We start from the raw sequence: 56,031 nt of genomic DNA on the forward strand, positions 1-56,031 counted from the left end.
GACGTCTTCAACACCCTGCTGCAGATCCTTGAGGACGGCCGGCTCACCGACGGACAGGGCCGCATCGTCGACTTCAAGAACACCGTCATCATCCTCACCACCAACCTGGGCACGCGCGACGTGGCCAAGGCGGTGTCGCTGGGCTTCCAGGCCTCCGAGGCCGAGGAGTCGAGCTACGAGCGCATGAAGATCAAGGTCAACGACGAGCTGAAGAACCACTTCCGCCCCGAGTTCCTGAACCGCATCGACGACACGATCGTCTTCCACCAGCTGCGTGAGAACGAGATCCTCCAGATCGTCGACATCTTCACCGCCCGCATCGAGACCCAGCTCAAGAACAAGGACATGGGCCTCGAGCTGACCGACAACGCCAAGAAGTACCTGGCGGCCAAGGGCTTCGACCCGGTCCTCGGTGCCCGCCCGCTGCGCCGGACCATCCAGCGCGAGCTGGAGGACACCCTGTCCGAGCAGATCCTCTTCAACGAGCTGCGCCCCGGCCAGATCGTGGTGGTGGACTGCGAGGGCGACCCCGCCAAGGTGGAGAAGTCCAAGCTGGTGTTCCGCGGTGCCGACCGCGGGGTGACCGTTCCGGACGCGGTTCCCGCGGACCTCGGAGCGACCACCAGCGAGGAGTGACCCGCTGAACGCATAGGAGACGGCCCGGCTGCGAGCGCAGCCGGGCCGCTTTCTATTTCGCTCGCTTTCCAGCCGACCGGCAGCGATCCTTCGGTCATGCACGAGATCCGCGCGGTCTATGACGACGAGACCATCACCGTCTACCAGGCCTACTCCCCGGCGATCGCGGAGCCCGCGGTCCGGGCCGGGCGCTTCGTCCCGCCGTTCAAACGCGACCGGATGACCTGGGTCAAGCCGTCGTTCCTGTGGATGATGTACCGCTGCGGCTGGGCCTTGAAGGAGGGCCAGGAACGGGTGCTGGCCGTTTCGATCACGCGCGAGGGTTTCGACTGGGCGTTGGCGAACGCCGTCCTCAGCCACTACAAGCGCGGCGCGCATCCTGATCGGGCCACCTGGCAACGGGAGCTCAAGCGGGCGCCGATCCGGGTGCAGTGGGACCCCGAGCGGGACTTGAACCTGCGGGAACTGCCCTACCGATCGCTGCAGCTCGGTATCGGCGGTGTCGCAGTGCCCCGCTACGTCGACGAGTGGATCACCGGGATCAGCGACCCGACCGGGCTGGTTCGGGAGATCCACGGCCGGGCGGACCGGGCTTCCCTGTTGCCGGTCGAGCGCCCCTATCCGATGCCGTCAGAGGCTCTGCACCTCGTCGCGGGGTGAGTCGCCGGGGAGCGCGAAACTGTTTTCGCCGATCAGCTCGACCAGGCCGTCGTCGATCAGGCCGGCCAGGGCTCGCGCCCGCTGGACCTCGTCGTTCCACACCAGGTCGAGACGTTGCCGGGGGACCGGGCCGGTGGTGTGCCGGAGAACCTCCAGGATGAGCCCTCTCACTTGGCGGTCGGTTCCCGCGTACCTCTGTGGTTTGCGACTTGGCCCCTCCGGCAGCGACTCTCCGGTTGCCCGCCAGGCGCAGGTCTGGCAAAACGGGCAGTCGACGCACTTGGGTGACCGAGCGGTGCACACGATCGCGCCCAGCTCCATGAACGCGATGCTCGCCTTCGCGGCCCGCCCCACGTCGTCCGGCAGCAACTCCTCCATCGCGACGAGGTCCGCGGGAGTCGTCGCCGGGCCGGCGTCCGGTTTGCCCTCCACCGCGCGGCAGACCACCCGCCGCACGTTGGTGTCCACGACCGGGTGACGCTGGCCGTACGCGAACGTCGCCACCGCCCGCCCGGTGTACGTCCCGACCCCCGGCAGTGCCAGCAGCTGGTCGAGATCATCGGGTACCCGGCCGTCGTGCCGTTCCACGATCGCGACCGCGCACGCGTGCAGCCGCATCGCCCGGCGGGGGTACCCGAGGCGTCCCCACATCCGGATGGCCTCCGAGACCGGGTCGTCGGCCAGCGCGGCGGGGGTGGGCCAGCGCGTCATCCAGGAGCGCCAGGCGGGTTCGACCCGTACGACCGGGGTTTGCTGCAGCATCACCTCACTGACCAGTACCCCCCAGGGTGTGGTGTCCGGTTGCCGCCAGGGCAGATCACGGGCATTTGCCTCATACCAGGTGATGGCGTCGTCGGCGAAAGTCATAGCCCGTTTACTGTAGGCGGGTGCATGAGCTCGCCATCACCGTCATCGGCCCCGACCGGACCGGCATCGTCGCCGACGTGGCCGAAGCCCTGGCCGCAGTCGGTGCGAACCTCACCGACTCGACGATGACCCGTCTGCGTGGCCACTTCGCGATGACCCTGATCTGCACCGGGCCGACCGCCGCCGAGGCGGAGCAGGCGCTGGAGCCGATCACGACCGGGGGACTGCTGGCCACGGTTCGCAAGGTCGAGCCGTCGGCCGGTGCCACCAGCGGCGAGCCGTACCTGGTGAGTGTCCACGGCGCCGATAGGCTCGGGATCGTCGCCGCGGTCACCCGGGTGGTCGCCGGGGCCGGCGGCAACATCACCGACCTCACCACCCGTCTCACCGGCCCGCTGTACGTGTTGGTGGCCGAGGTCGACCTGCCCGACGGCGCCGCCGACGAGCTCGCCGAGCGCCTCGCCGTGGCCGCCGCCGAGCTGGGCGTCGACGTCACCGTCCGCCGCGCCGAATCGGAGCTCCTGTGAGCCTGGAGTGGGCGGGTCCTGCGGGATCGGTGCGGCCGGTCGTGACCGCCCCGGCGAACGTGCTCGGCGCCGTCGGCGAGGAGGTCGACCCGACCGCCGCCGAGATCGTCGAGCTCGCGGCCGATCTGGTCGCCACGATGCGCGTCTCGCCGGGCTGTGTCGGGCTGGCCGCTCCCCAGGTGGGCGTCGGGGCCCAGGTCTTCTGCGTGAACGTGGTCGGCCATCCGAAAGCGGTCACCACCCACGGCACGTTCGTGCTCTGCAACGCGAAAATCATCGAGGCGAGCCGGTGGCGGCCCGGCCGTGAGGGCTGCATGTCGGTCCCGGATCTCACCGGCGACGTGAAGCGCGCCGGCCGGATCGTGGTCGAGGCTGTCCTGCCCGGCACCGGCGAGCCGGTCACTGTGGCCGCGGACGCCTTCGAGGCTCGCGCCCTCCAGCACGAGATCGACCACTGCGCCGGCAAGCTCTTCCTCGACCGAGTCGCTGGTGCACACGCGCTATATCAGCGCAAGGTCTATCTCTAACGAGCGATTCGCGAGTTGGTGTCGCATAACCGGCGCGTCGTGCACATCGTGCCGGGCGTGCAGGGTCTACGGTGGTGCGCATCATGCGTGCGACGGTTGGTCCTCTGCCATCCGCTGTCTATTGGCGGCGGCGTGCGGTCGTGCTGGGCGCGGTGCTGCTCGGCGTGATCGTGCTGTTCGTGTCCTGCTCCAATGAGGACGAGAAGAAACCGAACGCCACCAACACCACGCAGTACCCGACGCCCGCTCCGGCGTCCGACCAGAAGTCGTCGAGCCCGGAGCCGACCTTCCTCGACTCCGCGCCGCCGGTGGGCCCCGCCCTGCCGGACCCGGCCGACCTGCAGACGCAGAACCCGGACGACGAGGACCCGCTGCCCACGACGGGCGCCTCGACCGGCACGAACGGCAACGTCGCGGCCCCGGTCGACGGTTCCTGTGCGGACACCGAGATCGCGGTGACCCCGGTACCGGAGAGCACCTCGGCCCGGCGTGGCACCCCTGTGGACATCCGGCTGAAGATCAAGAACGTGGGTTCGCGTACCTGCACCCGCGACGTAGGCGCCGACGCGCAGGAGCTCTACCTGGAGCAGGGTGCGCAGAAGTTCTGGTCCTCCGACCCGTGCAGCACCGCCAAGGGCAACGACATCAAGTCCTTCGCCCCGGGCGCCGAGCGGGAGTACCGGATCACCTGGAACGGCCGCCAGTCCACCCAGTGCGCGAACGGCCAGCCGTCCGGCCCGATCCCGCCCGCCGGAGCCTACGAGCTGCGCGGCCGCCTCAGCCAGATCATCAGCATGCCCGTCGCGCTCTCCCTGGTCGCCTGACGGTTGGTCGCCGCCCTCGAGCTCTACCTGGACGTCGACGCAACCCGCCGCGTCCGTACCCTCTGGCGCGCCCTTGAGGCCGAAGGCATTCCGACGCTGGGCTCGCTGCACGAGAAGCACCGCCCGCACGTCTCGCTGGCCGCCGCCCACCGCATCGACCCACACGCCGTCGCGGCCGCCCTGGAGGGCCTTCCCGACGGCCGCGGACTCACCCTGAGCATGGATTTCGTGGGCCAGTTCGTCGGCCGCGTCCTCTGGCTCGGCGTCACCGTCACCGCAGCCCTCCTCGACCATCACCGGCTGGTCCACGATCGTCTGTCCGCGGCCGGCATCGAGACCTGGGAGCATTACCGGCCGGGGCGCTGGGTTCCGCACTGCACGATCTCTATGCGCGTACCCAATCCGATGATGGCTCCGGCCATCCGCCGCTGCTTGGAGATCCTCCCGCTCTCCGCGACGGTGACGGGCGCCGCTGTGGCCGATCACAGCAACGACGTGTATCACCCTCTTTAAAACCATATTTGGGTACGCATCACATCTCTCCCAACCGCAACGACCCCGCTCGCTGCCCAACAGCGCGACCAAACTGCCACACCAGGCCACCCGGCGCCCTACGGCGCCACATGCATGGCCACCCCGGCAACGCCCCCGCTCTCAGCCCACCCCCGCTCTCAGCCCACCCCCCGCTCTCAGCCCGGTCCCGCTGAGCGTGGGCCCGCTCTCAGCGTGGGCCCGCCCTCAGCGTGGGCCCGCCCTCAGCGTGGGCCCGCCCTCAGCCCGGTCCCGGTCCCGCTCTCAGCCCAGTCCCGCACTCGGCCCAGTCCCGCACCCGGCTCGACAGCGCGACCGTCCGCCACGCAATGCAGCCCAGCGACCAACGACGTCACGTGCACGGTCACCGCCGACGCCCCCCAGCCTGCGCGCGGGTGCAGCGGCGGGCGAACGGCTCGCGAGAGCCCGGGCAGCGGGACCACAGTCGGCGCAACGGCTTGCGTGTGGAGTTCGGGTGCGGAGGTGGGCCGAAGTTCACGCGGTGGGTTGGGTGCGGTTTGCGTGTGGAGTTGGGGTGTGGAGGTGGGCCGAAGTTCACACAATGATCCTTGGTGTGGCTTGGGGAGGCCGGCGGCGGACGGTGCTGCCGGACTCCCCAAGCCGGAGTGATGACTAGGCGGCCGGCGGGCAGTCGGCAGGATCGACCCAGGAGCCGGTCGAGGTCGTGAGCGTGTTGTCGCGGACCACGACCGGGCCCGACGGGTGCGACGTCAGGTCCGCGTGCTTACCCGGAGCGACCCGCTTGAGCCTTCCGTCGACGGTGAAGACGGCGTCGACTGTTGCGTCGGCCGCGTTGGACAGGCGGGTGTGCAGAACGCCGTCGCAGTAGCTTCGGAAGGTCACCGAGGGTTCCGGGGCGCACTCGGCGTCGCCGCCCTTGTAGGAGCCCGCTACCCCGGACGAGCGGCTCCCCGGCGAGCCCAGCGTCAGGTCGCCGTATCCGGTGGTCGGCTCCTCGATGATCCCGGCGCCGAGGAAGGCTTCGACCCGGGTCTCGCAGGCCGGCACGTCCACGCTGAGGGTGACGCTGCGGCGTCCAGAATCGATCAAGGCGCGGTCGGAGTCGTAGACGAAGACCGGCGTCGTGTAAGACACCAGAGAGAACGTTCGTTCTTCTCCGTCGCAGAGCGGCCGGACCGCCGTGATCGTGGCGCTGCCACCAGCCCCGTCAAAGGTGTGATGGAAGGTGGCGTCGGCGGCGCTCACGCACGACGACGAGTTTCCGGTGGCATGGGCGACGCCGGCGAACGCTGCTGTGGCGAGTACGGCGGCGGCGAGGGCGAGCAGATAGCGGCGCATGTGAGACCCCCAACCTGGATCGGGTAGGGGGCGGTCTCACCACTGACTCCCCGGGCCGCCACGCGGTGACCGATCGAAACTCGGCCCGGATCACAGTCTCCCCAATTGCTGGGGCAAGGCTAGGTCGAGGACTGGCTGTTCGTAAGGGGGCATCACTCTGCGTAGTTGCGGCGGCGGAGGAGTGGTGCCGGAATAGGACGGGTCACAACACGATGCGTGCCTGATGACCGCTATCGGCGTGACCTAAGTCACGCCGAAATCCACTCAGACGTAGCGCTCCAGGATCGAGGCCTCGGCGAGACGGGAGAGGCCCTCGCGGACTCCGCGGGCGCGGGCGTCGCCGACGCCCTCGACCGCCTGCAGGTCCTCAACGGTCGCGCCGAGCAGTCGCTGCAGGCTGCCGAAGTGGTCGACGAGCCGGTCCACGATCTGGCCGGGCAGGCGCGGCACCTTGGCCAGCAGCCGGAAGCCGCGCGGTGAGACCGCGGCGTCCAGGGCGTCGCTGGCTCCCGGGTAACCGATCGCCTTGGCCACCGCGACCAGATCGATCATCTCGGTGGCGGTGAGCAGGTCCAGCTCGACCAGCGCCTCGTCCAGCGTGCGGGCCTTGCGGCCGGCCGGCAGGTAGTCCCGGATGACCAGGGTGCGGTCGGCGTCGACACCGGCCATAAGCTCGTCGAGCTGGAGGGCGAGCAGTCGGCCGTCGGTGCCGAGCTCCACCACGTAGCCCGAGATCTCGTCGGCGATCCGGCGGACCATCTCGAGTCGCTGCACCACGGCGACGGCGTCGCGGACCGTGACGAGGTCCTCGATCTCCAGTGCGGACAGCGTGCCGGAGACCTCGTCGAGCCGAAGTTTGTAACGCTCCAGGGTGGCCAGTGCCTGGTTGGCCCGGGAGAGGATGGCGGCCGAGTCGTCCAGGACGTGGCGCTGACCGTTCACATAGAGGCCGATGATGTGCATCGACTGGCTGACCGAGATGACCGGGTAACCGGACTGCTTGGCGACCCGCTCCGCGGTGCGGTGCCGGGTGCCGGACTCCTCGGAGTGGATGGACGGATCCGGCATCAGGTGGACGGCGGCGCGGACGATCCGGGCGCCGTCGCTGGACAGCACGACCGCGCCGTCCATCTTGCACAGCTCGCGCAGGCGGGTCGCGGAGAACTCCACGTCCAGCGGGAAACCGCCGGTGCAGAGGCTCTCCACGACGGCGTCGTAGCCGAGGACGATCAGCGCGCCGGTCCGTCCCCGAAGGATGCGCTCCAGGCCGTCACGCAGCGCGGTGCCGGGTGCCATCAACGCGAGATTCGCCCGGAGTGGATCACTCGGTCCACCGGAGAGCCCTGGGCCGACCGCTGGTGTCATCGCGCGATGTCCAGCGCCGTTGACGCCGAGACGTGGCGTGGAATTGGCGGCGGGCTTGGAACCATCGCGGTCGAGCGGCACCCGCACAGTCTACGGACTGTCATCCACGCCAACGAGGGATGGTTCGATGAATGCTCCGTAGCGTGATGATTCGTAACCATCAGTCACCGTGAGCCGTGTTCGGCCGAGGCTCGCGCTGCGCTCTGCAACGCCGAGCGGAGGTCGCCGACCTCGATCACATCCATCCCCTTGGGCGTGCCGGACTCGCCGTTGGGACCGCAGCCGGGCGGGACGAGCGCCACCTTGAAGCCGAGCCGGGCCGCCTCGGCAAGTCGCCGGCCGACCGCGCCGACCCGCCGGATCTCCCCGGTCAGGCCGACCTCGCCGATCGCCACCAGATGCGGGGCCATGGCCAGGTCGAGGCCGCCGGACGCCACCGCGAGCGCCATCGCCAGGTCGGCCGAGGGCTCGGTGAGCCGGATGCCGCCGACGGTGGCCGCGAACACCTCACGGTTGTAGAGCTTGAGCTGCTTGGTGCGCCGCTCCAGCACGGCCAGGACCATGGCGAGGCGGGCGCTGTCGAGGCCGGACACCGTCCGCCGGGGTGAGCCCTGCACCTCGGCCCCGATCAGTGCCTGCACCTCGGTGACCAGCGCGCGCCGGCCCTCCATGGCGACGGTGACGCAGGTGCCGGGGACGGGCTCGAGATAGCGGGTGAGGAAGAGACCGGAGGGGTCGGGCAGGCTGGTGATGCCGCCCTCGTGCATCTCGAAGCAGCCCACCTCGTCGGCGGCGCCGAACCGGTTCTTCACACCGCGGACCAGCCGCAGCGAAGAGTGCTTGTCGCCCTCGAAGTGCAGCACCACGTCGACCAGGTGCTCCAGCACGCGTGGGCCGGCCACCTGGCCGTCCTTGGTGACGTGACCGACCAGGACGGTGGCGATGCCGCGCTCCTTGGCGATCGAGACCAGCGCGGCGGTGACCGCGCGGACCTGGGTCACGCCGCCGGGGACGCCCTCGGTGCCGGGTGCCGAGACGGTCTGCACCGAGTCGAGCACCAGCAGGCCCGGTTTGACCGCGTCGAGGTGGCCGATCACCGTACCCAAATCGTTTTCCGAGGCCAGGTAGAGCTTGTCGTGCAGGGCGCCGAGCCGCTCGGCCCGCAACCGGACCTGGCTGACCGACTCCTCACCGCTGACCACCAGCGACGGTGTGCCCGCACCGACCGCCCACTGCTGGGCGACGTCGAGCAGGAGGGTGGACTTGCCCACGCCGGGCTCGCCGGCCAGCAGCACGACCGCTCCGGGCACCAGGCCACCGCCGAGCACCCGGTCGAGCTCGCCGACCCCGGTGGGCACCGCGCGGGCCGGCGCGGCGCTGATCTGGGCGATCGGCCGGGCCGGCTCGGCGGGCATGCGAGAGCTGACCACCCGGCCGGAGACCAGCGGAGCGGACACCGTGGACTCGATGACCGAGCCCCACTCGTTGCACTCCGGGCAGCGACCCAGCCATTTCGGCGGCTGGTGGCCGCACGCGTCACAGACGTAGGCGGGCCGGGGTGCCTTGGCGGCCTTGGCGGTAGTCACCCGGACAAGTTATCCGGGAGGTACGACAATTTGTTCAGTGGCCTTCGGCTTCGCCCTCGCCGGTCTCGCCCGCGACACGGGGCGCCGGCGACAGCGGGATGGCGACCGGGGCCTGCAGCTCGAGGCTCGGCGCGCCGTTGCTGAACTCGAAGACCAGGTTCACCGCGGTGCCCGGCACGAGCTCCTCGCTGAGGCCGATGACCTGCAGCTCCTTGGCGTCGCCCGGGCGGAACAGCGCGGAACCCTGCGCCGGGATCTCGACCCGGGCGGGAGCCACCGTGGGCGCCGGGGTGGCGGGCGCGGAGGAGGCGCCCGGCTCGGCCGACTCGCCGGTTGCGGGCTCGGAAGCGTCGGCGGCGGGCTCGGAGGCCTCGGTCGCCGGTGTGGTCGCCGCCGCGGCGCTCACCAGGCCGACCTGGCTCGCCGAGACGACCTGCGCGCGCTCCAGCGGACGGCTGCTGATCGCGACCGTGACCGGCTCGTTGGTCTGGTTGTAGAGGCTCAGCTCGACCGGCGCGTTCGCACCGGCGGCGTAGCCCTTGACCCCGTTGTACTGGATCTGGAGGTTCCGCACGAACACGCTGCCGTCGGCGGTCTCCGTGTCGACGCCGGCGATCGGCGTGTCCAGGATGGCGGTCTCGGCGACCTGACCGGCCGAGCATCCGCCCAGCGCAAGGACAGCGACCGTGGCGGCACCCGCGACCAGAGCGGCGCGACGGGTTCCCAGCGAGCGCATCACGATCCTCCAAATAGAGACACCCAGGTGCGGATCAGCCTAATGGGCGGCGATCAGCCGTGTGCGCCGACCCATCCATCCCGCTACCGGAGAACATCTCAAGATCAGACGACCCGCCCGCTCAGGACGAGGAGCAGGACGTCGATCAGGGCGACCACCATGACGGCGCGGAACAGCGCCACGGGCCGTCCGTTCGCGCGCTGAGTCGCGTACCAGCCAAAGGGAAGGACCACGACGGCGGCCGCCGCACCCACCAAGCCCGGCCACGACGGCGGCCCGGGGGGTCCGAGGACCAGCGTGAGCGTGGCACCCAGCAGGAGCACCGCGGCGGCGATCTGCGACCAGCGGGCACCGATCCGATGGGGCAGGCCCCGCACGCCGGTCGCCGCGTCGTCGGCGAGATCGGGAAGCACGTTGGCGAAGTGCGCGCCGCCGCCGAGAAGCGCGCCCGCGGCGACCAGCCAGGCCGGCGGCGCCGGATGGCCCGGCAGGGACACCACCACGAACGCCGGTAACAGACCGAAAGCGACCAGGTAAGGCACGACCGAGAACGCGGTCGACTTCAGCGGCCAGTCGTAGAGCAGGGCGAACACGCCGATGACCGAGATCACCACGGTCGGCACGGCCCCGAGCGGCAGCGCCGGCAGCGGGATCGCCAGCGTGGCCAGCAGACCGGCGAGACCGACCGCGTGCCGCGACACCGCGCCCTCGGCGATCGGCTTGTCGTGCCGGCCCGCCCGCCGGTCCCGGTCCGCGTCCAGCCAGTCGTTGACCCAGCCCACGGAGAACTGGGTGGCCGCCACGGCGAGCGCGACCAGCGTCAGCCGCCACCCGCGGTGACCCACGCCGAAGGCCAGCAGGGTCATCGCGCCGGTGACCGCCAGGCCCGGCTCCGGATGCGCGGATCGGAACAGTGCGAGCGCCCGAGACATGACTCGCAGTGTGGTGGATGTGACGTTCCCGTGCGAGGCTCGATCACATGCTGTCTATGCAGCGCAACGATCCACGTCAGTACGACACCCTGGCCGGCGAGTGGTGGCGACCCGGCGGAGAGTTCGAACTCCTTCACTGGCTCGCCGAGTCGCGTGCGGCACTGATCCCACCGGCTGCGAGCGACGGCGCGATCCTGCTGGACGCCGGCTGCGGCGGTGGTCTGCTGGCGCCGCACGTGCGGACGAAGGGGTACCGCCACCTCGGCGTCGACCTGGGCCGCCTCGCCCTGACACAGGCCGCGCGGGTCGGCGTCGCACCGGTCAACGGCGACGTGACCGCGCTGCCGCTCGCCTCGGCCAGCGCCGACGTCGTGGTGGCCGGCGAGATCCTGGAGCACGTCACCGACCTGCCCGGTACGGTCGCCGAGCTGTGCCGTGTGCTGCGCCCGGGCGGCCTGGTCGTGCTGGACACGGTCAACGACACCGCGCTGAGCCGGCTGATCACCGTGACGATCGGCGAGCGGCTCGGCATCGCACCGGCCGGCCTGCACGACCCGGCCCTGTTCGTACCGCCTCGCCGACTGATCTCCGAGTTCGGCCGGCACGGCGTGGCAATCGAGATTCGCGGGCTTCGTCCCAGTCTGCGGGGGCTGTTCCGCTGGTTGGTGCTCAAGCGGAGCGGCGGGCGGATCCTGCCCACCTTCTCCTCCGCCGTCCTCTATCAAGGCTCCGGACACAAGGTGGTACCCGCGTGATCGACGAAGCCCGCCGCCTGGCCCCACGGTTCGCGGCCCGCGCCGCCGCCTCCGACCGGGACGGCTCCTTCCCCGCCGACGACTTCGCCGACCTGCGCGAGTCCGGCTTCTTCGGCCTGATGGTGCCGGTCGCCCTCGGTGGCGCCGGGGCGGGCTTCCTGCGGTACGCGGACATCGCCTACGAACTGGCCCGCGGCAACGGCGCCACGGCGCTGATCTTCAACATGCACGCCTCGGTGACCGGTGCGCTGGCCGGTGTCACCGACGGGCTGGCCGACGCGCTCGGGCTGCCACCGGAGGCGCTGACCGCTCGCGACGACCACCTCCGTGCCGCCGCGGCCGGCAACTGGTACGCGGTGGCGATGAGCGAACGCGGCGCGGGCTCCCGGCTGTCGCAGCTCAGCACGACCTACGAGAGTGTGGACGGCGGCTACCGGATCACCGGGTCCAAGACGTTCTGCTCGGGGGCGGGGCATGCGGACGCGTACCTCGTCGCCGCCCGCAGCGCGGCCGATCCCAGTCAGGTCTCCCAGTTCCTGGTCCCGCCCGGCGACGGCCTGCGGGTCGAGCAGACGTGGGACGCGCTCGGCATGCGCGCCACCGGCTCGCACGACCTGCACATCGACACAACCGTGCCGGCGTCGGCGCTGCTCGGCGGTCTGGAAGGGCTGGCGCTGGTGGCCGCGCAACTCTCGCCGCACTGGATGGTCGCCAGCTACGCGGCCGTCTACGTCGGTGTGGCCCGCGCGGCGGTGGACGCCGCTGTCGAGCACGTCAACGCCCGCAAGCTGGGCGGTCTGCCGGCCATCCGGGCCCGGATCGGCCGGGCCGACGCCGCGGTCGCGGCCGCACACCTGGCGGTACGCGAGGCGGCCCGGCGCGTCGACGAGGAGCCCGGCGATCCGGAGACGAACCGGTGGGTCTGGCGGGCGAAACTGCTGGCCGGCACGACCGCCGCCGAGGTGGCCGCGTCGATGCTGGAGGCGGCCGGCACCTCGGCGATGCGGCGCGGGCACCCGCTGGAACGGCTCTACCGGGACGCCCGCGCGGGCTCGCTCCAGCCCGCCACCAGCGACGTCTGCGCCGACTGGCTCGGTGTGGACGCGCTCGGCGGCGACCCGGACTCCGACGGCGTGGCGCCGCGCTGGTGAACGCCGTCATCAGCGGTCTCGGCATCGCGCTCCCGCCCTCGGCCCGCCAGGACGAGATCTGGGCGGGCTACTTCGCCGGGCACTACACCGGGGCGCGGCGGACATTGGCCCGGCGGATCTTCGAGAACTCCGGGGTGCGTACCCGGCAGGCCGCGGTGAACCCGTTGCTCGAGGACGTAGCGGACTGGTCCACCGAGCGCCGGATGCGCCGCTATCAGGTGGAGGCCGTGCCGCTGGGCAAGGCGGCGGTGAGCCGGGCGCTGGCCGACGCCGGGGTGTCCGCGGACGAGATCGGTCTCTTCGCGGTCTGCTCCTGCACCGGATACGCCACCCCCGGGCTGGACATCCTGCTCGCCCGCGATCTCGGTATGTCACCGAACGTGCAGCGGCTCTTCGTGGGCCACATGGGTTGTTACGCAGCGTTGCCGGGTCTCGGCACGGCCAGTGACTTCGTCACCGCCCGGGGCCGGCCGGCATTGCTGCTCTGCGCGGAGCTGACCAGCCTTCATCTGCAGCCGCCGGGCACGCGGGCGGACATTCAGCAGATCGTTTCCCACGCGCTTTTCTCTGACGCCGCGGCTGCGGTGGTGCTACAGGCAAATTCTTCAGGGTACGGAGTAAGCGAGGTCGCCGCGATCACCGACACCACGACAGCCGATCACATGACCTGGGAGGTGACGGATCTCGGCTTCCGGATGGGCCTGTCACCGCAGGTGCCGCAGGTGCTCTCGGTGCACGTCCGTGCCCTGGTCGAGGACGTGCTCTCCCGCCACGGCCGGGCGATCGCCGACGTTGACGGCTGGGCGATCCACCCCGGCGGCCCCAAGATCCTCGACGTCGTCCAGGAACAACTCGGTCTCGACGACGCTGCGTTGTCGGCGTCCCGTGGAGTTCTCTCCGAGTACGGAAACTGCTCGTCACCGACGGTGCTCCTGGTTCTCGACGCCCTGCGCCGGCGCCCGAGCCCACCGGAAACTGTCGTAATGCTGGCATTCGGTCCGGGCCTCACGCTCTATGTCACGCTTCTGGAACGTTCTAATCTCGGAGCGTGAGCGGCGAACGGGGGCGCGGTGCGGTCCTGCATCTGCTGGCCGTGGTGATCCTGGCCGTGGGTGCGACATGGTGGTGGCGCGCGGCGCCCCGGCAGGCCGGCGATCCGCGCCTGCACCACTGGCGGCTCAACGCCGAGCAACTCCTGCCGGACGCGGGTGATCAGGAGGCGGCTTCGACGGTGGCGCTCAGTGCGGGCAGCGGTCATGAGGAGGTCGCGCAGACCACCGGCACGGGGGAGTACGTCGTTTCGGTCGTCTGTGCCGGGGATACCGGCAGCCGGGTGCGGGTGAGTCTGGGGAAGGTGGATACGGGCCGGGGGGTGCGGTGTTCCGGCGTTCGAACGCCGGAGATGTTCTCGGTCGGACTGGCCGGCAGCCTGCACCTGCGAATCAACGTCGACGAGGTCGGCCCGGTGGTGTTCCGCTACACCCTCCAGCGAGCCGGCTAGCGAGCTCCCCGAGGCCTTCGCTCCCGGGGTCTCCACTCCCGCGCGGTCTTCGCTTCCGCTTTGTTCCGGTTTCCCTGCCGTTCCGCTTCCTTGCCGTCCCGGTTTGTTTGCCTTTGTTCCGTTATCTCCCGGTCTAGCGCTCCAGCGGGGCCAGGTAGGGCAGGATCGCCTCGACCGAGGCGACTCGGGGTTCCTTGCGGAAGATCTTGCCGGTGCGGTCGACGAGGAGGACCGCCGCGGTGCCGTCGGGTGGGTTGAGGTCGAAGTGGCGGCGCAGCGTGTCGGTGGGGTCGCGCAGGTAGCTGACGAGCTTGCCCTCCACCTGTGGGGTCCGGGCGGGTGCCTGGGCCTGGCGGGAGCTTGCTGAGGTCTTGGCCGTGATCACCAGGACGGTCGTGCCGGAGCCGGCCTTGGCGACCGTGTCGGTGACCAGGATGTCGCAGTCGCAACCGTCCGTGAGCAGCAGGACCGCGGGTAGTCGGCTGAGGATCGAGACCATCTGGCCGTCCGGGCCGATCAGATCGAGGCCGGGCAGCATGCCGGGCGGTGCGTTCGTGGCGCCGGCGGTGCGCTGGGTGGCGGGCTGGCGGGGCGGGCCGGGCCAGGCCGAGGCGAACAGGCTGGCGACCGTGACCATGATGGCCATCGAGATGATCAGCGCCGGTGTGCGGACCGCCAGAGCGCCTGCTTTGCGGAGCCGGCGGACCGTAGGGCGGCGGGCGAAGCGCTGCCAGCGGGTGGGCGGCGGCGCCGTGTTGAGCTCGGCGCGCACGGCGTCGACCTCCTCGGACAGCTCCGAGAGGTCGTCGGGAATGACGATGACTCCCCACTCCTCGGGGAAGTCCGGAAGATCATCGGGGGTACCGCCGTCGGGCGGCCAGCCGCCGTTGTCGCTCGCGCCAGCCATGACTCACCCTCCCCCCTTACCGACCAGATCTTGCTTCGGTCGGGGAACTTCCGTCCAGCGTCCCGCACGTGAAGCCGCATCGCCAGTGGTGCGTCGTTGTGGGTCTTAGCGATAAGCTTGATCTCACAAAGCCATCAGGTCCGGAATTTCCGACTCGACGGTAGGACCCGTGACGTCCTGGTCACTTTGCGTTACTTAGGCAGCTTCTCGCGTTGGTGTCAAGCGGGAGAAAGCCCCGTCACAGAGCCCCTGAGCTGCACTAACAGTGACCGTCAGGGCAGGACACAGCCGCCCGAGCGTGTTACCCTAGACACAGCGAAAGGGGTTTCGAACCTATGGTTTTCAGTGTCGGCGAGACCGTTGTTTACCCCCACCACGGGGCCGCACTCATCGAGGCAATCGAGACTAGGGTCATCAAGGGCGTTGAAAGGCAGTATCTCGTTCTGCGTGTCGCCCAGGGCGATCTGACTGTTCGGGTGCCCGCTGAGAACGCCGAGGAAGTCGGCGTGCGCGAAGTGGTTGGCGAGGAAGGCCTGGGCAAGGTCTTCGACGTCCTCCGCGCTCCGCACACCGAGGAGCCGACCAACTGGTCGCGGCGCTACAAGGCCAACCTCGAGAAGCTCGCTTCCGGTAACCCGTTGAAGGTTGCCGAGGTTGTTCGTGACCTCTGGCGTCGTGAGCGTGAGCGTGGCCTGTCGGCGGGTGAGAAGCGGATGCTTGCCAAGGCGCGTGACATTCTGGTCGGCGAGGTGGCCCTCGCTGAGAAGAGCACCAAGGATGAGGCCGAGGTCCTGCTCGACAAGGTCCTCACCGAGGCCTGATCTTCCGCACCCATCCCTCTGCACACCTTGACCGACGACCGCGACGTGACCGCGCAGCTCAATGCTCGCGGTGACGTCGCGGTCGTCGTTCCAGCCGCCGGCGCCGGTGTTCGTCTCGGTCCCGGCGCGCCCAAGGCACTCCGCCTCCTGGACGGCCGGCCCCTCCTGGTCCACGCGATCCGCCGGATCGCCGCCGCGCCCTCGGTCCGCATGATCGTGATCGCCGCCCCTCCGGCCGGCGTCGAGGACGTCCGAACTCTGCTCGCCGACGTAGCGCCGGTCACCGTGGTGCCCGGCGGCGCCGAGCGCCAGGAGTCCGTCGCCGCCGCCCTTGCCGTCGTCCCCGAGGACGTCGCCGTGGTGCTGGTGCACGACGCCGCACGCTGCCTGGCCCCGGTCTCCCTCTTCGAGCGCGTCGCCGCCGCGGTCCGTGACGGGGCCGACGCCGTGATCCCGGTGCTCCCCGTCGTCGACACCATCAAGGAAGTCACCCCCGACGGCGCCGTGCTGGGAACGGTCGACCGCTCGGTGCTGCGGGCCGTGCAGACTCCGCAGGGCTTCCGCGCTTCCGTCCTGCGGGCCGCCCACGCCGCCGCGGCCGACTCACACACCGACGACGCCGGCGCGGTGGAGAAACTCGGCCGGACGGTGGTCTGCGTGCCCGGCTCCGACCACGCCCTGAAAATCACCAGGCCGATCGACCTGGCACTCGCCGCCCACCTGCTGACCCTGCCCGACGCGGACTGACCTCCGCACGCGAGGCGAACGCCCGACGGTGGGCTCTAGGATCGCGGGGTGATCGTTCCTCGGGTCGGTATCGGGACTGATGTGCATGCGTTCGACCCGGAGAGGCCCTGCTGGGTGGCGGGTCTGCACTGGCCGGGCGAGCCGGGGCTGGCCGGGCACTCGGATGCTGACGTGGCGGCGCACGCGGCCTGTGACGCGCTGTTGTCGGCGGCCGGGCTGGGGGATCTCGGTAGCAACTACGGGACGAGCCGGCCCGAGTGGGCGGGTGCCTCGGGTGTCGCGCTGCTCACCGAGACGGCGCGGCGAGTGCGGGCGGCCGGGTACGCGATCGGCAACGTCTCGGTGCAGGTGATCGGGGTGCGGCCCAAGATCGGAAAGCGGCGGGCGGAGGCGGAGCGGGCGCTGTCGGAGGCGGTCGGCGCTCCGGTGACCGTTGCGGGCACGACGACGGACGGTCTCGGCCTCACCGGGCGCGGGGAAGGCCTCGCGGGGACGGCCGTAGCCCTGATCTACACCGCCTGACCACCCATCGGCGCCACAACTCCACACGCTGGGTTGAGCGGGTTCGGGTGTGTGGGGTTCGGCCCACGGGGGCGCCACAACTTCACACGCTGGGTTGAGCGGGTTCGGGTGTGTGGGGTTCGGCCTGCGGGGGCGCCACAACTTCACACGCTGGGTTGAGCGGTTTTGGGTGTGTGGGGAGTTCGGCCTCTATGAGCGCCGCAACTCCACACGCAATGGATTTTAGGGCCAGTGGGTGCGCCTGAAGTCGACGCGTGAGGTTGTTGAGGGGTGGATGCGCGGGCATGATCATCTTCATGACTGTCGCTCTGCCTGGTGCTGCCCGGACATTGATCGACAATCCGACCTATGCGGTGCTCACCACGATCAACCTGGACGGCTCGCCGCAGTCGACCGTGGTGTGGGTCAAGCGGGACGGCGACGACGTGCTGTTCTCGACGGTTCGGGGGCGGGTCAAGGCGGCGAACATGGAGCGCGATCCGCGTGTCTCGATCTGCGCGTTCGACCCGGCGCAGCCTTATCGGTACTGCACTGTCGAGGGCGCGGTCGCTCTCAGTGACGACGAGGGTGACCTGATCGGGGAGTTGAGCTACAAGTACGCGAACGAGCCCTGGACCGCCGACGAGCCGGGAACCGTGCGCGTGGTGTGCCGCCTCACCCCGACTCGCGTCATCTCCAGGTAGAGCGCCTACGCTCGGCAGCGTGCCCACCCCCATGGAGCCAGACACCACGCCCGAGGAACACCGGCAACGGGCGTTGCTGCTCGCCGACCTCGGCCGCTACGACGAGGCCGCCGAGGAGATCGCCTCCGGGCTGAGTGCCGCGCCCCAGGAGACCGAGCTGCTGGCCACCCTTGCCCGCATCCACCTCGCCGCCGATCAGCCGACCGAGGCGCTCGCCGCCGCCGACCGGGCCGGCGCGGTCGATCCGGCACCCCTGTCCGCCCTGGTGGTGCGGGCGATGGCACTGACCGACAGCCGCCGTTACGCGGACGCCGCCCGAGTAGCGGCCGAGATCCTCGCCAAGTGGCCCGACGACCCGTACGCGCAACGCACCGGCGCCGCCCTGCTGAGCGAGTCGCGCAACGGCCAGGAGGCACTGAACGCCGCGTGGCACGGAGTCCGAGTCGCTCCCACCGAGGCCGAGGCGCACCTGGTCCTGGCCGTCGTCGCGGCGCGGCTGCGGCTGTTCGACCTGGCGCAGCGGGCGTACGGGGAGGCCCTCGAACTGGACTCGGCGATCGGTGACGCCGGCAGCGACGTGGGCATCGTCCGGTTCGAACGCCGCCGGTGGGCCCGCGCTCTGGAGGACCTGGCCGAGGAGGCGTCGCTCGGTACGCCTCCCGGTGGGGCGGGGCCGGTCGGTGAACCGGCGGAGAAAGAGAAAGAGGAAGCGAGCACGACGCCGGAGATCGCCCGCCCGGCCGGCTCGGTCCTCGACTCGACCGAGCAGTCGGCGGAGTCGGTGCGCGAGACCGTGCAGTACGGCGCGGGCGGCACGCTGGTCGCGGGAGTGCTCACCGCCGCGATGACCATGATCAGTCCGGGGATCTCGCGGATGTGGGCCGGGCTGATCGGGGTGCTCGTCTTCGGCGCGGTGCTGCTGTGGTTCCGCAGTCGCCTGACCGAGCCGGCGAGCGTCGTGCTGGACCGCCTGCGGGACGGCCGCCGCGGGTTGGCGGTCGCGGCCTACCTGACGTTCGCGTCACCGCTGTTCCTGGTGCTGTATGCGGCGGTCGGTGGCCTGCTCACGCTAGTGATCGGCATGGCGCTGGCAGCCGTCGCGGAGCTCCTGATGGCGACCAGCCGCCGTTGAGAAAGGCGCTGAGAAAGGCACCGAGAAGACGCAGCGAACGGCGCTGACGAGCAGTCGGACATAACGGACGTGGTTGTCCGTTTCTCCCGGCGTCTATTAGGTTCGGTTTCGTGTCAACGATGGTGCCTCCGCTCTACGCCGGGCTCGTCGACGACGCGTCCCTGCTCCCGCCCAGCGCCACCGGACTGACCGACGCCGTCGCCAAGTATCACGAGCACACCGGCTCGTGGTACGCGAATCTGCTCGGCTCGCTGCTCCTGCCCGCGTCGATCGTCGGCACCGAGCCGGTTCCCCGGCTCACGGCCGGTGTGATCGGCGATGTGCCGGCCGCGAGCCTGCCGGTGACGATCGAGAAGCTGCGCGCCACGGGAGTGGTGGTCGAGCACGTCGAGGCCGCGGTGGCCCGCCGGGGTGAGGACCCCCAGCCGGGCCTCGCCACGCTGTGCTCTTTCGCGGCCGCCGGGACCGGACTGCGACTGTACGCGGAGATCCCCCTCAGCTGGGGCCTGCTCTCCGCCCTGGACACCGTCGCCGAGGCGCGCGCCGGTGGCCTGTCGATCGCACCGAAGTTCCGGGTCGGCGGACTCGCCGCGGAACTCTTCCCGACCCCGGTCGAACTGGCAGCGGTGATCTGCGCCTGCCGCGACCGGGATCTGCCGTTCAAGCTGGCGGCCGGGCTGCGCCACGCCACCCGGCACACCGACCCGGAGACCGGTTTCACCCACCACGGATTCCTGAACGTGCTGGTCGCCACGCTGGTCGCGGCGGGCGGCGGCGAGGTGGCGGAGGTGGCCGAGGCGCTGGCGGCCACCCATCCGGTGCCGCTGGTCGAGCCGGCCCGCAACCACCGGGCCGGTCCGCGGCCACTCTTCGTCGGATTCGGCGCCGCCAACGTCGTGGAGCCGCTGACCGAGCTGGTCCGACTCGGCCTGATAAACGGCGGATACGAGTGAGTCAACGGGCCCTGGAATACTGACCTCCGTGACCCGGGTGCTGCTGCGAACGCTTGCCGCCCTGGTTCTCCTGGCCGCGACGGGACTGATCGCGTGGCGGGTCCTGGCTCCGGCCGAGGTGCTGTCGAGCGCGACCACGCCCTACCCACCGGAGTCGTTGCGATCCGCGGGCGTCACCGGCCGGACCAGCATGGCGCCGCTGATCGTCGACGGGCGACTCCGGGTCTACGGCGCGAAGCACCAGGTCAAGGCGGATGCGCCGGTTGACGGGCGGACGCTCTACACGGCGCGGTGGTCGTTCCGGCGCTGGCCCGAGCAGCTCAGTGGGCTGACGGCGAGCGGCCCGACGGTGATCAGTCGGTGGTCGGACGGGGAGCTTGTCGCGCTCGATGCGCGTACCGGAAAGATCTTTTGGAGGACGGACGGCCCGGCGGCGCCTCGCTATGCCGGACATCGCACCGGGGCCGCGGCGGTCTGGGATCCGCCGGGCCTGCATCTCGCCGCCGGCACCGTCGTGGTCCATGAGGGTCAAAAGCTGATGGGGTACGACGTGAGCACCGGCCAAACGCGGTGGACCCGGTCGACGCCTCCCGCGTGCGATGCGGGCTTCACGACGTCCGGCGGCGCATTCGTGTGTGGCGGCGACGGTGGCGCCTATGCGGGCCGAACCGGCGACGTGCTGACGGGCTATCCGAGCGGTCCCGTGACACCGATCGGGTGCGAGTCGGAAATGTCGGACTGCGCGGGCCTCCGGACTGACGCGGGACAGGGCTGGCTCGCGGACTCGCTCGTGCCGGTGCGGACGCCGGCCCTGGACGCGCCGACCGCGACCGTTGCCGCCGGCGTCATCGTGTCGGCCGGCGACGGCTCGGTGCGGGCGTTCTCGGACGACGGCACGCCGTTGTGGACCTGGGCGGGCGCCGCGCGGATCCTGGGCGGGTCGGGGCCGATCATCGTGCTGCTGACCGGGGACAACACGCTTGTCGGGCTGGATGCTCAACGGGGGACCGTGCGGTACTCGTTCCCGTTCCGGTTCGACGAGAAGGACAGCCTGGAGTGGAAGCCGGGCCGGTATCGGATCTCCGGTGGATACCTGGCCGTGGAGCGGCTGCGGGTGGACGCGAACGATGATCCGGAGTCGCCGACCTACTACCTGACCCTCGACGCGGTAATCATCGCCGCCGTCAGGTGAGGTGTGGCAGCAGGGCTGACCAGGCGTCCTCGGCGGCACCGGAGATGGGGCCGTCGTCGTCGCCCAGGGTGGCTGCCAGCACCGGGGGCGGTGCGGCCCGGTGGATCAGCATGAGGCCGTTGCGGTAGGCCGCGTCGATCGAGTCGGGGACCGTGGCGAGGAGGTCGGCACCCAGGCCGCCGAGGGTGACCAGGTCGGCGTCCAGGGCGTTCACCAGGCCGGCCATGCCCCGGCCCAGGGAGGTGGCGATCGTGCGGACCGCGGCCAATGCGGGGTCGGTGTCACCGGACGGGCCGTCGGCGGCGAGAGCGGCGGCGGATCCGGGCGGGCCGTCGGCGGCGAGGGCGGCCGCGGAGCTGGGCGGGCCGTCGGCGGCGGAGCTGGGCGGGCCGGCGGCGGCAGAGCTGGGCGGGCCGTTGGTGGCGAGGGTGCGGGCCGCGGCGGTGATGACGCGGCGGGCGTAGGTGATCGGGTCCCGTGGGGGTGGGTCGCCCAGGATGCGGGCCAGGGCGGTGCCGTCGACGGCGGTGCCCCAGCAGCCGTGTGCGCCGCAGGGGCAGCTGATCGAGGGGTCGCCGAAGGGCATGTGGCCGAACTCGCCGGCGGCTCCGCGGGCGCCGATCACCGGGCGGCCGTCCTCGACCACGGCGCCGCCGAGTCCGGCCTCGATGCGCAGGTGCAGGTGGACGGCGGCTCCGGCGGCGGCGCCACGGCTGGACTCGGCGGTGGCGGCGAGGGTGGCGTCGTTGCCGGCGACGAAGACCTCGGCGGTGGGCCAGAGCTCGGTCAGGTCGACGTCGTGCCAGTTGAGACCGGAGGCGTCCAGGCGGCGCGTGCGGGAGACCGTGCCGGGGACGGACGCGCCGATGGCGCGCGGCCTTTGCCCGTACCTCTGGAGAAGCTCCTGGATCCCGGCGGCGACCGCGGCACGGACCTGGGGCCAGCCGGTGGCCGCGTGCCGGCCTGATCGGGAGGCGGCGGCGGTGCCGCCCAGCTCGACCACATCGATCCGCCAGCCCTCGTGGGTGATCGCCACCGCGAACACGAGCGGGCCGTTGGGGTGCGGGAGCAGCACAGTCGTAGGGCGGCCGCGGGTGCCGCTCGGTGCCGCCGGGGCCTGGATCAGCAGTTCCGCGCGGCTGAGCTTGGTGACGAGTTCGGTGGCCGCGCCGGTGCCGACGCCGAGCAGGCGGGCCGCGTCGGCGCGTGTCACGCCGGGGCGGTGGTGCACCACTCGGAGCAGCTCGGTGGAGCGGGTCGTCACAGTCGTTCTCCCTTTTTAAGCTCTGGCCCGGAGCTTATTCTGCCGGAGTGAAGTTCAACCGCCCGGCGATGCTGGTGCTCAGCGCATCGACGTTCTGTTACGTCACCGCCGAAACCCTTCCTGTCGGACTCCTGCCGGAGATCTCCGCAGACCTGGACGTCACCGAGGCCCAGGTCGGCTTCCTGCTCACCAGTTATGCCGTGGTGGCCGCACTGAGCACGATCCCGCTCACCGCTCTCACCATGCGGGTGCCGCGCCACATTCTGATCGCCGTCACCGTAGCGGTCTTCGCCGTCTCTCAGGGGGCGGCTGCGATAGCGCCCAACTTCCCGGTACTCACTCTCTCCCGGCTCGTCTGCGCCCTCGCGCACGGCGTGTTCTGGTCGGTGATCGGGCCGATCATCGTGCGGCTGGCCTCACCGGGACAGGCCGGGCGAGCCACGGCGCAGGTCTTCATCGGGAACTCGCTGGCGATCGTGCTCGGCGTACCGCTCGGCACCGCCCTCGGGCAGGCGCTGGGCTGGCGGGCGGCGGTCGCGGTGTTCGCGGTGGGCGGCGCGATCTGTGTGGCGTTGCTGCTGGCCGTGCTGCCCGAACTGCAGCCACTGCCACGGGACCTCGAGGCGGGCACCGGCGCGCAGCTGCGGGACGCGGTGCGGATCCTGCGCAACGGGCCGGTCGCTCGGCTCTGCGTGATCACGACGGTGCTGGTGGTGGGGCACTTCGCGGCGTACACGTACATCGCTCCGCTGGTCCGCCGGGACGCTGGGCTGGACGGTGCCGGGCTGAGCGCGCTGCTTCTCGGGTACGGCGCGGTCGGCCTGCTCGCGAACTTCCTGGTCGGGCGGTTCGTGGACCGGCGGCCGGGCACGCTGGTGATCGGCCTGATGGTGACGGTCACGGTGTCGGTGGCGCTGCTGGCGCCGGTGCTCGGGCTGGTGCCGACGGTGGTGGCGGCGCTGCTCTGGGGCGGCGCGTTCACAGCGATCCCGGTCTTCCTGGCCGCGGCGGTGCTGCGGGTCGCGCCGCGGGCACGGGATGCGGCGTCGGCGGTGTACGTGGTGGCGTTCCAGATCGGCATCGGCGGCGGCGCGTTCGTCGGCGAGCAGTTCGTCAGCGCCGGGCATCTGGGAGTGCTGCCGCTGCTGGCGGCCGGGATGGCGCTGCTGGCGACGATCGTGGTGGTGCTGTCGCCGGCGGTCTTCCCGGCCCGGATCAGCAAGGAGGACCACGACCGGGTCGAGGCCGCGGCCCTCCACTGAGCGTGTGGATTTCGGGTTTGTATGGAGGCCGAACTCCACACGCTTGGGTTTGCGGGGGTGGTTAGGTGAGGGCGGATTCGGCGGCGGTCAGGAAGAGGTCGTTCTCGTCGGGGGTGCCGATCGTTACGCGGACGCCCTCGGGGTGGAAGCCGCGGACGATCACGCCCCGGCTCTCGCAGGCGGCGGTGAACGCGGCGGTGCGGTCGCCGAGCGGCAGCCAGACGAAGTTGGCCTGGCTGTCCGGCACGTCGAGGGAGAGCTTGCGCAGGGCCTCGGTGAGCCGGGCGCGCTCAGCGATGACCAGGGCGCACCGGCGGCGTACCTCCTCCTCCTGGCCGAGGGCGGCGAGGGCGGCGGCCTGGGCGACGGTGCTCGTGGAGAACGGGGTGACGACCTTGCGTACGGCGCCGGCGACCTCGGGCTGGGCGACCAGGTAGCCCATCCGGAGCCCGGCCAGACCCCACGCCTTGCTCATGGTGCGCAGCACGACCACGTTGGGGCGGTCGCCGTACGTCTCGAGGCCGTCCGGAACCTCGGGGTCGGTGACGAACTCCCGGTATGCCTCGTCGAGCACGACCAGCACGTCGGAGGGCACCTCGGCGAGGAAGCGGTCGATCTCGGCCGTGCGCACGCTGGTGCCGGTCGGGTTGTTCGGGTTGCAGACGAAGACCATCCGGGTCTGGTCGGTGATCGCCTCGGCCATCGCGGTGAGGTCGTGGCCGTGCGCCGCGGTGTTCGGCACGCGGACGCTGGTCGCACCGCCGCCGGCGGCGATGATCGGGTACGCCTCGAACGACCGCCACGAGTAGACGATCTCGTCGCCCGGCAGGCAGGTCGCCTTCGCCAGGATCTCGGCCAGCGCCACCGAACCACAGCCGGTGACCACCCGGTCCGGGCTCACCCCGAGCCGCTCGCCGATCGTGTCGCGCAGCTGGATCACACCCATGTCCGGGTACCGGTGGACGGTGCGGGCGGCCTCGGTGACCGCCTCGACGACGCCGGGGAGCGGACCGTACGGCACCTCGTTGCTGGCCAGCTTGACGGCCTCGGCGATGCCCAGCTCGCGGGCCAGGTCGGCGACGTTGCGGCCGGGTACGTAGTTTGGCAGCGCGTCCAGGTCGGCGCGGGTCAGCCGGGTCATTGCGGTCCTCCGGAAGTGTCGCCGCGCGGTGCGGTCGTGACGGTGGGGTGGGCGCCGTGCGGCACGGCGACGACGACGGTGGCCGCCGCCTTGTCGTGCCAGGCCTGTCGCAGGCGGGGGTCCCAGACGGGGGAGAGCGAGGCGAGGAACTGGATGATCAGCCCCACGCCGCACCACCAGAACAGGGTCCACATGCCGAGCCGGGCCCAGCGGGCGAACGCCCGGCCGAACCCGAGCGGCTTGGTGCTCTCGATCGGGACGACCTTGACGCCCATGATCCGCTTGCCCAGGGTCTGTCCGCGGCTGCCGATCGCCGGCGCCTCGTAGAGCAGCCAGAGCAGGGTGGCGACCATCACGATCGCGATCGACAGTGTCTGCATGCGCGGGGTCGGCTCGACGGTCATCGGCTGGTTGCCCGCCGCGACCTGCGCCATGTAGTCCCGCAGGATCGGCTTGAAGTCCTGCCAGTACTGATAGAAGAACCAGGCGTTGACCACGAGGTTGAGCACGATCACTGCGGCGATGTCGATGAGCCGGGCGACGAGCCGCCGTCCCAGCCCGGCGAGCGGGAGGCCGTGCGGCAGCGCCTGCGGCATGGGATAGGCGTAGGCGTGCATGGGCTGGGCCTTGCCGGGCTGGGGAGTCCAGCCAGGGGGCGGGCCGTATGCCGGAGGTGGAGGTTGTGGCGGCGCATAGGCCTGAGGGGTGGGCGGCGCCGCGGCGGGCGCGGGCATCGGGGGTTCCACCTCGACCGCGGGCGGGCCGTCCGGCGGCACCGCGTCGGCCGGGATGGCTTTGCCCAGCCAGCCCTCACCGTCCCAGTAGCGCTGGGTGCTGGTGTCGGCCGGGTCCTTGTACCAACCCGCGGGAAGGGAACTCATGCGCACACCTTTATCACGGCGCCCTGACGGTTCCCTGCGCAGCAACAGTCATCACCAGAGCAGTGTCACAGACTGATGGGTACCTTCTTCAAATGGGTGAGCAGACTGTGCAGGTCGACGGCCTTGACGCGCGCCTCATCGCGCTGCTCGCCGCGGAGCCACGGATCGGTGTGCTGGAACTCTCGCGCAGGCTCGCGGTGGCGCGCGGGACGGTTCAGGCACGCCTGGACAAGCTGATCGCGCGGGGCGCGATCAAGGGCTTCGGCCCGGAGGTGGTCCCGGAGGCGATCGGGTTCGGCGTCATGAGCTTCGTGACCTTGGAGATCAGCCAACGGTACGGGCACGACGCCGTCGCCGAACACCTGGCCGAGATCCCGGAGGTTCTGGAGGCACACACGATCACCGGCAGCGGCGACATCCTGTGCCGCATCGTGGCCCGCTCGAACGCCGACCTGCAGCGGGTGATCGACCAGATCGTCGGCTACGAGGGCATCGTCCGGGCGCACACGATCATCGCGCTGGCCGAGTTGATCCCGTACCGGACGGTGCCGCTAGTGCTCTCGGCAAATCGCCAATAACCAGCCGACACGGACTTTTCGCGCTCGCGGGATATGTGGATCGAGGTCACTACGGTGTCCGCATGGCCTCGGGTGGGAAGGGGTTCGCGCTGGTCGCCGCCGTGACAATCACGGTTCTGGCGAGCACCGGCGTGTGGAACCCGTTCCCGCAGATCTGGTCGTGGATCACGACGAACGGGCCGGTGGCGCCCGGATCCCGATGGCAGCAGGAACTCGGCGGCACCCCGCAGAGCGTCGCGATCGTGGGCGACTCGGTGATCGTGGAGTACCGGACGTCGGTGGAGGCGTACGGGCTGACCGCCGGGGTACCGCTCTGGTCGTCGGACGCGGACTGGGCGTCGATCGCCGGTAAGGGCTCGGACGCGGTCGTGGTCACCGGGCGGCTGCTGACCAAGGGGTACCAGGTGCTCGACCCGCGTACCGGAGTGGTGCGGCGGTCGGACACCACGGCCGGCGCGGTCTGGACGTACCAGGACGCGATCGTCGACCTGAGCTGCGCCGGTGGCAACGACTGCCGGCTGACCGCCTTCGACCCGCGGTCCGGCAGCCAGCTGTGGAGCGTCGGCACCGGCAGCATCGGCTTCGTCCTGGACGCGGCCAACCCCGACCTGCCGGACACCCGGCGACTGGTCACCAACGACGTGGACGACGACGTGGCCGGGCCGCAGCCGATGCCGGGACTGCTCGGATACCCCGACGACGGCCAGGTCCGGGTGATCGACACCGCGAGCGGCCGGCTGGTGCAGAGCGTGCGGCCGGGAACCGACCAGCGGATCGCGGTGGTCGGCGGGCGAGTGCTGACGGTGACCGGCACGGCCCGGGACGGCACCTGCTACTACGGGGTGGTCGCCACCGACCCGCCGCGGACCGGGGTCGTCTGGAAGCGGGACGGGCTCAACCTGCGTACCGCGGAGAACGGCTCGGACTGCAAGCAGAACCGGGACCCGGCCGGTGGATACAACGTGATCCTCGGCGTCGACCCGTACGGGCGCGAGGTCCTGATCAACGGGTACGACGGGCGCAACCTCTGGTACGGCGACAAGGAGTCGGACGTGGTCGCCGTGAACGACTCGTACGCGGTGATCCGCAAGGACGAGAACCTGCGGGGCTACTCGTTCGCGGCGGGCAAGGCCGTGTGGCGGCAGGACACGGGGCGCGACGACGCCACAGCGGCGCTCACTCCGTACGCTGTGATCGTTGTTTCCGGCAATCGCATCACCGCGCTGTCGCCGGATTCCGGTGCCGTCCGTGCCGATGTGCGCACCGATGCGAAGGTCTTCGCGGTGGGACAGAACGGAATGATCGCCGTCTCCGGCCGTGACATGGCCTACCTGGCGTTCTCCTGATCGAATGCCGCATCGGGGATGGGTTCGCATCCGGCCGCCGCGCTGGCCTAGGCTTGCCGGTCATGAGCACTGGCGCCGCTTTCACCTACTCGCCGCTCCTGCCGACCGGCGCTGACCTGACCGAGTACCGTCTGGTCACGGACGAGGGCGTGGACGTCGTGGAGGGCCCGGGTGGCCGGCGGTTCCTGACCGTGGAGCCGGCGGCGCTGACCCAGCTCACCGCGGAGGCGATGCACGACATCGCGCACTACCTGCGCCCGGCGCATCTGACCCAGCTGCGCGCGATCATCGACGACCCGAAGGCCTCGCCGAACGACCGGTTCGTGGCGCTGGACCTGCTGCGCAACGCGAACATCGCGGCCGGCGGCGTGCTGCCGATGTGCCAGGACACCGGCACCGCGATCGTGATGGGCAAGCGCGGGCGGCACGTGCTCACCGACGGGACCGACGAGGCGGCCATCGCGCTCGGCGTCTACCAGGCGTACACCCGGCTGAACCTGCGGTACTCGCAGCTCGCCCCGCTGACCATGTGGGACGAGCGGAACACCGGGACGAACCTGCCGGCGCAGATCGAGCTGTACGCGGAGGACCCGGGTGGGCAGCCGGACGCGTACAAATTCCTGTTCATGGCCAAGGGCGGCGGGTCGGCCAACAAGTCGTACCTGTACCAGGAGACGAAGGCGCTGCTGAACCCGCAGCGGATGATGCAGTTCCTGGACGAGAAGCTGCGCCTGATCGGCACGTCCGCCTGCCCGCCGTACCACCTGGCCGTGGTCATCGGGGGCACCAGCGCGGAGCACGCGCTGAAGACGGCGAAGCTGGCCAGCGCGAAGTACCTGGACAACCTGCCGACCTCCGGCACGATGCTGGCGCACGGCTTCCGCGACCTGGAGCTGGAGGCCGCGGTGCTGGAGCTGACCCGCGACTTCGGGATCGGCGCGCAGTTCGGCGGCCGCTACTTCTGCCACGACGTGCGCGTGGTCCGTCTGCCCCGGCACGGTGCCTCGTGCCCGGTCGCGATCGCGGTCTCCTGCTCGGCCGACCGCCAGGCGGTCGCGAAGATCACGCCGTCGGGTGTGTGGCTGGAGCGGCTGGAGACGGACCCGGCCCGCTATCTGCCCGACGTGGACCTCGGCGAGGAGCCGGTCGTCCAGATCGACCTGAACCGGCCGATGGCCGAGATCCGGGCCGAGCTCTCGAAGTACCCGGTCAAGACCCGGCTGTCGCTGAGCGGGCCGCTGGTGGTGGCGCGTGACATCGCGCACGCGAAGATCGCGGAGCGGCTGGACGCGGGCGAGCCGATGCCGCAGTACATGCGCGATCACGCGGTCTACTACGCGGGGCCGGCCAAGACCCCGGAGGGGTACGCGTCCGGCTCGTTCGGCCCGACCACGGCTGGGCGGATGGACTCGTACGTGGAGAAGTTCCAGGCGTCCGGCGGGTCGATGGTGATGCTGGCAAAGGGCAACCGGTCGAAGCAGGTCACCGAGGCCTGCCAGCAGTACGGCGGCTTCTACCTCGGGTCGATCGGTGGGCCGGCCGCTCGCCTCGCGCAGGACTGCATCCGGCACGTCGAGGTGCTCGAGTTCCCGGAGCTCGGCATGGAGGCGGTCTGGAAGATCGAGGTCGAGGACTTCCCCGCTTTCATCGTGGTCGACGACAAGGGAAACGACTTCTTCGCCGACGTGACCAAGCCTCGGGCCGTGCTCCAGATTGGAGGACGGCCGTAGGGGTCGCGTTTGGACTGACCACAGGGGACTGCATCTGCTGATAATCCTCTATTCTTCGCGTGCACACGCGAGGAATACGGGGGAGCAGTGACTGTTGGTGAGCACAGGCCGGGTGCGGCCGTGGGTAGAGCGTCCGTGCCCGAGAGCGGGCGGGTCGGTGCGGCAGGGGTTGTCGACCGGGCCAAGCGGATCACGTTTCTCGAGGGTGTTCGGGGTGTGGCGGCCGCTGCGGTGGTGCTGCAGCACCTGCTCGCGGAGCAGTTCCCGGGCTATCGGGACTGGACACACGACTACATCGACTTCGGCCGGGTCGGTGTGGTGGCGTTCTTCCTGGTCAGTGGCTATGTGATTCCGCTCAGCCTGGCCGGGCAGACGCTTCCGGGGTTTGCCGCGCGGCGGTTCTTCCGGCTCTACCCGGTCTACTGGCTGGCGTTCCTGGTCTTTGTCGTGGTCGAGCTCGTGGTGCGTGGCGGGCTAGAGGGCGCGACGTTGCCGGTGGTCGTGCTCAACATCCTGATGTTGCACGGGCTCATCGGGGCGGCGAGTCTGCTGCCGCCCGCGTGGACGCTGAGTATCGAGCTGCTCTACTACGTACAGTCGGCGGCGGCCAAGTCGCGGCGGCTGCTCGACATGTCGGTGCACATCGGATGGTTCTGGCTCGGGTTCTACTTCCTGCTCTGCGTCGGCGAGCGGATCACCGGCAAGGACTTCCCGACCACGCTGCCGATGCTGCTGTTCGTGGCCTCGCTCGGGCACGCCATCCACCTGCGCGACGCGTCCGGGCGCAAGGCGTGGATCGCGCTCCTGACGGCGGGCGCGATCGCTGTTCCGGTGGGTGCCTACCTCGGTGTCGACGGCGACGGGGAGTGGCCGCCGTTCACGTACTCGTTGTCGTACCTGGCCGGCCTCGCGCTGTTCCTGGCGTTCTACACGCTGCGCGATCGCGGCATGGCCCGGCCGCTGATCTTCCTGGGCGCGATCAGCTACGCGGTGTACCTGATGCACCCGATCCTCATGGAGGTCTTCCACGATATCCACGGCTGGGTCAACGTCGGGATCAACACGGTTGCGGTGCTGCTCGTCGCGTACCTGATGCACCGCTTCGTGGAGAAGCCGAGCATCGATGTCGGCCGCAGGGTGAGCTCGCGGTTCAAGAAGTGACGCCCGCCGGGACGGCCGTATCGCGGCCGTCCCGGTCGACGGAGATCAGTCCTCGGGGCAGAAGCCCGCGACCGGGCTCAGCCACTCCTGGATCTGGCCCTTCAGCGTGCGGTCCAGGTCCTTGGCGGTCTTGACCTTCTCGATGTAGTCGCGGTCCTTTGCGCTGCGCTCCAGCTTCGTGGCGGACGTCTCGCCGGCCTGCTGGAGTTCCGGGTTCGCGGCGGCGGCGGTCTCCTTGCGGATCTGCGCGCCGACCGTCTTCAGCTCGGCCGCCGCGGCCTTTTCGGCCTTGGCCGCCTCGGCGGTCTGCTTCGCCTCCTTCTGCGCGATCATCTTGCCCATCGCGGCGCCGAACTCGTCGGCGAGCGCGCCGCTGAAGACGGTCTTGAGCCGCCCGCACACCTGCTCGGTGTCGGCCGTGTAGTCCGGTGCGGACGTCGTCGGTGCGGGGGTGTCCGGGGTGGCGGTGGCGGCGGGTGCCGCGATCTCGCTGGTGTCCGCATCGCTGTCACAGGCGGCACCGGCCAGCAGCACGCCGCCGGCGAGCACGGCCAGGATGGCGCGTCGCATCAGGGGGATCCTCTTCGTCGGGGTCATCCAAACATTGCCGACGGTACGTTCCGTTGTCACTGTCGTCCAAACGGTGTGTGATCACGGAGACACGAACAGCCCGTCCGCGGATCATCCGCGGACGGGCTGTACGTCCCCCGTAATGCCTGGCCGCCCCACTACGCACTGGGGGCGCTCTTGGGAAGCATCGGCAGTGGAGCGGCACTGCCGACCAGCTTTCTACAGTCCGCTATCGATTCGCTGTCGATCCGCTCCTGCCACCTCGGCTAGGCTGCCGAACACGGCAGACGGAACGGGTGACTACCTTGCGCTACCGGATCCTGGGGCCACTCTCCGTAACTGCGGACGAGCAGACAGTGGCTGTGACAGCTGGGCGTGACCGAATAGTGCTGGCGATGCTGCTTTTGCACCCCGGCCGGATCGTCGGTCTCGGCGAACTGACCGAGGCGCTGTGGGGCGCCGACCCGCCGATCACCGCGCGCGGGCAGCTGCAGACGTGCGTGTCCCGGCTGCGCCGGTTACTGCCGGACGGTGCGATCCTCACCGACCGGGCCGGATACGGGATCCGGGTCGGCCCGGACGACCTGGACGCGCTGGTGTTCGTCCGGCTCGCCGACGAGGCCCGCGCGGCCGGTGACGCGGCGGGCCTCCGCGCGGCGCTGGGGCTGTGGCGTGGCACGGCATGCCCGGAGATCGACGCCCTGGCGGTGCGGCAGGCGGCCGACGCCCTCGACGAGCGGCGCGCGCTGGCGGTCGAGGACTGGGCGGATCTGGAGCTCGCCGCCGGCCGGGCCCGGGATCTCCTGGGCGAGCTGGGCGAACTGGTGCAGCGTTACCCGCTGCGGGAGCGCCTGCGCGGGCAGCTGATGACCGCGCTGCACCGGTCGGGGCGGCAGGCGGACGCGCTGGCCGAGTATCGCCGGGCCCGGGACACCCTGGTCGCGGAGCTCGGCATCGAACCGGGCCCCGAGCTGCAGGAGCTGCACCGCAAGATGCTGTCCGGCGACGTACCGGCGGTCTCGTCGGCGTCGATCCGCTGCCTGCCGCGTACGGTCGGCGACTTCACCGGCCGCGGTGAGCTGGTGGACCGGCTGCTGGGCGACGCGCCGTCCGGCGCGGCGGTCGTGGTGATCGACGGGATGGCCGGCAGCGGCAAGACCACCCTCGCCCTGCACGTGGCCGCCCGGCTCGGTGACCGCTATCCGGACGCACATCTCTTCGTGGACCTGCGCGGGCACAGCGAGCAGCCGCCGGTCGAGCCGTCCGCCGCGCTGATCGTCCTGCTCCGGCAGCTGGGCGTGGCCGCCGAGAACATCCCGTCCGAGCCGGTGGAGCGGATCGGGCTGTGGCGCACCGAGATGGCCAGCCGCCGGGCGCTCGTCGTCCTGGACAACGCGGCGTCCAGCGCCCAGATCGCCGACCTGCTGCCCACCGCGCCGGGCAGCCTCGCGCTGGTCACCGCGCGCCGCCGGTTGGCCGGGCTGGACGGCGCCCGGGTCGAGTCGGTGCCGATGCTGGCGCCGGACGACGCGCTGACGCTGCTGGAGCGGATCGCCGGGCCGAGGGTCCGCGACGAGCCGCAGGCCGCGGCCGAGGTGGTGCGCCGCTGCGGCGGGCTGCCGCTGGCGGTACGCCTGGCCGGCGCCCGGCTCGCACACCGGCCGCGCTGGCGTGTCGCCGATCTGCTGCACCGGCTGGGCGAGACGGCGCTGCCCGAACTGGCCGCCGAGGAACGGACCGTGGCCGGTGCGTTCACGCTCACCTACCGGCAGCTGCCGGAGTCGCTGCAGCGGGTGTTCCGCCTGCTCGGCGTCCATCCCGGCGGCAGCTTCGACTCGCTCGCGGTGGCCGCCCTGACCGGATCCACGCCGGTCGGCGCCGGTGACGCGCTCGACGACCTGGTCGACGTGCACCTGGTCGAGGAGCCGGAGCCCGGGGTGTTCCGGATGCACGACCTGCTGCGGCAGTACGCCGGAATGCTCGCCGCCGAGCTGACCGCCGACCAGCGCCGCGCCGCGCTGACCTGCCTGCTGGACTTCCAGTTGCACGCGTTCGCCGCCGCGACTTCGCCGAGCCATCAGGAGGGCATGTTCCGCGACCTGCGGTGGCCGGTCGCCGAACGGGCGGACCTGTCGGCGGCGGTGGCCGACCCGGGCGGGCGGATCGAGCGGGAGCGGCCGAACCTGACCGCCTATGTCGACGCCGCCGCGGCCGCCGGTCTGCACGACTACGCCTGGAAGATCGCCCGCGCCGCCTGGCAGCCGCTGTTCTTCCGCGGGTACATGGACGACATCCGGGACCTGCACCTGCGCGCGATGACCAGCGCCGAGCACCTCGGTGACCGGTCCGCGATCGCCACCGTCGCCAACTACCTGGCCTCGGCGTACGGGCGGGCCGGCGAGGACGCGGCGGCCGAGCGGTACCTGCTGCTCGCCATCCGGCTGCGCACCGAACTCGGCGAGATGGGGCCGGTCGCGACCGCGACCGGGAATCTGGGGTCGATCTATCAGGCGCAGGGACGGTTCGCCGAGAGCCTGGCGGCGATGAACACCTGCCGGCGGGCCGAGACCCGCGGCCGCTGGCGGGCGAACCCGAGCGTGGTGCTGTCCACCCTCGCGGAGGTTCATCTGACGGTGGGCAACGTCGAGAAGGCGCTGTACTTCACCCGTATCCGGCTGCTGGGCGTGCTCGACAAGGGGGAACCCGGCCCGATCGCCGGGTCGCTGCTGCTCATCGCGCGGATCCGGTACCAGCAGGGCGTGCTGCCGGCCGAGCGGGCGCACCGCTACATCGACGTGGCGATGCGCCTGGCGGCCCGGGTGGGTTACCGGTCGATGGTGGCCGACTGCCACAACGACCGGGCCGCCCTGTTCCGCGACGAGGGCCGATACGCCGAGGCGGTGGTCGAGCACCGGCAGGCGCTGGCGATCATGTCGACCGTGCATGACCTGCGGCACGAGGTCGAGTACGTCAACGACTACGCGACCACTTTGCTGCGCTCGGGCGACACCGGCGCGGCGCGGGAGAGGTTCCAGTCGTCGCTGACACGCGCCCGCGCGGGCGGACTGCGGTACACGGTCGCGCGGGCGCTGGCCGGGCTCGCCGAGTGCGTGGCGGACACCGATCCGGAGCAGGCGCGGCGCCTGCGGGCCGAGGCGCGTGAGCTGTTCGAGCGGATGGGCGTGCCGGTGCCGGAGCGGCTGGAGCCGGCGCATGTCTGAGGTGCGCTACCGGATTCTGGGCCCGCTGTCGGTGACTGTCGACGGCGAGCCGGCCGGGGTGACCGCCGGCCGGGACCGGGTGGTGCTCGCGATGCTGCTGCTGAATGCGGGCCGGATCGTCGGGCTGAGCGAGATCACCGAGGCGGTGTGGGGCGCCGATCCACCGGCCACGGCCAAGGGGCAGCTGCAGACCTGCGTGTCCCGGCTCCGGCGGGCGCTGCCACCGGACGCGATCCTGACGGACCGGGCGGGTTACGGAATCCAGATCGGCCCGGACGAGCTCGACGCGGTGGTCTTCGGACGGCTCGTGGACGACGCTCGGACCGCCGGGAGTGCGGAAAGCGCGCGGTCCGCGTACAAAATCGGTCTTGATCTTTGGCGTGGCCCCGCCTGCGCCGAGATCGACGCCCAGGCCGTGCGGCAGGCGGCCGCCGCCCTCGACGAACGCCGAGCCCTGGCGATCGAGGACTGGGTGGATCTGGAGCTGGACGCCGGACGAGCCCGGGAGATCGTCGGTGAGCTGGGCGAACTCGTCCAGAGATTTCCGCTGCGGGAGCGGCTCCGCGGCCAGTTCATGATCGCGCTGCACCGGTCGGGTCGACAGGCGGACGCGCTGGCCGAGTTCCGCCGCGCCCGCGACACCCTCGCCGGGGAGCTGGGCATCGAACCGGGCCCGGAGCTGCAGGATCTGCACCGCAGGATGCTGGTGGGCGAGCCGCCACCGGTCCCGTCGGCGCCGATCCGCTGTCTGCCGCGAACGGTCGGCGACTTCACCGGCCGCGACGAGCTGGTCGATCGGCTGCTGGGCGGGAACGCGCCGGTCTTGGTGATCGACGGGATGGCCGGCAGCGGCAAGACGACGCTGGCGCTGCACCTGGCGGCGCTGGCCGGTGACCGCTTCCCGGACGCGCACCTCTTCGTGGACCTGCACGGGCACAGCGAGCAGGAGCCGCTCCAGCCGGCCGCGGCGCTCTCCATCCTGCTGCGCCAGCTCGGTGTGGGTGCCGACGCGATCCCGGCGGAATTCGTCGAACGGGTCGCGCTGTGGCGCACCGAGACCGCCTCCCGGCGGCTGCTGGTCGTGCTCGACAACGCGGCGTCCAGCGCGCAGCTGGCCGATCTCGTGCCGACCTCGCCGGGCAGCCTGACCCTGGTCACCAGCCGCCGCCGGCTGGCCGGGCTGGACGACGTGCAGTCGGTGGCCATGCCGCTGCTCGACCCGGCGGAGGCGACCGCGCTGCTCGGCCGGATCGCCGGGGACCGGATCGCGGCCGAACCCGAGGCGGCGGCCGAGGTGGTACGCCGGTGCGGCGGCCTGCCGCTCGCGGTGCGCCTGGCCGGGGCGCGACTCGCACACCGGCCGCGGTGGCGGGTGGCCGACCTGCTCAACCGCCTCAACGAGGCGGCGCTGCCCGAGCTGACGGTCGAGCACCGGAACGTCGGTGACGCGTTCGCTCTCTCGTACACCCATCTGGCCGAACCGGCCCGGCGGCAGTTCCTGCTGCTCGGCCTCTATCCGGGCCGGGTCTTCGACGCGCCGGTGGCGGCCGCGCTCTCCGGTCTCGCCCTGCCGGAGGCGCGCGACCTGCTCGACGACCTCGTCGACGTGCACCTGCTGGAGGAGCCCGAGCCGGGGACCTACCGCATGCACGACCTGCTCCGCGAGTTCGCCGCGGCGCTGGCGGGTGGTCTGCCGGTGCGGGAGCGGCAGGACGCGCTCGCCGGTGTGCTCGATCTCCAGCTGCACGTGGCACTCGCGACGAACTCGCCGACCCACCGGCCGGTCGCGGTCGCCGAGCTGGGTGATCCGGTGCCGCTGCGCCCGGACCTGGTCGAGGCGCTGGCCGACCCGGAGCGCCGGATGGACCGCGACATCGCGGACCTGACGGCGTTCACCGATGCCGCGGTGGCGGCCGGGCGGCCCGATTACGGCTGGAAGATTCCGCGGGCCGCCTGGTGCCTGCTCTACTACCGCTCCTACCAGGACACCGAGCGGCTCTTCCTGGCCGGGCTCGCGGCGGCCCGGATCGCGACCGACCCGGTGGGCGAGGCCGCTCTGGCGAACTGCCTGGCCTCGGTGTACCACCGGCAGGCGGAGTACGAGAAGGCCTGCGAGCAGCTGATGCTCGTGCTCCAGATCCGCGAGCGGCTGGACGACCTGGACGGCGTCGGGCGGGTGCTGGGCAACCTGGCCAACGTCCACGACGCGATGGGCCGGTTCGCCGAGGCCGTCGAGCTGGGCCTGAAGGGTCGCCGGGCGATGGCGCTGAGCGGCGTACGTGTCGGGCCGTCCTCGTCGCTGAACGCCCTCACCGTCTCCCTGGGCAAACTGGGCCGCTATCGCGAGGGGCTGTACTACGCCCGGCTGCGGCTGCTGGGCGCCATCGAGAACCGGGACCGGCAGCAGGAGGGCGACAGCCTGACCGAGGTGATCCGGATGCGGCGGCACCTCGGGCTGGGCGACCCGGCCCTGCTGCGCCGCTACCTGACGGTCGCGATCCGGCTGACCGAGGGGTACGGCTGTCAGGCCAAGGCGTACAACGACCTGGCCGAGATCCACGCCGACGACGGCCGGTTCGACGAGGCGCTGGCCCTGCACCGGCGGGCCCTGGACACGGCACGGCGGATCGGCGACCGGGTCTTCGAGTCCGAGTTCCTGTACTCGCTGGGCCGGACCCAGTTCGCGGCGGGGCGGGCGGGGGACGCGTACGAGACGTTCGAGGAGCTGTTCCGGTTGAGCCGGGAGTTCCGGTTGCCGTACGCGGCCGCGCAGGCGGAGGCGGGTCTGGCCGCCTGTGTCGCGGACACCGACCCGGACCGCGCCCATCGGCTCTGGACGCGGGCGCTGACGGTCTTCACCGACCGCGGCACCCCGGCGCGTTTCGAAGTGGCGGAGCGGCTGGCGGAGTTGCGAGTGAGAATTGTCCGGTGACGACTGACGAGAGCGGATTCCGGATCGAACGAGACACGATGGGCGAGGTGCGTGTCCCCGCCGACGCGCTCTGGCGTGCGCAGACGCAGCGCGCGGTGGAGAACTTCCCGATCTCCGGCCGGGGCCTGGAACCGTCGCACATCCGGGCGCTCGCCCGGATCAAGGGTGCGGCCGCCCAGGTCAACGGGAAGCTGGGGGTGATCGACGGCGATCTCGCGGGTGCCGTCGCGACCGCTGCGGCACACGTCGCCGACGGCGGTTACGACGACCAGTTCCCGATCGACGTCTTCCAGACCGGCTCGGGCACCTCGTCGAACATGAACGCCAACGAGGTGATCGCCACCCTGGCCTCGCGTGACCTGGGCCGGCCGGTGCACCCGAACGACCACGTCAACGCGTCCCAGTCCAGCAACGACGTGTTCCCCTCGTCGATTCACCTGGCGGCCACCGAGGCGGTGAGCCAGGACCTGATCCCGGCTCTGGAACACCTCGCCTCGGCGCTGGGCGCCAAGGCGTCGCAGTGGTCGGCGGTGGTCAAGAGCGGCCGGACGCATCTCATGGACGCGACGCCGGTCACCCTTGGTCAGGAGTTTTCGGGGTACGCGAGACAGGTCACCAACGGGGTCGAGCGGCTCACCGCCACCCTGCCCCGGCTCGGCGAACTGCCGCTCGGCGGAACCGCTGTCGGCACCGGGGTGAACACGCCGCCCGGCTTCGCCCCCGCCGTGATCGCGCTGCTCCGGGAGGAGACCGGCCTGCCGCTGAGCGAGGCCCGCGACCACTTCGAGGCGCAGGGCGCCCGGGACGCGCTGGTCGAGGCGTCCGGCCAGCTCCGGGTGATCGCCGCCGGTCTCTACAAGATCGCCAACGACATCCGCTGGATGGGCTCCGGCCCGCGTGCCGGCCTGCGGGAGCTGCGCCTGCCCGACCTGCAGCCGGGCTCGTCGATCATGCCGGGAAAGGTGAACCCGGTGGTGCCCGAGATGGTCCGCCAGGTCTGCGCCCAGGTGATCGGCAACGACGCCACCGTCGCGTTCGCCGGCACCCAGGGCGACTTCGAGCTCAACGTGATGCTCCCGGTGATGGCCCGCAACCTGCTGGAGTCGATCCGGCTGCTGGCCGCCGCCTCCCGCCAGCTGGCCGATCGGTGCGTCGCCGGCCTGGAGGCGAACGAGGACGTCGCCCGCGCGTACGCGGAGGGTTCGCCGTCGATCGTCACCCCGCTCAACCGCCACCTCGGCTACGACGAGGCCGCGGCGATCGCGAAACAGGCCCTGGCGACCGGGCGGACCATTCGCGAGGTTGTGATCGAACGTGGGCATGTCGCAAACGGCAAACTAACCGAGGCACAACTGGACGAAACGCTCGATGTTCTTCGGATGACCAGGCCGTAGCTATAAAGAATCGGATTCTGACCTTGCGGTGAGCGAACTTTCTCGATGGGATTCCTCCTAGCCAATTCCCAGGAGGAGCGCTTTCCATGAGAAAACGCGTTGTCACCGGGGCTGTCGTCACCGCGACGGGCCTCGCGTTCCTGGCAGTGATCCCGGGCTCCGCCGCCACGGCGGAGCCAGGCAACACTGTCGATTACACGGTCGTGGCCGCCGACGGCGCCTCCGCCGCGGAAGCCACCGCGGCCATCAAGGCTGCCGGCGGCACGATCGTGACCAGCAATGACGCGGTCGGCGTCTACCGGGTCACCTCGACCGACGCCAAGTTCGAGGCCAAGGCCGTCGCTTCCGGCGCCCTCATCGGCGCCAGCGAGCGCCGCACCATCGGCCGCGCTCCCAACGGGCTCGAGAAGATCGACCTCGCCGGCAAGAACCGGCACGGCAAGGGCGGCAAGGGCGGCCCGGCGAAGGCCGACCCGCTGGACACCAAGCTGTGGGGCCTCGCCGCGATCCGTGCCGACAAGGCGCGCAAGATCGAGCAGGGTGACCGCGGGGTGACCGTCGGTGTCCTCGACACCGGCCTCGACGCCTCGAACCCGGACCTCACGCCGAACTTCAGCAAGAAGCTCTCCCGCAACTTCGCGCCGGACCTCGTCGACATCGACGGCGAGTGCGAGGTCGCGGGCTGCCTCGACCCGGTCGGCACCGACGACGGCGGGCACGGCACGCACGTGGCCGGCACCATCGGCGCCGCGCTCAACGGCACCGGCCTCTCCGGTGTCGCGCCGGACGTCACGCTCGTCGAGCTCAAGGGTGGCCAGGACTCCGGCTACTTCTTCCTCGACCCGGTCGTGAACGCGCTGACCTACGCCGCCGACGCCGGACTCGACGTGGTCAACATGTCGTTCTACGTCGACCCGTGGCTCTACAACTGCACGGCCAACCCGGCGGACAGCCCGGAGGACCAGGCCGAGCAGCGCGCCATCATCGCCGGCATGAAGCGGGCCCTGAACTACGCGCACGCCAAGGGCGTCACGCTGGTCGGCGCGCTCGGCAACAACCACGAGGACCTGGGCAAGCCCCGGACCGACATCTCCAGCCCGGACTACGGTGCGGACCCGTACCCGCGCCCGATCGACAACAAGTCCTGCTGGGACCTGCCGACCGAGGGCCCGCACGTCATCGGCGTCTCGTCGATCGGCCCGTCGCTGCGCAAGTCGGACTTCTCGAACTACGGCACCGAGCAGATCTCGGTGGCGGCCCCGGGCGGCTGGTTCCGCGACGGCTTCGGCACCGACACGTTCCAGACGCTCGGCAACGAGATCCTCTCCACGTACCCGCTGAAGGTGCTGCAGGAGGAGGGCCTGGTCGACGCGGACGGCAACATCACCGCGGACGGTGAGGGCGCGGTCTTCAAGGACTGCACCAAGGCCGGCAAGTGCGGGTACTACACGTACCTGCAGGGCACCTCGATGGCGTCCCCGCACGCCGCCGGTGTCGCCGCACTGATCGTCAGCCGTTACGGCTACCCGGACTTCCGTCGCGGTGGCAAGACGATGGCCCCGGCCCTGGTCGAGGCTCAGCTCTACCGCACCGCGGCCGAGAAGGCCTGCCCGGAGCCCCGCCTGGTGAGCTACGCGCAGGAGGGCCGCTCGCCCGAGTTCGACGCCCTCTGTGAGGGTGGCAAGAACTTCAACGGGTTCTACGGTTACGGCATCGTCGACGCGTACGCGGCGGTCGGCGGTCGCTGACCCGCTCTGATCAGGGGTGCTTGTTCCGCGATCGCGGAGCAGGCACCCCTTTTCGTCTCTAGCATCCTCAAAGTGAAGCTCACCCGCGCGGTCGTCTCCGGCCTGACGCTCCTGGCTCTGCTGCCGGTCACGGCCGTCACGGTCACCGATTACACGGTGGTCGCGGACGACGGGGTCTCCGCCGCCGACGCTGTCGCGGCGATCCGGGCGGCGGGCGGCACGATCGTCAGCGGCAACGACGCGGTCGGCGTCTACCGGGTGACGTCGGGTGACACCCGGTTCGCGGCCCGGGCAGCGGCGTCGGCCGAGCTGATCGGGGCCGCCGAGCGCCGGGCCATCGCCCGGGTCGCGGTCGATCCGATCTCCGGTCCCGGTGCCGGCATCGCACGCGGACCGCAGACCGGCGACCCGCTGGACAGCCGGCTCTGGGGTCTGAAGATGGTTCGCGCCGACCAGGCCCGTACCGTGCACAAGGCTCTTGCCGGGGTGACCGTGGGCGTGCTGGACACCGGCGTGGACGCCGGGCACCCGGACCTGGCGCCGCACTTCAACCGCGAGATGTCCCGCAACTTCGCGCCGGACATGACCGATGTCGACGGCCCGTGCGAGGTGAAGAGCTGCCTCGACCCGATCGGCACCGACGACGGCGGGCACGGCACGCACGTGGCCGGCACGATCGGCGCGGCCGTGGACGGCTTCGGCATCTCCGGCGTCGCGCCGGGTGTCACCCTGGTCGAGCTCAAGGGCGGCCAGGACTCCGGATACTTCTTCCTCGACCCGGTCGTGAACGCGCTCACCTACGCCGGTGACGCCGGGATCGACGTGGTCAACATGTCGTTCTACGTCGACCCGTGGCGCTTGCTCTGCCCGGCGAACCCGGACGACAAGGCGAAGGACCAGGCCGAGCAGCGTGCCATCATCACCGGGCTGAACCGGGCCCTGGAGTACGCCCATCGCAAGGGCGTCACGCTGATCAGCTCACTCGGCAACGCGCACGAGGACCTGGGCAAGCCGCGGACCGACTTCTCCAGTCCCAACTACGGTGCCGAGGCGTACGAACGGGAGATCGACAACAAGTCCTGCGTGACACTGCCGCAGGAGGGGCCGCACGTGCTCAACGCGTCCGCGCTCGGCCCGTCCGGGCGCAAGGCCGACTACTCCAACTACGGGGTCGAGCAGATCACGGTCGCCGCGCCCGGTGGCTACCACGACGACTGGTACGGCACCGACAAATACCGGGTCGCGAACAACCAGATCCTCTCCAGCTACCCGAAGCGCCTGTTGGAGCAGCAGGGCCTGATCGACGAGAACGGCCTGATCACCGACGAGGGCAAGGACAGCGTGGTTCGGCACTGCTCGCCGCCCGGCGCCTGCGCGTACTACCTGTTCGCGCAGGGCACCTCGATGGCGGCACCGCACGTGGCCGGTGTCGCCGCCCTGATCGTCAGCCGGTTCGGCGCCGCGGACCCGAAGCGGAACGGCCGGACCATGAACCCGGACGCGGTCGAGCGCCGGCTCGTCGACACCGCCGCGGAACGGCCGTGCCCGCCCGGCCGGGTGCAGAGCTATCAGAAGGAGGGACAGCCCGCGGAGTACGACGCCAGATGTGAAGGCGGCACCGGGTTCAACGGCTTCTACGGCCATGGAGTCGTCGACGCGTACGCGGCCGTGGCCGAATACTGATTCGGTCGCGCGGGTCGGTACCCTTGTACGGTGACGCTGCGCTTGTATGACACCGCGACCCGATCGGTCCGGGACTTCGTCCCGATGACGCCCGGTCAGGTGGGGATCTACCTGTGTGGTCTCACCGTGCAGTCGCCACCGCACATCGGCCACCTCCGGTCGGCGGTCAACTACGACGTGTTGCGCCGCTGGCTGCTGCACGTCGGCATGGAGGTCACGTTCGTCCGCAACATCACCGACGTGGACGACAAGATCCTGGTCAAGTCGTTGCAGCAGGGCCGCCCGTTCTGGGCCATCGCGTTTGAGAACCGCCTACTGCTCGACCAGGACTACCGCTCGCTGAACGTGCTGGCGCCCACCTACGAGCCGCTGGCCACCGGTCACATCACCGAGATGCACGACCTGATCCAGACCCTGATCGAGGACGGTCATGCGTACCCGGCGGTGGCCGGCAACGGCGACGTCTACTTCGACGTGCTGTCCTACTCGGAGTACGGCGCACTCTCCGGGCAGAAGCCCGACGACATGCGCCCGAACGCCGACGACCCGGAGCGCGGCAAGCGCAACCACCGTGACTTCGCCCTGTGGAAGGGCGTGAAGGCCGACGAGCCGCAGGATGCGTACTGGTCGTCGCCGTGGGGCCGGGGCCGTCCGGGCTGGCACATCGAGTGCTCGGCGATGGCCCGGCGCTACCTGGGCGACGAGTTCGACATCCACGGCGGCGGCCTGGACCTGACGTTCCCGCACCACGAGAACGAGATCGCCCAGTCCCGGGCGGCCGGTCTCGGGTTCGCGCGGTACTGGGTGCACCACGCGCTGCTCAACCTCGGCGAGTCCAAGATGAGCAAGTCGCTGGGCAACGTCATCGACTTGGCCTCGGTCGCCGAGTCCGGCATCCGGCCGGTCGAGCTGCGCTACTACCTGGGCAGCCCGCACTACCGCTCGCGGATCGACTACACCGACGAGGCGCTGCGCGAGGCCGCGGTGGCATATCGGCGGATCGAGGGCTTCGTGCACCGTGCCGCCGAGGTGGTCGGCCCGGGCCGGCCCAAGGCGGTGCCGCCGGCGTTCGCCGACGCGATGAACGACGACCTGAACACCTCGGCGGCGCTCGCGATCGTGCACGACACGATCCGGGAGGGCAACACCGCGCTGGCCGCCGGCGACGAGCCGGCCATCCGCGGCGCGCTGACCGCGGTGCGGGCGATGCTCGGCGTGCTCGGCCTGGACCCGCTCGACGACGCGTGGGGCGGCGGCGAGGGCGGCAACGATCTGAAGCCGGTGGTCGACTCGCTGGTCGCGCTGGCTCTGGAACAGCGGGCACAGGCCCGTGGACGGAAGGACTGGGCTGCCGCCGACTCGGTGCGGGACCAGCTCAAGAACGCGGGTATTCAGGTGGAGGACACTCCGGCCGGTCCGCGCTGGACGGTAGGAGAGCACTGATGCCGGGCAATTCCCAGAACGCCAGCAAGCGGGCGACCTCGAAAAAGGGCGCCGCGATGGGCTCCGGCGGCAAGAACCGCGCCGGGCTCAAGGGCCGGGGCAAGACCCTGCCCGCTGACGAGCGGCCGTGGCACAAGGGCTACTCGGGCACCGAGAAGCTGCCCGAGAAGACCGCGCGCAAGCAGGACAAGGAGCGCCGGGCGGCGGCTGCCGAGGGCCGGGCGCCCAAGGTCGGCGTCCCCGGAACCAAGGACACCACCTGGGGTCGTGGCGGTGGCCGTGCCACCGGCAGCTACGGCCGGGGCGCACCGGCCGGGCGTGGCCGTGCGGCCGGTCCGCGTGGCCCGCGGGTCGCACCCGGGCGCCGGTCCAACCCCACCAAGGAAGGGCCGGAGCTGCTGCTCGGCCGTAACCCGGTGGTGGAGGCGCTGCGGGCGCTGGTGCCGGCGACCGCGCTCTACGTGGCGCAGGGCATCGACATCGACGACCGGGTGGCCGAGATCGTGCGGACCGCCGGTGACCGGGGCATCCCGATCCTGGAGATCACCCGCAACGAGCTGGACCGGATGACCGGGGGCGTGCTGCACCAGGGCATCGGCCTGCAGGTGCCGCCTTTCGCGTACGAGGACTTCGACGACCTGGTCGCCGCCGCGCTGGAGCAGACGGCGCCGTTGCTGGTCGCGCTGGACGGCATCACCGACCCGCGCAACCTCGGCGCGGTGATCCGATCGGTGGCCGCGTTCGGCGGGCACGGTGTCTTCATGACCGAGCGGCGGGCCGCCGGCATCACCGCAACCGCGTGGCGGACCAGCGCCGGTGCGGCCGCCCGTGTCCCGGTCTCGCAGGTGGTCAACCTGACCCGCGCGATCAAGTCGGCGCAGAAGGCGGGCTTCACCGCGATCGGCCTGGACGCCGACGGCGAGACCGATCTCTACCAGCTGGAGGCCGCGGTCGGCCCGCTGCTGGTGGTGGTCGGCTCCGAGGGCCGCGGCCTGTCCCGGCTCGTCGGTGAGACCTGTGATCTGCGTGTGAGCATCCCGATGGCCTCCGACGTGGAGTCCCTGAACGCGAGCGTGGCGGCAGCGGTGACCCTGGCCGAGGTCAGCCGCCGCCGCTCCCACCAGTGATCGCTCAGTAGTACGCCTGGAGACGGCCGCCGTCCGTGAGGAAGAGGCGGCCGTACGCCACCGTCGGCGCGTAGTACTGATAGCTGGGCATCCCCCCGCCCGGCACCGCCTTGCCGGTGACCGCGTCGACGATCGACAGCGGCGCGCCGATCCCCGAGGGGCTGTAGAGCAGGCGCCCGGCGCGCACCGGCTGGCCGGCCGCGTCGGGCAGGTGCACGGACCAGAGCTTGCGGCCGTTGCGCGCGTCCAGGGCGATCGTGCTGCGGTTGCGCGGGACGTAGACGTACCGGCCGTCCGCGGTGACCGACGGCGCCGGCCAGCTGGACCGCCAGATGATGGCCCCGGTGGCCGCGTTCACCGCGGACAGCCCGCCACTCTTGCCGCCGACATAGAAGCGGGCGCCGTTCGGGTCGCTGCCGACGGCGTACCAGTCCTCGTGTGTCTGCCACACGGTCGCCCCCGTGCCGATGGCCACCGCCCGCGACCCCTGCCCCTCGGTGCGCAACAGCAGCCGCCCCCCGGCCGACAGCAGCCCATCTCCCCGAGTACCGGTGAGGCGCCACGCCCGCCACCCGTTCGACAGCCGGTAGGCGGTGGTGCTCAGCGCGAAGTCGGGCCGGGTGTCGACCACAGCCATGCCCCGATCAACCACCATGTCCTGGGCCGGCACCCCGAGCGGGACGTCCCACAACCGCGCACCGGTCCGGCTGTTGTAGGCGCTCAGGAAGCTGTTCTGCCCCTCACACGCATAGGTGAGCGTGATCAGCTTCCCCTCGGCCAGCGCCATCCTCGTGACCCCGCGCTTGGGCAGATTGACGTGCCACCGCCGCGCTCCGGTAGCCGGCTCATACGCACCCACGCCACCCGGATCGGTGCTGTAGACCGCGCCGCCCGCCACCAGAGGCTCCCGCCCCAGCTCGCAGACCGGCGCCCCATGCGTCGCGATGCTCCACCGAGGCTTCACCGCCCCGGTCGTGGACGCGGTCAGCCGAGTCTCACTCGGGTTGTAATAGGTCGCGCCCGGGCCGTACCCGGGCTGTTTCCACTCCGACGCCGGCGCGGGGAGGGGAACGGTGAGGGCCGCACTCAATACGGCCACCAGTACGGAGCTCATACAAGATCAACGAACCCACCCACCCAACCGCAACCACCGAAACGTGGGCGATTCGGTCACCCGGTCCAGAGCGCGTCGATGGGCAGCACCGCGGTGCCGTCCTCGTGGTCATATGCCAGCGGACCGGTGTAGAAGACCACGGCCTTGACCAGTCGTGTCCCGATGCGGGTGCGTAGCGCCTGGATACCGGCCAGATCGGATCGGTCGACTCTCGTCCCCGCCTTGACCTCCACGGCGATGACAGTCCCGTCGTCGCGTTCCAGTACCAGATCGACTTCCTCGGCAATGGCATTCCGGAAGTGTCCGGCTGCCACTGGCGCGTCCCACCAGCTCACCTGCTTGAGGATCTCGCCCACGACGAACGTCTCGACCAGATGTCCGTACTCGGTGAGCACCGACGGGTCGTTCGTCGCGATCTTCTCCGGTGTCACTCCGGTCAGCCAGGCCATTGCTCCGGCATCGACCAGGTGGATCTTGGGCTGCCGGGCGACTCTCGAACCCAGCGTGGTTCCCCACGCCGGCAGCCGCTGGATGAGGAACACCGCCTCCAATAGGCGGATGTAGTTCTCCGCACTGCTCTTCTCCATTCCCACCGCCTCGGCTGCGGCGGCGATGTTGAGCACCTGCCCCGACCGCGCGGCCAGGACGGTCAACAGCCGGGGGAGCATTTCCCGCTGTCGCACGCGAGACAACTCGATCACATCGCGTTCGATCACCAGGTCGAGATAGTTGGCGAACCAGCGGGAGCGGGATCGGCCCGGTGGACGGCGCAGGGCGACCGGCAGACCACCGGACGTGATTCGCCTCGCGTATTCGTCGCGTGTGGTGGACGAGGCGGACGAAACGGCGGGCGCCTCCAAGCCGTCGAGCAGCCGATGGATCAGGGGATCGGCGTCCCGCCCGTCGATCTCCACCTGCGCCAGAGGCAGGACGTCGACCAGGTCGACTCGCCCGGTGAGCGCCTGACCCGCGCGCGGGAGTGTTTCGTATCGGGTCGATCCGGCGAGCACGAACCGTCCCGGGCTCAGATCCCGGTTCAGCTCCGCCTTTATCGCGTCCAGCAGTTCGGGGACGTGCTGGTACTCATCGATCAGCACGGGGCCGGGGCCGCTGACAAACCGCCCCGGATCATTGCGCACCGCCGCCCGCGTAGCCGGGTCGTCGCAGTCGATGACCGGTCGCCGAGAGCGTTCACCCAGCGCGTGCAGCAGCGTGCTTTTGCCAACCGTGCGTGGCCCGTTGAGCACGATCGCAGGCTCCTCGCCCAGCCTCCGTAACAGCACGTCAAGCAGTCGACGAGGAGCAATACCGGTCAGTGATCCCGCCACGCCACCAGACTAGCGTGTTCCGCAATCGCGCTACTTTTCTTCCGTATCTTGCACAACTCATCTTCCGCATCGTGCAGCTAAGCCAGGGGGCATTACCCGGTTTCCCGGCATAAACCGCTCCCCAACAGAGCACGTGCTCTTCCGTGGGGGGTGCGGGGGGCTCGGCCCCCGGCCAGCATGCGAGTCGCCTCGGCCCGCGCTCTCCGCGGGCATGGACATGGGCAGACGAGCCCCCGGTCGGGATCGAACCGACGACCTCCCGTTTACAAGGAGGGACGGTCTGTGCCTCGTGCCTTGATTGCCCCTGACCTGCTAGCCGCGTAAATCCCGTCGAGCACGAAACTGCTAGACGGGTGCTCGTCATCCGCCCTTCTCGGCGAGGTCCTCGTCCTGCCTCTCGCGCGCGAGGTCCTCGTACATGGCGATGACGCCCTGAGCTACCCGGATGCGCTCCGCCGGCGGGAGTGGCAGCGCTCTGATCCGCTCGATCTCCTCCGCCAAGCCCGACACCTGTGCCGACTGAGTCTTTGGCCGCTGCGCCTCGGCTATGAGCGACTCGACCTCGGATTCGGTCCGAGGCATGCCGGCTGCCTTGAGGGCGTGGTCGGGTTCGGCGCCAACTCCTAGCGCGGCTGCAACGACGGTGACCGCTGGTGGGCGGCCTCCTTCTCCGCGGATGATCTGGCGCCAGCGGCTGTCGCTGATGCCGGATCGGCGGGCGGCTTCGCGGCCGGAGATGCCGGCGTGCCGTCGTGCTGCTTCTAGGAACTGGCCGAGCTCGGTGGGCGCGAGATCGGTCATAAGGGCACCCTACGGCCTTCTGCGCAAAACTGCGCAACATCAAACATGAATGAGTGGTGCGGATCCTTCACGCACTGCGTTACACTTCTGCGCTTTTCTACGCAGTCCTACTTGCGTACTGCGCATTTCTGCGCAAGCATGATGCCCATGACCGACACGGCACCCCGGCGCCGCCAGGTACCTGGCGGCGTAGACGGGCACCGCATCCGGCGGCTCCGCGTTGCGGCGGGCCTCACCGCCGAGAAGCTGGCCGAACGCGCCGCACCGACCAGCGTGCAGCACATCTGCGACATCGAGCGCGGCCGCCGCCGGCCGTCCGCCCCGCTGTTGCACCGCATCGCCACCGCCCTCGGCACCACCTCTGCAGTCCTCATGGAACCGGAGGTCCAGCATGTCGACGGCTAACCTCCCCGCTACGCACAGAACCCTGCTTGCTACGCGCGCAGCAAACGTGCGGTGGGCGCACGTGAATTCCCCGGAAGCGCGACGAGCGGCGACCGCTGCGGCGACCGCCGGCCATCGCCGGAAGTGGGAGCGGCAAGCGGACCCGGACGGCGTTCTGCCGCCGGACGAGCTGGAGGCCGCGGTGGACCGGCTGAAGAAGGCGCACTACGCGCTCATGGCGCTGCGCTCGGCCCAGGCCCGCGCGGCGAGGAAGGCCAGCTAGCCCGAAGAAGACCGGCGGCCCCGAGGAATCGCTCGCCAGCGCTCGGGACCGCCCAGACACCCAAGGAGTACCACATGGCCAGCAAGAAACCGACCCGCAAGCCGCAACGAGCGATGCTCGCCCAGATTGCACTCGCCACCACCCTGCCCCTGCCCGAGACGGTCAGTTTCAAGGCCGATCACGGCATCCTCTACCTGCACTGCGGCTCCATGGCGGACGGGTTCGCCTGGGTGGTGCACTTCGGCGTCGAGGCCCGGAAGTACGAACTGGACGGCATTGGGAACCTGACGCACTCAGACGTCGTCTGGGACGGCTGGGATCTCCGCGTAATCGCTTCGGAACCCGACCCCGTCCCCGAAAAGCTGCCCACTGGCACCGAGACCGCACTGTGCGAAATTGCTGGCGGTGCCCGGTGACCGAGGCCGACATCTACGCCGTCATCGCCACCGTCCTCGCGCTGCTCCTCGCCGCCGCCTTGATCCACATCCGGGCTCTCCGGGCCGACAACGGCAACCTCAGCACCGCAAACCGTCTCCTCGGCAAGGGCAAGGCCGACCTGCGCAAGGAACTCACCGCAGCTCGCTACGACGCCGACACTGCCATCGTCGAGCGGGACGCCGCACTCGACGCCGCCGACATGCTCCGCGTCGAACTCAACAAGAACCTCCGCTGGCGCAACGAGCTCCGCCAGGCCGCCGCCGAGGAAACGTTCCTCATGCAACCGCCGAACCGCAACGAGCGCCCGGCACCACGCAAGACCGACGCCTGGGCGTCCCTGATGAACGCCCGCTTCCAGGCGCCCGCCGTGCTCCCGCCCCACGAGCAGCAGCAGGACGGGGACACCGCATGAGCCGGCCGCTGATCGTCGTCATCGTGATCGCTGCCCTCTCGGTGGCCACCGCCGTCGTGCTGATCCTGCTCGGCGTCGCCCAATCGCGACAGTGCGAGCCGGCCCAGCCGGACGTCTCGGTGAACACGCCGCCGATCCACCCGCCGCAGCTGATCCCGTGGCCGTCCGACCCCGAATCAGCCGAGACCGGCTCGCCTGCCCCGTCCCCGCAGCTGGCTCCCCAGCTCCCGGGCCGGCACCGTCAGGACACCGTTCGCACGGTCCCCGCTGACTGGATGCCCGCGACCGGCGCTGACCGGATCCGGGCGCTTGAGCAGACCCGCATGATCCCGCGGCCGGACCTGTCGCCCTCGCGGAAAGAGGGCGGATCGTGATCGACCCCATGTTCGGGCTGATCAGCCTCGCCGCGTTCGGCTACGCCGCCTACCAGCTGGTGATGGAGCGCCGTGAGCAGCGCCGCGCCCTGGCCTTGATCCCGCGGCCGCGGGAGGCGTCGTGACCGAGCCGCTCACCGAGGCGCAGTCCGCCGCCGAGTGGGCCCAGGTGCTCCGCGATCGCCCGCCCATCGTCCTGGCGACCGGGCCGGCCGCCGACGCCGACCGGGCCCGCGCCGACGCCACCCACCCGATCCTCGTCGCGATGCGGGCGGCGGCCACCAACCATTACGACCTGAAGGGGCAACCCCGATGACTTTCACCTTCACCAAGGCCACCAAGAAGGCCGCGAAGGCCCGCATCGCCCTCGAAGGACCGTCGGGCAGTGGCAAGACCTACACGGCGCTGATCACCGCCCGAGCCCTCGGCCAGCGCATCGCGGTGATCGATACCGAGCACCGATCGGCCAGCCTGTACGCCGACGAGTTCGACTTCGACACCCTCGAACTCGACAGCTACGACCCCCAGCTACTCACCAGCGCACTCGCCGCCGCGGCCAAGGCCGGCTACGACGTGATCGTCGTCGACAGCCTCTCGCACTTCTGGATGGGCACGGACGGCATGCTCGAACAGGTCGACCGGGCGGCGAAGCGCTCCGCCGGCGGGAACACGTTCGGCGGCTGGAAGGAGATGCGGCCCACCGAACGCCGCATGATCGAGGCGATGCTGGCCTACCCCGGCCACCTGATCGCGACGCTGCGCACCAAGACCGAATGGGTGGTCGAGGAGAACGACCGCGGGAAGAAGGTGCCCAAGAAGATCGGCCTCAAAGCCGAGCAGCGTGAGGGCCTGGAGTACGAGTTCACCCTGGTCGGCACGCTCGACCTGGACAACACGCTGGTAGTCACCAAGAGCCGCTGCAAGGCGCTCTCCAGCGCGGTCATCCACCGGCCGGACGCCTCCTTCGGGCAGACGCTCGGCGACTGGCTCCAGGACGGCGAAGCGGGCCCGACCGCGGAAGAGATCCGCGACGAAGTTCTTGCCACGCCGGATGCCACATACGACGAGCTGATCGATGTTTACCGCAAGGCGGAGCGGCACGGCCTGCTGATGGCGGCGATCATCACGAACACCGGCGATGAGATGTCGCTGGGCGACTTCGTTAAGTCCCGTGGCCTGGAGGCCAAGGCGCGAGCCGCTCGGGCCGCTGACGAGCAGGTGCCGGCGTGAGCCACAAGCCGACTACCGAGCAGGCCGCGGTGATCGACGCCTTCACCGCGGCCGACCGGCCCACCATCGTCGTCCAGGCTGGCGCCGGCTGCGGCAAGAGCAGCACGCTGAAGATGGCCGCGCAGGCGCAGCCGAACCGCAAGGGCGTGTACATCGCGTACAACAAGGCCCTGGCGACTGAGGCGAAGCGGGACTTCCCGGCTCGGGTGGACTGCCGGACGGCCCACAGCCTGGCGTTCGGGCCGGTCGGTCGGCACTACATCGACCGGATCAAGGGGCCGCGGGTGCCCGCGAAGGCGGCGGCGGAGGCGCTCGGGATCAACAGCCCGGTGGAGCTCGCGCCCGGCCTGGCGCCGCTGTCCCCGATCACCCTGGCCCGTATGACCATGGCGATGGTCGGCCGGTTCCTCAACAGCGCGGACCAGGAGCCGGGTGTGCAGCACCTGGAGCCGGTCGACTCCTACAGCGACGCCGAGAACGCCGAGCTGGCGAAGTACCTGGTGTACGCCCGGAAGGCGTGGGATGACCTGCAGTTGGTCCGGGGCGGGAAGCTGCAGTGCACGCACGACGTCTACCTGAAGATCTACCAGCTGTCGCGGCCGCAGATCCCGGTCGACTACGTCCTCCTCGATGAGGCCCAGGACCTGTCCCCGGTCATGGCGAGCCTGTTCCACTTCCAGGACCACGCCCAGCGGATCATGGTCGGCGACTCGGCCCAGGCGATCTACGGCTTCCGGGGCGCGATCGATGCGATGGAGAAGTTCGTCGCGGACCACAGGCTCACGCTGAGCCAGTCCTTCCGGTTCGGCCCGGCGATCGCGGCCGAAGCCAACCGCTGGCTCACTCTGCTCCGGGCCCCGCTCCGGCTGCGAGGCTTCGAGCCAGCCGGATCGGTCTTGGCCGCGCTCGCCGAACCCGACGCGGTCCTGTGCCGGTCGAACGCCGGCGCGATCGCCCAGCTCGTCGACGCCGTCCGCGGCGGCCGCCGGGCCGCGCTGGTCGGCGGTGGCGATGACCTCGTACGCCTCGCCCAGGCCGCCATGGACCTGATGGCCGGCCGCGGCACCGCGCACCCGGAGTTGCTGGCCTTCAAGACCTGGTCGCAGGTCCAGGAGCACGCCGACCTGGACGACGCGTCCGGCTCGCTGAAGGTCCTCGTCAAGCTGGTCGACGAGCATGGCCCGCAGCAGCTGCTCGCGCTCGTCTCCACGCTCGTCGACGAGCAGCACGCCGACGTGATCATCTCCACGGCGCACAAGGCCAAGGGCCGCGAGTGGGACCGGGTCCGGATCGGCACCGACTTCCGGGAACCACGCCGCGACAAGCTGACTGGCCGGCCGTTGTGGCGCAAGGACGAGCTGATGCTCGCCTACGTCGCGCAGACCAGGGCCCGGAAGGTGCTGGACCGGGGTGGCCTGGCCTGGCTGGACGACTACGACCACGGCGGCCCGGCCCCGGACTCGTGGATCGCCCGCGCGGTGGCCAAGCACCCCGCCGCGGTGATCCCGGACCTGCCGGACGCATACGACCTGGGCGAAGAGGACCAGCACTGCGTGAAGTGCGGTCAGGCCATGCGATTCGACGTCTACGCCCGTGAGGACGGCCTGTGCCGGTCCTGCGGCGAGATCAAGGACCACCCCGAGTGGGCTGAGCGCGATGACTGGACGTTCGAGTCGCCGACGGCCCCCACCGATGTCGAGAAGGCGGAGTTCGAGCGGCTGCTCGACCGGTCCTCGCTCGCCGTCGACCCCGACGGCGTCGGCCCCGCGACGCCGGCTGACGTGGCGGAGGTCCGCCGCCGGGCCCGGGAAGCGTTCGGGATCGCCGGGAACACCCCGGTGCCCGCACCTCGCCGGACCGGAGCGGTCGCATGAGCAGGGGTTCCCGGGCCGGCATCGCGCCGGCCCGGGCGCCCCACCGAGGGATCAAGGTCCACCGCTGGAAGAAGAGCCCGACACCCGGCGTGTGCCTGGAATGCCCGCTGCCTCGAGGAAACGCAGTCCACGACGAAGACGCGATCGCCGCGGCCGAGGCGGAACGCGACGCCCGGCAGGCCGAACACCAGCTCAGGACGGGAGACCGGTGATGGAAGACCCCTGTGACGACTGCGGCGGCGTGGATTGCGCCGGCGACTGCCAGGACGACGTGTGCGAGGGCGGCCCGGGCTGCGGCTGCTTCGACGAGAGGTACCGGCCGCACGAGACGGTGATGGCGTTCGCCGAGCTCGGCCTGCTGTGACCTCGCGTCGGTGCCGGGTCTGCGGTCGCCGGCTGCGCAATCCGCTGGCACGGGCGCGCGGTGTCGGCCGCGGCTGCGCCCGCCGCCTCGGCCTCGTCCGCTCCCGGCTTTGCACGACGGTCCTCGTGCGCGCTGCTCGGGCCGCGCCGGTCGGGGACGGCCAGCTCGAACTGTTCGACATCAACCAACTGCTGGAAGACGAGGAGGCCCCGGTTTGACCAGGCCTATCCCCCCGAAGCTGTTCCCGACCGGTGCGAGCGTCGCTGTGGTTTTGCCGCTGGGGCCCGGCGCGATCGCGCACAAGCCGGCCGCCGACAAGCGCAAGACGACGAAGCGTCCGTGGCGGGGTGAAGCGGTCTATCAGGACGTGGCGGTCGCCGCGTGCGACCCGAAGGGCCCGCAGGCCGCGGAGTTCTCGGCCGCCTGGGCGGACCACCAGGGCGCCCTGGCCTGTACCGAACCGGCCTGCTTCCCGAACGCCTGACCCCCCTCGTTCTCCGGCCCGGGTGGGGAGGACCAGGCCGGAGAGCGCTCTAGAGCCACGCAGGAGAACCAAATGACGATCGTTACCGAGACCGACGTGCCTGCTGAGATGGCGGCTTCCGTGCAGCACCTGGAAGGTCTGGAACGTGCGATCAAAGGGCTCGAAGACAAGCTTGACCGCCTAAAAGAAGCGCGCAAGGACACGCTCAAGCAGATCGCCTGTGAGGTCAAGCGCCAGCGGGACAAAGATCCTGCTGATTGGGAATCCCCTCGACTTCTAAAAATCTACGAAGCGCTAAGGGCGCCGTTTCTCGGTGAAGCTTGGAAATCGGCGGGCCTTCCGCATCTGCAAGCCATGAAGCGGGACGTGGATCGCGCTAGGCGCTATGCGCCGAACGATCCGGACTCTGACGGCTGGGTTGGGCAATGGGAGGTCCGGCAGGAGTCCTGGGGGCCGGTCGGAAATGTCATAGGCAATCGGCCGGGTCCAGGAATCTCGGTCGTCTACGTCTTGTATTCGGCCGACTATTCGCCAGCGTATTGCGGAAGCACTAAAGATTTCGAGAAGAGGCTTTTGGCTCACTTCAAGAATGGAAAGGAATTTGTCGCGTGGCGCGCTGTTCCGTGTGAGGACCGCGAGCGTGCATATGAGCTTGAGGACCGATTGCTTAAGGAGCACTGTCCGCCCCTTAACAAGAAGGCCAGTAGGTGAGCTACAAGGCCGTGCAGTGGGCCATGGACGAGGCACCCATGCTCCGGATGCCGGGTTCCGGCCTGCCGGACACGACCGCGCGCGCCGTGCTCGTGGCCCGTGCCGAACGCGCCGACGAGCACGGCGGCAACTCCCACGCGGCCGTCGCCGACATCGTCTGGCGCACCGGATACGACGCCCGCACCGTCGAACGCGCCCAGGCCCGGCTGGAGGCAGCCGGCCTGCTCGTCGACGACGGCGTCACGCGGTGGGGAACCCGCCGCTGGAACCTCGACATGACCAAGCGCCGTAACCCCGCCGAACGCGACCAGATCGAGGAGGACATCGATCGGAAGAAGGCCGAACACGCGGCCCGGGAACGGGCCCGTCGTGCCCGGCAACGGCAAGAACGTGCGGACGCAGAATCCGCACGTGCGCACTCAAAATCCGCACGTGCGGACGCACACGACGCACGTGCGGACGCACACGACGCACGTGCGGACGCACACGACGCACGTGCGGACGCAGCGCCGGGGGAACCACCCATGAACCACCCAGGAACCACCCGAGAACCGTCCTTGGAACCACCCACTGGGGGCGCGCCGCCCCCAGACCCCCGGCGGCTCCCGCCGGCTGCGCCGTCGGGAACTGAACTAGATCGCTCACTCTCCGAGCCGCTCACCCCAGCCCAAGACCAAGAGGGTGAGTCACTCCCGCGTACGCACGCGCGCGACGAGCCCGCAGACCTCCGCCTGGTCGCCGCCAACCCGCAACCGGCACCCAGCGCCGAACTGCTCATCCGGCCCGGCACGCCCGCCGTCGTCGCCGACGCCATCCGCCGCCGGGCCACAGCCCGGCACGAACACCGCACCCGCAACGCCTCCTGAGGAGTCCCCGCTGTGCCCGATCTCCCTGCACCGCACCACTCAGCCGCCCTCAACCGAATGGTCGGCCTGCCCCCGCTGTATCCCGAGCTAGAGCCGCCCTTACCGCCGGTCCCCGTCGCCCAGCTGGACGCCGAACGCCGCCGGCTCGAACGTCGCCAGCGTGGCGCCGCCCGAGCCCGTGCCCGCCGAACCGCCGCCTGAACAGGAAGACCCGATGCACAAGCGACACACCACCGGCTACTACGACCAGCTCCACGCCCAAGCCCGCAACATCGCCCAGCGCATCGTGGCCGCCGCCGACGCGCTCCCCGCCGGCAAACCACGCGCCACCGCCGCCCAGCTACTCGCCCAAGGCCCCATCGCCACCGAGATCGCCCACGGCGCCCCCTGCTGCCTGACCGACCAGCTCGGCCTCGCCGTCCTGGTCGCCGCCGAACTCGGCCTCCACACCCGACCCGACAGCCGGCCCATCCCCGATGCGACACCTGACCCCGGGTGAGAAACGCACCCGCGCAGCGGCCGCCGCAGCCGTCGCCCGGGCCCACGCCAGAGCCACCCGCAAACCACCGCCAGAACCACCAGGACCGCACGACGACCCCGCCTGGCGGGTCACACCTGCACGAGCCCGACAAATACGCTTACAGATCGAATCGGAGCGCCACCATGGCCGACGTTGACACCCAGCTGAGCCACATCCGCATCACCCAGAAGGACCTCCTGACCGAAGCCAAACTCCGCTTCGGAGACGACCTGTTCGCCATCGCCTTCCGCTGCCCGCACTGCGACGACGTCGCCACCATCGCCGAATTCCGCGACCTGCAGGTCGACCCCGGCCGCGCCGGCCAGGAGTGCATCGGCCGCCACCTCGGCGCCCTCGACAAGAAGCACGCTCCCGGCGAATACACCGGCCGTGGCTGCAACTGGGCCGCCTACGGACTCCTCCGCGGACCCTGGGAGATCACCCTCACCGAAGGCCGCTCCATGTGGGCCTTCCCCCTCGCCGGCGAACCCC

At 70.6% G+C, this 56,031-nt stretch carries 59 protein-coding genes and 1 pseudogene (1 of these 60 only partly in view); 46 read left to right on the top strand and 14 right to left on the bottom strand.

All coding sequences use genetic code 11. The features are described 5' to 3' along the window. Together AB0M02_RS00005 and AB0M02_RS00010 are read left to right on the top strand one after the other, a co-directional pair. The coding region (locus AB0M02_RS00005; protein WP_364218923.1) for an AAA family ATPase at positions 1-636 on the top strand (636 nt) is incomplete at its 5' end. Between the two features lie 96 nt (positions 637-732). Beyond that, a complete protein-coding gene (locus AB0M02_RS00010) occupies positions 733-1,296 on the top strand; it encodes a DUF4291 domain-containing protein (protein WP_364218926.1) in 564 nt (187 codons plus the stop codon). Here AB0M02_RS00010 and AB0M02_RS00015 read toward each other — a convergent pair. After that, entirely contained in the window at positions 1,267-2,163 is an 897-nt protein-coding gene (locus AB0M02_RS00015; RefSeq protein WP_364218929.1) for an A/G-specific adenine glycosylase, read from the bottom strand. The genes AB0M02_RS00010 and AB0M02_RS00015 overlap by 30 nt on opposite strands. A gap of 20 nt (positions 2,164-2,183) precedes the next feature. Here AB0M02_RS00015 and AB0M02_RS00020 point away from each other — a divergent pair, with 20 nt between their 5' ends. The 4 genes from AB0M02_RS00020 to AB0M02_RS00035 all read left to right on the top strand — a co-directional run bounded on the left by AB0M02_RS00020 (position 2,184) and on the right by AB0M02_RS00035 (position 4,554). Next, positions 2,184-2,690 (top strand): ACT domain-containing protein, encoded by a 507-nt coding sequence (locus AB0M02_RS00020; RefSeq protein WP_364218932.1) that lies wholly within the window; start codon positions 2,184-2,186, stop codon positions 2,688-2,690. Beyond that, positions 2,687-3,217, top strand: a complete 531-nt coding sequence (locus AB0M02_RS00025) for a peptide deformylase (RefSeq protein WP_364218935.1) — start codon at positions 2,687-2,689, stop codon at positions 3,215-3,217. Before AB0M02_RS00020 ends, AB0M02_RS00025 begins: the two co-directional genes overlap by 4 nt. A gap of 83 nt (positions 3,218-3,300) precedes the next feature. Then, entirely contained in the window at positions 3,301-4,041 is a 741-nt protein-coding gene (locus tag AB0M02_RS00030) for an adhesin (RefSeq protein WP_364218938.1), read from the top strand. Between the two features lie 3 nt (positions 4,042-4,044). Next, on the top strand, positions 4,045-4,554 hold the full coding sequence (locus AB0M02_RS00035) for a 2'-5' RNA ligase family protein (protein WP_364218940.1): 510 nt from the start codon (positions 4,045-4,047) through the stop codon (positions 4,552-4,554). A 651-nt stretch (positions 4,555-5,205) separates the two neighbouring features. Here the strand turns inward: AB0M02_RS00035 and AB0M02_RS00040 are convergent. The 5 genes from AB0M02_RS00040 to AB0M02_RS00060 form a co-directional block, all read right to left on the bottom strand. Then, a complete protein-coding gene (locus tag AB0M02_RS00040) occupies positions 5,206-5,892 on the bottom strand; it encodes a hypothetical protein (RefSeq protein WP_364218943.1) in 687 nt (228 codons plus the stop codon). Between the two features lie 264 nt (positions 5,893-6,156). Beyond that, a complete protein-coding gene (gene disA / locus AB0M02_RS00045; RefSeq protein WP_364218946.1) occupies positions 6,157-7,338 on the bottom strand; it encodes a DNA integrity scanning diadenylate cyclase DisA in 1,182 nt (393 codons plus the stop codon). Between the two features lie 83 nt (positions 7,339-7,421). Then, the gene (gene radA, locus AB0M02_RS00050) at positions 7,422-8,843 is read right to left on the bottom strand and encodes a DNA repair protein RadA (RefSeq protein WP_364218949.1); all 1,422 of its coding nucleotides are present in this window, start codon (positions 8,841-8,843) and stop codon (positions 7,422-7,424) included. 34 nt (positions 8,844-8,877) lie between these two features. Further along, a complete protein-coding gene (locus tag AB0M02_RS00055; RefSeq protein ID WP_364218952.1) occupies positions 8,878-9,579 on the bottom strand; it encodes a hypothetical protein in 702 nt (233 codons plus the stop codon). 104 nt (positions 9,580-9,683) lie between these two features. Then, positions 9,684-10,511: a UbiA family prenyltransferase gene (locus AB0M02_RS00060; protein ID WP_364218955.1), complete on the bottom strand. Its 828-nt coding sequence runs from the start codon at positions 10,509-10,511 to the stop codon at positions 9,684-9,686. A 47-nt stretch (positions 10,512-10,558) separates the two neighbouring features. Between AB0M02_RS00060 and AB0M02_RS00065 the strand changes: the two genes are divergently transcribed. Genes AB0M02_RS00065 through AB0M02_RS00080 form a run of 4 tightly spaced genes read left to right on the top strand, consistent with a single transcriptional unit; the run spans position 10,559 to position 13,918 of the window. Continuing rightward, positions 10,559-11,266 (top strand): methyltransferase domain-containing protein, encoded by a 708-nt coding sequence (locus tag AB0M02_RS00065; RefSeq protein ID WP_364218958.1) that lies wholly within the window; start codon positions 10,559-10,561, stop codon positions 11,264-11,266. Continuing rightward, complete coding sequence (locus AB0M02_RS00070) at positions 11,263-12,417, top strand: acyl-CoA dehydrogenase family protein (RefSeq protein ID WP_364218961.1); 1,155 nt, start codon at positions 11,263-11,265, stop codon at positions 12,415-12,417. Before AB0M02_RS00065 ends, AB0M02_RS00070 begins: the two co-directional genes overlap by 4 nt. Further along, entirely contained in the window at positions 12,411-13,469 is a 1,059-nt protein-coding gene (locus AB0M02_RS00075; RefSeq protein WP_364222405.1) for a type III polyketide synthase, read from the top strand. Before AB0M02_RS00070 ends, AB0M02_RS00075 begins: the two co-directional genes overlap by 7 nt. After that, positions 13,466-13,918 (top strand): DUF6023 family protein, encoded by a 453-nt coding sequence (locus AB0M02_RS00080; protein ID WP_364218964.1) that lies wholly within the window; start codon positions 13,466-13,468, stop codon positions 13,916-13,918. The genes AB0M02_RS00075 and AB0M02_RS00080 overlap by 4 nt, the downstream gene beginning before the upstream one ends. A 133-nt stretch (positions 13,919-14,051) precedes the next feature. Here the strand turns inward: AB0M02_RS00080 and AB0M02_RS00085 are convergent, their stop codons facing one another. Next, positions 14,052-14,825 (bottom strand): hypothetical protein, encoded by a 774-nt coding sequence (locus AB0M02_RS00085; RefSeq protein WP_364218967.1) that lies wholly within the window; start codon positions 14,823-14,825, stop codon positions 14,052-14,054. Between the two features lie 335 nt (positions 14,826-15,160). Here AB0M02_RS00085 and AB0M02_RS00090 point away from each other — a divergent pair, with 335 nt between their 5' ends. The 7 genes from AB0M02_RS00090 to AB0M02_RS00120 all read left to right on the top strand — a co-directional run bounded on the left by AB0M02_RS00090 (position 15,161) and on the right by AB0M02_RS00120 (position 20,875). After that, positions 15,161-15,646, top strand: coding sequence for a CarD family transcriptional regulator (locus AB0M02_RS00090; RefSeq protein WP_014447856.1), 486 nt, complete (start codon positions 15,161-15,163; stop codon positions 15,644-15,646). Between the two features lie 45 nt (positions 15,647-15,691). Beyond that, positions 15,692-16,393, top strand: coding sequence for a 2-C-methyl-D-erythritol 4-phosphate cytidylyltransferase (gene ispD / locus AB0M02_RS00095; protein ID WP_364222407.1), 702 nt, complete (start codon positions 15,692-15,694; stop codon positions 16,391-16,393). A gap of 48 nt (positions 16,394-16,441) precedes the next feature. Further along, entirely contained in the window at positions 16,442-16,915 is a 474-nt protein-coding gene (ispF, locus tag AB0M02_RS00100) for a 2-C-methyl-D-erythritol 2,4-cyclodiphosphate synthase (RefSeq protein ID WP_364218970.1), read from the top strand. A 296-nt stretch (positions 16,916-17,211) separates the two neighbouring features. Next, on the top strand, positions 17,212-17,598 hold the full coding sequence (locus AB0M02_RS00105; RefSeq protein WP_364218973.1) for a PPOX class F420-dependent oxidoreductase: 387 nt from the start codon (positions 17,212-17,214) through the stop codon (positions 17,596-17,598). Positions 17,599-17,617: 19 nt separating this feature from the next. Beyond that, positions 17,618-18,730: a tetratricopeptide repeat protein gene (locus tag AB0M02_RS00110; RefSeq protein WP_364218976.1), complete on the top strand. Its 1,113-nt coding sequence runs from the start codon at positions 17,618-17,620 to the stop codon at positions 18,728-18,730. 110 nt (positions 18,731-18,840) lie between these two features. Then, positions 18,841-19,683, top strand: a complete 843-nt coding sequence (locus AB0M02_RS00115) for a hypothetical protein (RefSeq protein ID WP_364218979.1) — start codon at positions 18,841-18,843, stop codon at positions 19,681-19,683. A gap of 28 nt (positions 19,684-19,711) precedes the next feature. Next, positions 19,712-20,875 (top strand): PQQ-binding-like beta-propeller repeat protein, encoded by a 1,164-nt coding sequence (locus AB0M02_RS00120; RefSeq protein ID WP_364218982.1) that lies wholly within the window; start codon positions 19,712-19,714, stop codon positions 20,873-20,875. Here AB0M02_RS00120 and AB0M02_RS00125 read toward each other — a convergent pair. Further along, positions 20,868-22,139, bottom strand: coding sequence for an ROK family protein (locus AB0M02_RS00125; protein WP_364218985.1), 1,272 nt, complete (start codon positions 22,137-22,139; stop codon positions 20,868-20,870). The two genes, AB0M02_RS00120 and AB0M02_RS00125, sit on opposite strands and share 8 nt — an antisense overlap. A 47-nt stretch (positions 22,140-22,186) precedes the next feature. Here AB0M02_RS00125 and AB0M02_RS00130 point away from each other — a divergent pair, with 47 nt between their 5' ends. Beyond that, the gene (locus AB0M02_RS00130; RefSeq protein WP_364218988.1) at positions 22,187-23,401 is read left to right on the top strand and encodes an MFS transporter; all 1,215 of its coding nucleotides are present in this window, start codon (positions 22,187-22,189) and stop codon (positions 23,399-23,401) included. Between the two features lie 61 nt (positions 23,402-23,462). Here AB0M02_RS00130 and hisC read toward each other — a convergent pair whose 3' ends face one another. Beyond that, the gene (gene hisC / locus AB0M02_RS00135) at positions 23,463-24,542 is read right to left on the bottom strand and encodes a histidinol-phosphate transaminase (protein WP_364218991.1); all 1,080 of its coding nucleotides are present in this window, start codon (positions 24,540-24,542) and stop codon (positions 23,463-23,465) included. Continuing rightward, positions 24,539-25,423: an RDD family protein gene (locus AB0M02_RS00140; protein ID WP_364218994.1), complete on the bottom strand. Its 885-nt coding sequence runs from the start codon at positions 25,421-25,423 to the stop codon at positions 24,539-24,541. The genes hisC and AB0M02_RS00140 overlap by 4 nt, the downstream gene beginning before the upstream one ends. A 92-nt stretch (positions 25,424-25,515) precedes the next feature. Here AB0M02_RS00140 and AB0M02_RS00145 point away from each other — a divergent pair, with 92 nt between their 5' ends. From AB0M02_RS00145 to AB0M02_RS00160, 4 genes are all read left to right on the top strand, one after another. Beyond that, positions 25,516-26,001: an Lrp/AsnC family transcriptional regulator gene (locus tag AB0M02_RS00145; protein WP_364218997.1), complete on the top strand. Its 486-nt coding sequence runs from the start codon at positions 25,516-25,518 to the stop codon at positions 25,999-26,001. A gap of 62 nt (positions 26,002-26,063) precedes the next feature. Continuing rightward, the gene (locus AB0M02_RS00150; RefSeq protein WP_364219000.1) at positions 26,064-27,347 is read left to right on the top strand and encodes a PQQ-binding-like beta-propeller repeat protein; all 1,284 of its coding nucleotides are present in this window, start codon (positions 26,064-26,066) and stop codon (positions 27,345-27,347) included. A 62-nt stretch (positions 27,348-27,409) separates the two neighbouring features. Next, positions 27,410-29,077: a fumarate hydratase gene (locus tag AB0M02_RS00155; RefSeq protein WP_364219003.1), complete on the top strand. Its 1,668-nt coding sequence runs from the start codon at positions 27,410-27,412 to the stop codon at positions 29,075-29,077. 120 nt (positions 29,078-29,197) lie between these two features. After that, complete coding sequence (locus AB0M02_RS00160; protein WP_364219006.1) at positions 29,198-30,238, top strand: acyltransferase; 1,041 nt, start codon at positions 29,198-29,200, stop codon at positions 30,236-30,238. A 45-nt stretch (positions 30,239-30,283) separates the two neighbouring features. On the opposite strand, the gene AB0M02_RS00165 is transcribed toward AB0M02_RS00160, so the two are convergent. Then, positions 30,284-30,808: a hypothetical protein gene (locus tag AB0M02_RS00165; RefSeq protein ID WP_364219009.1), complete on the bottom strand. Its 525-nt coding sequence runs from the start codon at positions 30,806-30,808 to the stop codon at positions 30,284-30,286. Between the two features lie 395 nt (positions 30,809-31,203). Here AB0M02_RS00165 and AB0M02_RS00170 point away from each other — a divergent pair, with 395 nt between their 5' ends. The 7 genes from AB0M02_RS00170 (at position 31,204) to rlmB (ending at position 44,356) form a co-directional block, all read left to right on the top strand. Next, a complete protein-coding gene (locus AB0M02_RS00170; protein ID WP_364219012.1) occupies positions 31,204-34,029 on the top strand; it encodes a BTAD domain-containing putative transcriptional regulator in 2,826 nt (941 codons plus the stop codon). Beyond that, positions 34,022-36,961 (top strand): BTAD domain-containing putative transcriptional regulator, encoded by a 2,940-nt coding sequence (locus AB0M02_RS00175; RefSeq protein ID WP_364219015.1) that lies wholly within the window; start codon positions 34,022-34,024, stop codon positions 36,959-36,961. The genes AB0M02_RS00170 and AB0M02_RS00175 overlap by 8 nt, the downstream gene beginning before the upstream one ends. Continuing rightward, entirely contained in the window at positions 36,958-38,355 is a 1,398-nt protein-coding gene (locus AB0M02_RS00180; protein ID WP_364219017.1) for a class II fumarate hydratase, read from the top strand. The genes AB0M02_RS00175 and AB0M02_RS00180 overlap by 4 nt, the downstream gene beginning before the upstream one ends. An 86-nt stretch (positions 38,356-38,441) precedes the next feature. Beyond that, the gene (locus AB0M02_RS00185) at positions 38,442-40,103 is read left to right on the top strand and encodes a S8 family serine peptidase (RefSeq protein WP_364219020.1); all 1,662 of its coding nucleotides are present in this window, start codon (positions 38,442-38,444) and stop codon (positions 40,101-40,103) included. 102 nt (positions 40,104-40,205) lie between these two features. Further along, positions 40,206-41,786 carry a S8 family serine peptidase gene (locus AB0M02_RS00190; RefSeq protein WP_364222410.1) on the top strand — a complete coding sequence of 527 codons (1,581 nt, stop codon included), beginning with the start codon at positions 40,206-40,208 and terminating at the stop codon, positions 41,784-41,786. Between the two features lie 30 nt (positions 41,787-41,816). After that, positions 41,817-43,229: a cysteine--tRNA ligase gene (gene cysS / locus AB0M02_RS00195; RefSeq protein WP_364219023.1), complete on the top strand. Its 1,413-nt coding sequence runs from the start codon at positions 41,817-41,819 to the stop codon at positions 43,227-43,229. Further along, positions 43,229-44,356, top strand: coding sequence for a 23S rRNA (guanosine(2251)-2'-O)-methyltransferase RlmB (gene rlmB, locus AB0M02_RS00200; RefSeq protein ID WP_364219026.1), 1,128 nt, complete (start codon positions 43,229-43,231; stop codon positions 44,354-44,356). Before cysS ends, rlmB begins: the two co-directional genes overlap by 1 nt. A 4-nt stretch (positions 44,357-44,360) precedes the next feature. Here rlmB and AB0M02_RS00205 read toward each other — a convergent pair whose 3' ends face one another. From AB0M02_RS00205 to AB0M02_RS00215, 3 genes are all read right to left on the bottom strand, one after another. Then, positions 44,361-45,470, bottom strand: a complete 1,110-nt coding sequence (locus AB0M02_RS00205; RefSeq protein ID WP_364219029.1) for a PQQ-binding-like beta-propeller repeat protein — start codon at positions 45,468-45,470, stop codon at positions 44,361-44,363. A 56-nt stretch (positions 45,471-45,526) separates the two neighbouring features. Further along, positions 45,527-46,753, bottom strand: a complete 1,227-nt coding sequence (locus AB0M02_RS00210) for an ATP-binding protein (protein WP_364219032.1) — start codon at positions 46,751-46,753, stop codon at positions 45,527-45,529. Between the two features lie 405 nt (positions 46,754-47,158). Next, complete coding sequence (locus AB0M02_RS00215) at positions 47,159-47,599, bottom strand: helix-turn-helix transcriptional regulator (protein WP_364219035.1); 441 nt, start codon at positions 47,597-47,599, stop codon at positions 47,159-47,161. Between the two features lie 147 nt (positions 47,600-47,746). Between AB0M02_RS00215 and AB0M02_RS00220 the strand changes: the two genes are divergently transcribed. From AB0M02_RS00220 to AB0M02_RS00300, 17 genes and pseudogenes are all read left to right on the top strand, one after another. Then, complete coding sequence (locus AB0M02_RS00220; RefSeq protein WP_364219038.1) at positions 47,747-48,004, top strand: helix-turn-helix transcriptional regulator; 258 nt, start codon at positions 47,747-47,749, stop codon at positions 48,002-48,004. A gap of 61 nt (positions 48,005-48,065) precedes the next feature. Then, positions 48,066-48,266: a hypothetical protein gene (locus tag AB0M02_RS00225; protein WP_364219041.1), complete on the top strand. Its 201-nt coding sequence runs from the start codon at positions 48,066-48,068 to the stop codon at positions 48,264-48,266. A gap of 74 nt (positions 48,267-48,340) precedes the next feature. Beyond that, positions 48,341-48,682, top strand: a complete 342-nt coding sequence (locus AB0M02_RS00230) for a hypothetical protein (RefSeq protein WP_364219044.1) — start codon at positions 48,341-48,343, stop codon at positions 48,680-48,682. Then, a complete protein-coding gene (locus AB0M02_RS00235; RefSeq protein ID WP_364219047.1) occupies positions 48,679-49,116 on the top strand; it encodes a hypothetical protein in 438 nt (145 codons plus the stop codon). Before AB0M02_RS00230 ends, AB0M02_RS00235 begins: the two co-directional genes overlap by 4 nt. Then, a complete protein-coding gene (locus tag AB0M02_RS00240; protein WP_364219050.1) occupies positions 49,113-49,490 on the top strand; it encodes a hypothetical protein in 378 nt (125 codons plus the stop codon). The genes AB0M02_RS00235 and AB0M02_RS00240 overlap by 4 nt, the downstream gene beginning before the upstream one ends. After that, on the top strand, positions 49,487-49,615 hold the full coding sequence (locus tag AB0M02_RS00245; protein ID WP_364219053.1) for a hypothetical protein: 129 nt from the start codon (positions 49,487-49,489) through the stop codon (positions 49,613-49,615). The genes AB0M02_RS00240 and AB0M02_RS00245 overlap by 4 nt, the downstream gene beginning before the upstream one ends. After that, the gene (locus AB0M02_RS00250; protein WP_364219056.1) at positions 49,612-49,806 is read left to right on the top strand and encodes a hypothetical protein; all 195 of its coding nucleotides are present in this window, start codon (positions 49,612-49,614) and stop codon (positions 49,804-49,806) included. The genes AB0M02_RS00245 and AB0M02_RS00250 overlap by 4 nt, the downstream gene beginning before the upstream one ends. Continuing rightward, entirely contained in the window at positions 49,803-50,720 is a 918-nt protein-coding gene (locus AB0M02_RS00255) for an ATP-binding protein (protein ID WP_364219059.1), read from the top strand. The genes AB0M02_RS00250 and AB0M02_RS00255 overlap by 4 nt, the downstream gene beginning before the upstream one ends. Then, on the top strand, positions 50,717-52,594 hold the full coding sequence (locus AB0M02_RS00260; protein ID WP_364219062.1) for a UvrD-helicase domain-containing protein: 1,878 nt from the start codon (positions 50,717-50,719) through the stop codon (positions 52,592-52,594). Before AB0M02_RS00255 ends, AB0M02_RS00260 begins: the two co-directional genes overlap by 4 nt. Continuing rightward, positions 52,591-52,806: a hypothetical protein gene (locus AB0M02_RS00265; protein ID WP_364219065.1), complete on the top strand. Its 216-nt coding sequence runs from the start codon at positions 52,591-52,593 to the stop codon at positions 52,804-52,806. The genes AB0M02_RS00260 and AB0M02_RS00265 overlap by 4 nt, the downstream gene beginning before the upstream one ends. After that, positions 52,806-52,958 (top strand): hypothetical protein, encoded by a 153-nt coding sequence (locus AB0M02_RS00270; RefSeq protein WP_364219068.1) that lies wholly within the window; start codon positions 52,806-52,808, stop codon positions 52,956-52,958. The genes AB0M02_RS00265 and AB0M02_RS00270 overlap by 1 nt, the downstream gene beginning before the upstream one ends. Further along, positions 52,955-53,002: pseudogene (locus AB0M02_RS00275) on the top strand (hypothetical protein); the annotation flags it as partial. The gene AB0M02_RS00270 and the pseudogene AB0M02_RS00275, both read left to right, overlap by 4 nt. A 170-nt stretch (positions 53,003-53,172) precedes the next feature. Beyond that, positions 53,173-53,442, top strand: coding sequence for a hypothetical protein (locus tag AB0M02_RS00280; RefSeq protein ID WP_364219071.1), 270 nt, complete (start codon positions 53,173-53,175; stop codon positions 53,440-53,442). Positions 53,443-53,514: 72 nt separating this feature from the next. Beyond that, complete coding sequence (locus AB0M02_RS00285) at positions 53,515-54,153, top strand: GIY-YIG nuclease family protein (protein WP_364219074.1); 639 nt, start codon at positions 53,515-53,517, stop codon at positions 54,151-54,153. Further along, a complete protein-coding gene (locus tag AB0M02_RS00290; RefSeq protein ID WP_364219077.1) occupies positions 54,150-55,019 on the top strand; it encodes a hypothetical protein in 870 nt (289 codons plus the stop codon). The genes AB0M02_RS00285 and AB0M02_RS00290 overlap by 4 nt, the downstream gene beginning before the upstream one ends. Positions 55,020-55,233: 214 nt before the next feature. Then, positions 55,234-55,518, top strand: a complete 285-nt coding sequence (locus AB0M02_RS00295) for a hypothetical protein (RefSeq protein WP_364219080.1) — start codon at positions 55,234-55,236, stop codon at positions 55,516-55,518. Between the two features lie 164 nt (positions 55,519-55,682). Further along, on the top strand, positions 55,683-56,031 hold the 5' portion of the coding sequence (locus tag AB0M02_RS00300; RefSeq protein ID WP_364219083.1) for a VVA0879 family protein. It continues 77 nt past the right edge of the window; the window shows 349 of its 426 coding nt (coding positions 1-349); its start codon is at positions 55,683-55,685; the stop codon falls past the right edge of the window.

Source organism: Actinoplanes sp. NPDC051861, from assembly GCF_040681145.1.
Classification (GTDB): Bacteria; Actinomycetota; Actinomycetes; order Mycobacteriales; family Micromonosporaceae; genus Actinoplanes.

Coding starts and splice junctions, on each gene's coding strand:
- AB0M02_RS00010 (WP_364218926.1), top strand. CDS start 733: ATGCACGAGATCCGCGCGGTCTATGACGACGAGACCATCACCGTCTAC.
- AB0M02_RS00015 (WP_364218929.1), bottom strand. CDS start 2,163: ATGACTTTCGCCGACGACGCCATCACCTGGTATGAGGCAAATGCCCGT.
- AB0M02_RS00030 (WP_364218938.1), top strand. CDS start 3,301: ATGCGTGCGACGGTTGGTCCTCTGCCATCCGCTGTCTATTGGCGGCGG.
- AB0M02_RS00040 (WP_364218943.1), bottom strand. CDS start 5,892: ATGCGCCGCTATCTGCTCGCCCTCGCCGCCGCCGTACTCGCCACAGCA.
- AB0M02_RS00055 (WP_364218952.1), bottom strand. CDS start 9,579: ATGCGCTCGCTGGGAACCCGTCGCGCCGCTCTGGTCGCGGGTGCCGCC.
- AB0M02_RS00060 (WP_364218955.1), bottom strand. CDS start 10,511: ATGTCTCGGGCGCTCGCACTGTTCCGATCCGCGCATCCGGAGCCGGGC.
- AB0M02_RS00065 (WP_364218958.1), top strand. CDS start 10,559: ATGCTGTCTATGCAGCGCAACGATCCACGTCAGTACGACACCCTGGCC.
- AB0M02_RS00085 (WP_364218967.1), bottom strand. CDS start 14,825: ATGGCTGGCGCGAGCGACAACGGCGGCTGGCCGCCCGACGGCGGTACC.
- AB0M02_RS00090 (WP_014447856.1), top strand. CDS start 15,161: ATGGTTTTCAGTGTCGGCGAGACCGTTGTTTACCCCCACCACGGGGCC.
- AB0M02_RS00105 (WP_364218973.1), top strand. CDS start 17,212: ATGACTGTCGCTCTGCCTGGTGCTGCCCGGACATTGATCGACAATCCG.
- hisC (WP_364218991.1), bottom strand. CDS start 24,542: ATGACCCGGCTGACCCGCGCCGACCTGGACGCGCTGCCAAACTACGTA.
- AB0M02_RS00140 (WP_364218994.1), bottom strand. CDS start 25,423: ATGAGTTCCCTTCCCGCGGGTTGGTACAAGGACCCGGCCGACACCAGC.
- AB0M02_RS00145 (WP_364218997.1), top strand. CDS start 25,516: ATGGGTGAGCAGACTGTGCAGGTCGACGGCCTTGACGCGCGCCTCATC.
- AB0M02_RS00150 (WP_364219000.1), top strand. CDS start 26,064: ATGGCCTCGGGTGGGAAGGGGTTCGCGCTGGTCGCCGCCGTGACAATC.
- AB0M02_RS00155 (WP_364219003.1), top strand. CDS start 27,410: ATGAGCACTGGCGCCGCTTTCACCTACTCGCCGCTCCTGCCGACCGGC.
- AB0M02_RS00165 (WP_364219009.1), bottom strand. CDS start 30,808: ATGCGACGCGCCATCCTGGCCGTGCTCGCCGGCGGCGTGCTGCTGGCC.
- AB0M02_RS00170 (WP_364219012.1), top strand. CDS start 31,204: ATGCTGCTTTTGCACCCCGGCCGGATCGTCGGTCTCGGCGAACTGACC.
- AB0M02_RS00175 (WP_364219015.1), top strand. CDS start 34,022: ATGTCTGAGGTGCGCTACCGGATTCTGGGCCCGCTGTCGGTGACTGTC.
- AB0M02_RS00185 (WP_364219020.1), top strand. CDS start 38,442: ATGAGAAAACGCGTTGTCACCGGGGCTGTCGTCACCGCGACGGGCCTC.
- rlmB (WP_364219026.1), top strand. CDS start 43,229: ATGCCGGGCAATTCCCAGAACGCCAGCAAGCGGGCGACCTCGAAAAAG.
- AB0M02_RS00205 (WP_364219029.1), bottom strand. CDS start 45,470: ATGAGCTCCGTACTGGTGGCCGTATTGAGTGCGGCCCTCACCGTTCCC.
- AB0M02_RS00215 (WP_364219035.1), bottom strand. CDS start 47,599: ATGACCGATCTCGCGCCCACCGAGCTCGGCCAGTTCCTAGAAGCAGCA.
- AB0M02_RS00220 (WP_364219038.1), top strand. CDS start 47,747: ATGACCGACACGGCACCCCGGCGCCGCCAGGTACCTGGCGGCGTAGAC.
- AB0M02_RS00230 (WP_364219044.1), top strand. CDS start 48,341: ATGGCCAGCAAGAAACCGACCCGCAAGCCGCAACGAGCGATGCTCGCC.
- AB0M02_RS00240 (WP_364219050.1), top strand. CDS start 49,113: ATGAGCCGGCCGCTGATCGTCGTCATCGTGATCGCTGCCCTCTCGGTG.
- AB0M02_RS00255 (WP_364219059.1), top strand. CDS start 49,803: ATGACTTTCACCTTCACCAAGGCCACCAAGAAGGCCGCGAAGGCCCGC.
- AB0M02_RS00265 (WP_364219065.1), top strand. CDS start 52,591: ATGAGCAGGGGTTCCCGGGCCGGCATCGCGCCGGCCCGGGCGCCCCAC.
- AB0M02_RS00270 (WP_364219068.1), top strand. CDS start 52,806: ATGGAAGACCCCTGTGACGACTGCGGCGGCGTGGATTGCGCCGGCGAC.
- AB0M02_RS00285 (WP_364219074.1), top strand. CDS start 53,515: ATGACGATCGTTACCGAGACCGACGTGCCTGCTGAGATGGCGGCTTCC.
- AB0M02_RS00295 (WP_364219080.1), top strand. CDS start 55,234: ATGCACAAGCGACACACCACCGGCTACTACGACCAGCTCCACGCCCAA.